The organism is Nitrogeniibacter aestuarii (assembly GCF_017309585.1).
GTDB classification, from domain to species: domain Bacteria; phylum Pseudomonadota; class Gammaproteobacteria; order Burkholderiales; family Rhodocyclaceae; genus Nitrogeniibacter; species Nitrogeniibacter aestuarii.
Map to the genome: position 1 here is coordinate 1 of NZ_CP071321.1, position 57671 is coordinate 57671.

Annotated in this window: 49 protein-coding genes and 1 riboswitch (1 of these 50 running past the window's edge); of the genes, 24 read left to right on the forward strand and 25 right to left on the reverse strand. The window is 64.6% G+C overall.

Going from position 1 to position 57671, the window contains the following annotated elements:
• Positions 1–231 precede the first annotated feature (231 nt).
• From dnaA to J0W34_RS00020, 4 genes are all read left to right on the forward strand, one after another.
• On the forward strand, positions 232–1698 hold the full coding sequence (dnaA, locus tag J0W34_RS00005) for a chromosomal replication initiator protein DnaA (RefSeq protein ID WP_230970191.1): 1467 nt from the start codon (positions 232–234) through the stop codon (positions 1696–1698).
• 54 nt (positions 1699–1752) lie between these two features.
• On the forward strand, positions 1753–2856 hold the full coding sequence (gene dnaN / locus J0W34_RS00010; RefSeq protein WP_227817360.1) for a DNA polymerase III subunit beta: 1104 nt from the start codon (positions 1753–1755) through the stop codon (positions 2854–2856).
• Between the two features lie 68 nt (positions 2857–2924).
• Positions 2925–5411: a DNA topoisomerase (ATP-hydrolyzing) subunit B gene (gyrB, locus tag J0W34_RS00015; RefSeq protein WP_227817361.1), complete on the forward strand. Its 2487-nt coding sequence runs from the start codon at positions 2925–2927 to the stop codon at positions 5409–5411.
• A 283-nt stretch (positions 5412–5694) separates the two neighbouring features.
• Positions 5695–6663, forward strand: a complete 969-nt coding sequence (locus J0W34_RS00020) for a hypothetical protein (RefSeq protein WP_230970192.1) — start codon at positions 5695–5697, stop codon at positions 6661–6663.
• Here the strand turns inward: J0W34_RS00020 and J0W34_RS22310 are convergent.
• The 6 genes from J0W34_RS22310 to J0W34_RS00045 all read right to left on the reverse strand — a co-directional run bounded on the left by J0W34_RS22310 (position 6638) and on the right by J0W34_RS00045 (position 10917).
• Positions 6638–7063 carry a very short patch repair endonuclease gene (locus J0W34_RS22310; protein WP_227817761.1) on the reverse strand — a complete coding sequence of 142 codons (426 nt, stop codon included), beginning with the start codon at positions 7061–7063 and terminating at the stop codon, positions 6638–6640. The two genes, J0W34_RS00020 and J0W34_RS22310, sit on opposite strands and share 26 nt — an antisense overlap.
• The gene (locus tag J0W34_RS00025) at positions 7063–7341 is read right to left on the reverse strand and encodes a hypothetical protein (RefSeq protein ID WP_227817760.1); all 279 of its coding nucleotides are present in this window, start codon (positions 7339–7341) and stop codon (positions 7063–7065) included. The genes J0W34_RS22310 and J0W34_RS00025 overlap by 1 nt, the downstream gene beginning before the upstream one ends.
• 9 nt (positions 7342–7350) lie before the next feature.
• Positions 7351–8628, reverse strand: coding sequence for a DNA (cytosine-5-)-methyltransferase (dcm, locus tag J0W34_RS00030; RefSeq protein WP_331001527.1), 1278 nt, complete (start codon positions 8626–8628; stop codon positions 7351–7353).
• Positions 8629–8723: 95 nt separating this feature from the next.
• Complete coding sequence (locus tag J0W34_RS00035) at positions 8724–8972, reverse strand: DM9 repeat-containing protein (protein ID WP_230970193.1); 249 nt, start codon at positions 8970–8972, stop codon at positions 8724–8726.
• 108 nt (positions 8973–9080) lie between these two features.
• A complete protein-coding gene (locus J0W34_RS00040) occupies positions 9081–9911 on the reverse strand; it encodes a nucleotidyl transferase AbiEii/AbiGii toxin family protein (protein WP_230970194.1) in 831 nt (276 codons plus the stop codon).
• Positions 9889–10917 (reverse strand): type IV toxin-antitoxin system AbiEi family antitoxin, encoded by a 1029-nt coding sequence (locus J0W34_RS00045; RefSeq protein ID WP_230970195.1) that lies wholly within the window; start codon positions 10915–10917, stop codon positions 9889–9891. The genes J0W34_RS00040 and J0W34_RS00045 overlap by 23 nt, the downstream gene beginning before the upstream one ends.
• A gap of 414 nt (positions 10918–11331) precedes the next feature.
• Between J0W34_RS00045 and J0W34_RS00050 the strand changes: the two genes are divergently transcribed.
• Positions 11332–11892, forward strand: coding sequence for a DM9 repeat-containing protein (locus J0W34_RS00050; RefSeq protein ID WP_230970196.1), 561 nt, complete (start codon positions 11332–11334; stop codon positions 11890–11892).
• 77 nt (positions 11893–11969) lie between these two features.
• On the opposite strand, the gene J0W34_RS00055 is transcribed toward J0W34_RS00050, so the two are convergent.
• The gene (locus J0W34_RS00055) at positions 11970–13208 is read right to left on the reverse strand and encodes an aminotransferase class V-fold PLP-dependent enzyme (RefSeq protein ID WP_230970197.1); all 1239 of its coding nucleotides are present in this window, start codon (positions 13206–13208) and stop codon (positions 11970–11972) included.
• A 280-nt stretch (positions 13209–13488) separates the two neighbouring features.
• On the opposite strand from J0W34_RS00055, the gene J0W34_RS00060 reads away from it, so the two are divergent.
• Together J0W34_RS00060 and J0W34_RS00065 are read left to right on the forward strand one after the other, a co-directional pair.
• A complete protein-coding gene (locus tag J0W34_RS00060) occupies positions 13489–17232 on the forward strand; it encodes a PAS domain S-box protein (protein ID WP_230970198.1) in 3744 nt (1247 codons plus the stop codon).
• Positions 17229–18296 carry an HD domain-containing phosphohydrolase gene (locus J0W34_RS00065; RefSeq protein WP_230970199.1) on the forward strand — a complete coding sequence of 356 codons (1068 nt, stop codon included), beginning with the start codon at positions 17229–17231 and terminating at the stop codon, positions 18294–18296. The genes J0W34_RS00060 and J0W34_RS00065 overlap by 4 nt, the downstream gene beginning before the upstream one ends.
• A 13-nt stretch (positions 18297–18309) precedes the next feature.
• On the opposite strand, the gene J0W34_RS00070 is transcribed toward J0W34_RS00065, so the two are convergent.
• The 4 genes from J0W34_RS00070 to J0W34_RS00085 form a co-directional block, all read right to left on the reverse strand.
• Positions 18310–19980, reverse strand: a complete 1671-nt coding sequence (locus tag J0W34_RS00070; protein WP_230970200.1) for a thiamine pyrophosphate-binding protein — start codon at positions 19978–19980, stop codon at positions 18310–18312.
• 413 nt (positions 19981–20393) lie between these two features.
• A complete protein-coding gene (locus J0W34_RS00075) occupies positions 20394–22013 on the reverse strand; it encodes a nicotinate phosphoribosyltransferase (RefSeq protein WP_230970201.1) in 1620 nt (539 codons plus the stop codon).
• 1 nt (position 22014) lies between these two features.
• A complete protein-coding gene (locus J0W34_RS00080) occupies positions 22015–22863 on the reverse strand; it encodes a ribose-phosphate pyrophosphokinase-like domain-containing protein (RefSeq protein WP_230970202.1) in 849 nt (282 codons plus the stop codon).
• Positions 22864–22988: 125 nt separating this feature from the next.
• Entirely contained in the window at positions 22989–23666 is a 678-nt protein-coding gene (locus tag J0W34_RS00085; RefSeq protein ID WP_230970203.1) for an NUDIX hydrolase, read from the reverse strand.
• Positions 23667–23948: 282 nt separating this feature from the next.
• Between J0W34_RS00085 and J0W34_RS00090 the strand changes: the two genes are divergently transcribed.
• The 6 genes from J0W34_RS00090 (at position 23949) to J0W34_RS00115 (ending at position 30736) form a co-directional block, all read left to right on the forward strand.
• Positions 23949–24428, forward strand: coding sequence for a formate dehydrogenase subunit gamma (locus J0W34_RS00090; protein ID WP_230970204.1), 480 nt, complete (start codon positions 23949–23951; stop codon positions 24426–24428).
• A complete protein-coding gene (locus J0W34_RS00095) occupies positions 24425–25975 on the forward strand; it encodes a formate dehydrogenase beta subunit (RefSeq protein WP_230970205.1) in 1551 nt (516 codons plus the stop codon). The genes J0W34_RS00090 and J0W34_RS00095 overlap by 4 nt, the downstream gene beginning before the upstream one ends.
• A 10-nt stretch (positions 25976–25985) precedes the next feature.
• Entirely contained in the window at positions 25986–28856 is a 2871-nt protein-coding gene (gene fdhF / locus J0W34_RS00100; RefSeq protein ID WP_230970206.1) for a formate dehydrogenase subunit alpha, read from the forward strand.
• Between the two features lie 4 nt (positions 28857–28860).
• Positions 28861–29715, forward strand: coding sequence for a formate dehydrogenase accessory sulfurtransferase FdhD (fdhD, locus tag J0W34_RS00105; RefSeq protein WP_230970207.1), 855 nt, complete (start codon positions 28861–28863; stop codon positions 29713–29715).
• 8 nt (positions 29716–29723) lie between these two features.
• Positions 29724–29960, forward strand: coding sequence for a formate dehydrogenase subunit delta (locus J0W34_RS00110; protein ID WP_227817744.1), 237 nt, complete (start codon positions 29724–29726; stop codon positions 29958–29960).
• A 140-nt stretch (positions 29961–30100) separates the two neighbouring features.
• The gene (locus tag J0W34_RS00115; protein WP_230970208.1) at positions 30101–30736 is read left to right on the forward strand and encodes a carbonic anhydrase; all 636 of its coding nucleotides are present in this window, start codon (positions 30101–30103) and stop codon (positions 30734–30736) included.
• A 219-nt stretch (positions 30737–30955) separates the two neighbouring features.
• Here J0W34_RS00115 and J0W34_RS00120 read toward each other — a convergent pair whose 3' ends face one another.
• The 3 genes from J0W34_RS00120 to J0W34_RS00130 form a co-directional block, all read right to left on the reverse strand.
• Positions 30956–31534, reverse strand: coding sequence for a TMEM165/GDT1 family protein (locus tag J0W34_RS00120; RefSeq protein WP_230970209.1), 579 nt, complete (start codon positions 31532–31534; stop codon positions 30956–30958).
• 8 nt (positions 31535–31542) lie between these two features.
• Positions 31543–31722: riboswitch (yybP-ykoY riboswitch) on the reverse strand.
• A 56-nt stretch (positions 31723–31778) separates the two neighbouring features.
• Entirely contained in the window at positions 31779–32978 is a 1200-nt protein-coding gene (locus tag J0W34_RS00125) for an NnrS family protein (protein ID WP_230970210.1), read from the reverse strand.
• 2 nt (positions 32979–32980) lie between these two features.
• Positions 32981–33340, reverse strand: a complete 360-nt coding sequence (locus tag J0W34_RS00130; RefSeq protein WP_230970211.1) for a hemerythrin domain-containing protein — start codon at positions 33338–33340, stop codon at positions 32981–32983.
• Positions 33341–33546: 206 nt separating this feature from the next.
• Here J0W34_RS00130 and J0W34_RS00135 point away from each other — a divergent pair, with 206 nt between their 5' ends.
• Positions 33547–33978: an RrF2 family transcriptional regulator gene (locus J0W34_RS00135; RefSeq protein ID WP_230970212.1), complete on the forward strand. Its 432-nt coding sequence runs from the start codon at positions 33547–33549 to the stop codon at positions 33976–33978.
• 18 nt (positions 33979–33996) lie between these two features.
• Here the strand turns inward: J0W34_RS00135 and J0W34_RS00140 are convergent, their stop codons facing one another.
• From J0W34_RS00140 to J0W34_RS00165, 6 genes are all read right to left on the reverse strand, one after another.
• Positions 33997–35988 carry a sigma-54-dependent Fis family transcriptional regulator gene (locus J0W34_RS00140; RefSeq protein ID WP_230970213.1) on the reverse strand — a complete coding sequence of 664 codons (1992 nt, stop codon included), beginning with the start codon at positions 35986–35988 and terminating at the stop codon, positions 33997–33999.
• 336 nt (positions 35989–36324) lie between these two features.
• Entirely contained in the window at positions 36325–38310 is a 1986-nt protein-coding gene (locus J0W34_RS00145; RefSeq protein ID WP_230970214.1) for an AMP-binding protein, read from the reverse strand.
• Positions 38311–38339: 29 nt separating this feature from the next.
• On the reverse strand, positions 38340–39377 hold the full coding sequence (locus J0W34_RS00150; RefSeq protein WP_230970215.1) for a zinc-dependent alcohol dehydrogenase family protein: 1038 nt from the start codon (positions 39375–39377) through the stop codon (positions 38340–38342).
• A 108-nt stretch (positions 39378–39485) separates the two neighbouring features.
• Entirely contained in the window at positions 39486–39992 is a 507-nt protein-coding gene (locus tag J0W34_RS00155) for an acetone carboxylase subunit gamma (RefSeq protein ID WP_230970216.1), read from the reverse strand.
• Positions 39993–40187: 195 nt separating this feature from the next.
• The gene (locus J0W34_RS00160; protein ID WP_227817734.1) at positions 40188–42512 is read right to left on the reverse strand and encodes a hydantoinase B/oxoprolinase family protein; all 2325 of its coding nucleotides are present in this window, start codon (positions 42510–42512) and stop codon (positions 40188–40190) included.
• A 23-nt stretch (positions 42513–42535) separates the two neighbouring features.
• Positions 42536–44689, reverse strand: coding sequence for a hydantoinase/oxoprolinase family protein (locus J0W34_RS00165; protein WP_230970217.1), 2154 nt, complete (start codon positions 44687–44689; stop codon positions 42536–42538).
• Between the two features lie 339 nt (positions 44690–45028).
• Here J0W34_RS00165 and J0W34_RS00170 point away from each other — a divergent pair, with 339 nt between their 5' ends.
• On the forward strand, positions 45029–45952 hold the full coding sequence (locus J0W34_RS00170; protein WP_227817732.1) for a LysR family transcriptional regulator: 924 nt from the start codon (positions 45029–45031) through the stop codon (positions 45950–45952).
• Positions 45953–46186: 234 nt separating this feature from the next.
• Here J0W34_RS00170 and J0W34_RS00175 read toward each other — a convergent pair whose 3' ends face one another.
• Positions 46187–46876: a haloacid dehalogenase type II gene (locus J0W34_RS00175; RefSeq protein ID WP_227817731.1), complete on the reverse strand. Its 690-nt coding sequence runs from the start codon at positions 46874–46876 to the stop codon at positions 46187–46189.
• A 213-nt stretch (positions 46877–47089) separates the two neighbouring features.
• Between J0W34_RS00175 and J0W34_RS00180 the strand changes: the two genes are divergently transcribed.
• Complete coding sequence (locus tag J0W34_RS00180) at positions 47090–48205, forward strand: NADH:flavin oxidoreductase/NADH oxidase (RefSeq protein ID WP_230970218.1); 1116 nt, start codon at positions 47090–47092, stop codon at positions 48203–48205.
• A gap of 27 nt (positions 48206–48232) precedes the next feature.
• Here J0W34_RS00180 and J0W34_RS00185 read toward each other — a convergent pair whose 3' ends face one another.
• Positions 48233–48781, reverse strand: a complete 549-nt coding sequence (locus J0W34_RS00185; protein WP_230970219.1) for a hypothetical protein — start codon at positions 48779–48781, stop codon at positions 48233–48235.
• A 114-nt stretch (positions 48782–48895) separates the two neighbouring features.
• Between J0W34_RS00185 and J0W34_RS00190 the strand changes: the two genes are divergently transcribed.
• The gene (locus J0W34_RS00190; RefSeq protein ID WP_230970220.1) at positions 48896–49828 is read left to right on the forward strand and encodes a LysR family transcriptional regulator; all 933 of its coding nucleotides are present in this window, start codon (positions 48896–48898) and stop codon (positions 49826–49828) included.
• A gap of 63 nt (positions 49829–49891) precedes the next feature.
• On the forward strand, positions 49892–50179 hold the full coding sequence (locus tag J0W34_RS00195) for a hypothetical protein (protein ID WP_227817727.1): 288 nt from the start codon (positions 49892–49894) through the stop codon (positions 50177–50179).
• A 24-nt stretch (positions 50180–50203) separates the two neighbouring features.
• On the opposite strand, the gene J0W34_RS00200 is transcribed toward J0W34_RS00195, so the two are convergent.
• Both J0W34_RS00200 and J0W34_RS00205 read right to left on the reverse strand, forming a co-directional pair.
• Positions 50204–50584, reverse strand: coding sequence for a hypothetical protein (locus tag J0W34_RS00200; RefSeq protein WP_230970221.1), 381 nt, complete (start codon positions 50582–50584; stop codon positions 50204–50206).
• Positions 50578–51177 (reverse strand): peptidoglycan recognition protein family protein, encoded by a 600-nt coding sequence (locus J0W34_RS00205; protein WP_230970222.1) that lies wholly within the window; start codon positions 51175–51177, stop codon positions 50578–50580. Before J0W34_RS00205 ends, J0W34_RS00200 begins: the two co-directional genes overlap by 7 nt.
• Positions 51178–51358: 181 nt before the next feature.
• Between J0W34_RS00205 and J0W34_RS00210 the strand changes: the two genes are divergently transcribed.
• Both J0W34_RS00210 and J0W34_RS00215 read left to right on the forward strand, forming a co-directional pair.
• A complete protein-coding gene (locus tag J0W34_RS00210) occupies positions 51359–52264 on the forward strand; it encodes a tRNA nucleotidyltransferase (protein ID WP_227817724.1) in 906 nt (301 codons plus the stop codon).
• A gap of 82 nt (positions 52265–52346) precedes the next feature.
• The gene (locus tag J0W34_RS00215; protein WP_230970223.1) at positions 52347–53039 is read left to right on the forward strand and encodes an RluA family pseudouridine synthase; all 693 of its coding nucleotides are present in this window, start codon (positions 52347–52349) and stop codon (positions 53037–53039) included.
• Between the two features lie 69 nt (positions 53040–53108).
• On the opposite strand, the gene J0W34_RS00220 is transcribed toward J0W34_RS00215, so the two are convergent.
• On the reverse strand, positions 53109–53822 hold the full coding sequence (locus J0W34_RS00220; protein ID WP_227817722.1) for an autoinducer binding domain-containing protein: 714 nt from the start codon (positions 53820–53822) through the stop codon (positions 53109–53111).
• A gap of 125 nt (positions 53823–53947) precedes the next feature.
• Between J0W34_RS00220 and J0W34_RS00225 the strand changes: the two genes are divergently transcribed.
• The 4 genes from J0W34_RS00225 to J0W34_RS00240 all read left to right on the forward strand — a co-directional run.
• Complete coding sequence (locus J0W34_RS00225; protein ID WP_227817721.1) at positions 53948–54370, forward strand: DUF4902 domain-containing protein; 423 nt, start codon at positions 53948–53950, stop codon at positions 54368–54370.
• Between the two features lie 179 nt (positions 54371–54549).
• The gene (locus J0W34_RS00230; RefSeq protein ID WP_230970224.1) at positions 54550–56001 is read left to right on the forward strand and encodes an amidase; all 1452 of its coding nucleotides are present in this window, start codon (positions 54550–54552) and stop codon (positions 55999–56001) included.
• A gap of 165 nt (positions 56002–56166) precedes the next feature.
• A complete protein-coding gene (locus J0W34_RS00235) occupies positions 56167–56778 on the forward strand; it encodes an acyl-homoserine-lactone synthase (RefSeq protein WP_227817719.1) in 612 nt (203 codons plus the stop codon).
• Positions 56778–57671, forward strand: the 5' portion of a protein-coding gene (locus J0W34_RS00240) for a pyridoxal phosphate-dependent decarboxylase family protein (protein WP_230970225.1). It continues 618 nt past the right edge of the window; the window shows 894 of its 1512 coding nt (coding positions 1–894); its start codon is at positions 56778–56780; its stop codon lies off the right edge, out of view. Before J0W34_RS00235 ends, J0W34_RS00240 begins: the two co-directional genes overlap by 1 nt.

The following is a 57671-nucleotide window of genomic DNA, read 5'->3' on the forward strand; positions in this document are numbered from 1 at the left end:
TGCGGGTTGCTCACAGGGCGATGGGCGAGGATGTGTTTCGGACAGTTGCGGCTGTGGATAACTTTTTCATGGCGGGGTAGAATGCACGTCTGCCGCCGAGGTTTGACAACCTGCAACCGGCCCGGAAGAGGTCAGAGGCGGAGACCCGAGAGCAGAGCAGTTTTCGTTGGCTGCCGTAGTCAGCCATCGGGCGTATCGAGTTTCCGAAAACATAAGAATTCATCCACTCCTGTGACGCAAGATTTCTGGAATTTCTGTCTGGTCCGCCTTCAGGGTGAATTGCCTCCGCAGCAGTTCACCACCTGGATCAAGGCCCTGCGTGCCGAGGATGTCGACAATGCCGACAGCCCTGCCGTGCGTATCGTGGCGCCCAACCGCTTCGTGTTGCAGTGGGTGCGCGAGCGCTATGTGCGCCGCATTGGCGAACTGGGGCAAGAGTTTTTCGGCGGCCCGGTCAATCTCGACCTCAGCCTGCCGGCAGTCGGAGACGTAGCCACCAAGGTGACGCGTCCGGCACGCGCCACAGCGACAGCCGCCGCATCGGCGCCAGTTGCCCCGGTGGTCGAAACCGCTCCGGTGGCGCCCGTGCCGGCCGCAGAAGAGGCGCCAGCACCCAAGCGCGAGAGCAAGACCCCCAAGGCCATTGCACCCACCCGCAACAACGGCTCGGCCTACGAGAAAAGCCGGCTCAACGCCGATTTCACCTTCGATACCTTGGTGACCGGCCGCGCCAACGACCTGGCCCGCGCGGCCGCCATGCAGGTGGCCGACAACCCCGGCGTGTCGTACAACCCGCTGTTCGTCTATGGCGGTGTGGGTCTGGGCAAGACCCACCTGATCCACGCCCTGGGCAACGAGGTGTACCGCCGCAACCCGAAGGCGATCATCCGCTACGTGCATGCCGAGGACTACTACGCCGACGTGGTGCGTGCCTACCAGCAAAAGAGCTTCGACGTCTTCAAGCGTTACTACCGCTCGCTCGACGTGCTCATGATCGACGACATCCAGTTCTTCAATAACAAGAACCGGACGCAGGAAGAGTTCTTCCACGCCTTCAACGCGCTCACCGAAGCCAAGAAGCAGATCATCATCACCTGCGATACCTACCCCAAGGACATCCAGGGGCTGGAAGACCGTCTCATCTCGCGCTTCGACTGGGGCCTGACGGTGCAGATCGAGCCGCCCGAACTGGAAATGCGGGTCGCCATTCTGCAAAAGAAGGCCGAGAGCCACGCCGTGCATGTGGATGACGACGTGGCCTTCCTCATCGCCAAGAACCTGCGCGCCAACGTGCGCGAACTTGAAGGCGCGCTCACCAAGGTGGTGGCTTTTGCCCGCTTCCACAACCGCGACATCTCGCTGGATGTGGCCAAAGAGGCGCTCAAGGACCTGCTGCACGCCCACAACCGGCAGCTGTCCATCGAGCACATCCAGAAGACGGTGGCCGACTACTTCAAGATCAAGGTGGCCGACATGCACTCAAAGAAGCGCACGCGGGCCATCGCCCGCCCGCGCCAGGTGGCCATGTTCCTTGCCAAGGACATCACGCCCATGAGCCTGCCGGCCATCGGCGAGGCCTTCGGCGGGCGCGACCACACCACGGTGCTGCATGCCTGCCGCACGATTGCCGAGCTGCGGCGCAACGACACCCAGCTCAATCACGATCTGCACGTGCTCACCCAGGTGCTGCGCGGCTGATCACCCCACCCACACGCACACAGCAAACGACCCGATCCACGGAGACCCACACGAATGCAACTGCTGACCACCACCCGCGACGCCCTGCTCGGACCGCTTCAGTCGGTGTCCGGCATCGTGGAGAAGCGCCACACGCTGCCCATCCTGTCCAACGTGCTGATCGAAAAGCGCGGCAGCGAGCTGACCATGCTCGCCACCGACATCGAGATCCAGATTCGCACCACGACAGAAGTGGCCGCCGGCGAGGACGTCAGCATCACCGTGGGCGCACGCAAGCTGCAGGACATCCTGCGCGCCCTGCCCGGTGACAACGAAGTGGCGCTCACGCTCGACGACTCGCGCATGACCGTCAAGGCGGGCCGCTCGCGCTTTGCGCTGCAGACCCTGCCCGCCGCCGACTACCCGCGCCTCTCCGTGGAAGACGGTGAAGGCGTGCGTTTTACCGTGCAGCAAGGTGCCTTCAAGAAGCAGCTGGCCCTGGTGCAATACGCCATGGCCCAGCAGGACATCCGCTACTACCTCAACGGCCTGCTCACCGTCATCGACGGCAACGTGCTGCGCATGGTCGCCACCGATGGTCACCGGCTGGCCTATGCCGAGAGCGCCGTCGACGGTAACCACCCGCGTACCGACGTCATTCTGCCGCGTAAGACCGTGCTCGAGCTGGCCCGCCAGCTGGCCGATTCCGAAGAGCCGCTGGAAGTCATCATTGCCGGCAACCAGATCGTGTTCCGCTTTGGCCCCATCGAGCTCATCTCCAAGCTCATCGACGGCAAGTTCCCCGACTACGAACGCGTGATCCCCAAGAACCACCCCAAGGAACTGCACCTGGCCCGCCAGCCGCTGCATGCCGCACTCACCCGCGTGGCCATTCTCACCAACGACAAGTTCCGTGGTGTGCGTGTGGTGCTCGAATCGGGCAGCCTCAAGATCGTCAGCTCCAACGCCGAGCAGGAAGAGGCGCAGGAAGAACTCGAGATCGACTACCAGGGCGAAGGGCTGGACATCGGCTTCAACGTCACCTACCTGCTCGACGTGCTCAACAACGTGTCGGTGGACGAAGTGGTCGTGCGCCTCAACGACGGCAACTCCTCCGCGCTCATCAGCCTGCCGGGCAACGACAACTTCAAGTATGTCGTCATGCCCATGCGCATCTGATCGCACCCGCGCCACACACAACAATGTACCGTGGCGCCCCGTGGCGCCCCGCATGAAAAGAGAGCCCTATGTCCGACTCGCAGAACCCGACGCCGAACGGCGGCTACGACGAATCCTCCATCCAGCAGCTCGAAGGCCTCGAGGCCGTTCGCAAGCGCCCTGGCATGTACATCGGTGACACCTCTGATGGCACCGGTCTGCACCACATGGTGTTCGAGGTCGTCGACAACGCCATTGATGAAGCACTGGCCGGGCATTGCGACGACATTCTCGTCACCATCCACACCGACAACTCCATCTCCGTGGCCGACAACGGCCGCGGCATCCCGGTGGGCATCAAGATGGACGACAAGCACGAGCCCAAGCGCACGGCAGCCGAAATCGTCATGTGCGTGCTGCACGCCGGTGGCAAGTTCAACCAGAACAGCTACAAGGTCTCCGGCGGTCTGCACGGCGTGGGCGTGTCGTGTGTGAACGCACTGTCCAAGTGGCTGCGCCTCACCATCCGCCGCGACGGGCAAAAGCACTTCATGGAGTTCCAGCGCGGCAAGGCGGCCGACCGCATCATCCAGACCGTGGACGGCGTTGAAGTCTCCCCCATGAAGGTGATTGGCGAATCGACCAAGAACGGCACCGAGCTGCACTTTCTGGCTGACGAAGAAATCTTCGGCACCGTCGAGTTCCATTACGAAATCCTCGCCAAGCGCCTGCGCGAGCTCTCCTTCCTGAACAACGGCGTGCGCATCCGCCTGATCGACCAGCGCACCAGCAAGGAAGAAGACTTCGCCTTCGCCGGTGGCGTGCGCGGCTTCGTGGACTACATCAACCGCGCCAAGACCGTGCTGCACCCCAACGTGTTCTACTCCGAAGGCACGGCCAAGACCTCCAACGGCACCGATCACGACATCGAAGTGAGCGTGGAAGTGGCCATGCAGTGGAACGACAGCTACCAGGAACAGGTGCTGTGCTTCACCAACAACATCCCCCAGGCCGACGGTGGTACTCACCTCACCGGTCTGCGCGCGGCCATGACCCGCGTCATCAATAAATACATCGAAGAAAACGAGATCGCCAAGAAGGCCAAGGTGCAAATCAGCGGCGACGATATGCGCGAAGGCCTGGCCTGCGTGCTGTCGGTGAAAATGCCCGACCCCAAGTTCGCCAGCCAGACCAAGATGAAGCTCGTCTCCTCCGAAGCCCGCCCCGCGGTCGAAGAAGTGGTGGCCAGCAAGCTGGGTGACTACCTGCTCGAAAACCCCATCGACGCCAAAACCATCTGCGGCAAGATCGTCGAAGCCGCCCGCGCCCGCGACGCCGCCCGCAAGGCCCGCGAAATGACGCGTCGCAAAGGCATCCTCGACGGCGTCGGTATGCCCGGCAAGCTCGCCGATTGCCAGGAAAAAGACCCCTCCAAGTGCGAAATCTACATCGTCGAGGGTGACTCCGCCGGGGGCTCTGCCAAGCAGGGCCGCGACCGTAAGTTCCAGGCCATCCTGCCGCTGCGCGGCAAGGTGCTCAACGTGGAGAAGGCGCGTTTCGACAAGCTCATCTCAAGTGAGCAGATCGCCACGCTCATCACTGCCCTGGGCACCGGCATCGGCAAGGAAGAATTCAACCCAGACAAGCTGCGCTACCACCGCATCATCATCATGACCGATGCCGACGTGGACGGCGCCCACATCCGCACGTTGCTGCTGACCCTGTTCTACCGCCAGATGCCCGAGCTGGTCGAGCGCGGTCACATCTACATCGCCCAGCCGCCGCTCTACAAGATCAAGCACGGCAAGAGCGAGCTGTACGTGAAGGACGACGCTGAGCTCAACGCCCACATGCTCAAGCTCGCGCTCGAAGGCGCCGAACTCATCACCGCCGAAGGCGCCGAGCCCATCAGCGGCAGCGCCCTGGGCGAGCTGGCCCGCAACTACCTGTTGGCCGAAGCCGTCATCCAGCGTCTGGCCGGCTACATCGAGCCGCCGGTGCTCTTCGCCCTGCTCGAGCGCAACGTGGTGCTCAGTCTCGAATCCGAAGACGCCGCCCGCGCAAGCGCCCAGGCCCTGCAACCGCACTTGGGCGACACCATGAAAGTGCACGCCGAATTCAATGAAGAGGCCGAGGCCTGGCGCCTCGTCATCGAGCGCATGCACCACGGCAACCGCAAGAGCTGCACGATTGAAGAAGACTTCCTCGTCTCGGGCGACTACGCCACCATCCGCAGCGCCGCCGAGGCCATCGCCGGCCTCGTGGGTGACAAGGCCGTCATCCGCCGCGGCGAAAAAGAGCAGCCCATCAAGGGCTTCGGCCAGGCCATCCGCTGGATGCTCGGCGAAGTCGAGCGCAACATGGGCAAGCAGCGATACAAAGGCCTGGGCGAAATGAACCCCGGCCAGCTCTGGGAAACCACCATGGACCCCACCGTGCGCCGCCTGCTCAAGGTGCAGATCGACGACGCCATCGCGGCGGACGAGATCTTCACCACGCTGATGGGGGATCAGGTGGAACCGCGCCGGCAGTTCATTGAGAGCAATGCGTTGTATGCGCGGAATATTGATGTTTGAGGTTTTTTTCCACCGGCAAAAGGAACGGGACTAGCTTTTTTTGGGGCTTAGGTCGTTTTTCCGTCACCGGATTCTGTTTCTTTGCAAAAAGCTCCTTATGGAGCTTTTTGCTTTACTGGAGCTGATTTTCACGCCATCTCGCTCATCCGCTAGGGGCAAATGAGAGATGGTTTTCGCGGAAACGGATGACGCCGGATAACAATGGCATTTATGTCCACACCATCAGAGAGTATTCTTCGCTTACACCCTAACCGTCTACCCCGTTATGTCGCTAACAAACCATTTGCCTGCCATTATTTCGTCAAAGGGACGTACTTCGAAACCTGTCGAACGGCGCTACCGCGCAATTTTAGTTGAGCTTGACCAATACAGCGCGAGTGCCCCGATCTTTGCTGAAAGCCTCTTTCGCGCGGTGGAATCACAAGATGCCCAGTGGATTGATAAAATTCCTGGGGATTTGGACGTGCTGGTTTCTCATGCTTCTGAAGTAGCCGGCCTCCGCCAAGATATTTTGGATCGTATCGAAGGCTATTTGCCTCCGTCTGAGGTCGTCGTAGATCTTGTTGAGTCTTTGATGCCTGGGGGGAAGATTGTTGGTGCGAATTTATGGGATGCCAATCAAGTTTGCAGGCAGTACGTTCTCAGGGGAACTAACCCGCGCTTCGAACACTTTATTCGTGAAACCCTGACACAGTACATATTGGCAAATGGCGATCTTCAGCTTCCTCTTGATGCAATGGTCAGCTTCCTCAAGGATGACTATGATCCGTTCGCAAAGAGGGTTGCAAACGGACTGATATCGCGCGCGGGAAAGCTAAACGAGATGATTCTTGAGCGTGCCCTCATTAGCGCCGGAATTGGCGCGTTAGGCTCCGCCTACGATGTAACTGGAACGAAGTCGAATGGGGACATGGTGTTCTACTGTAACAATACCAAACCGCGATGTCAGATCTATGCAGAGGTCAAAAGCTACGGTGCTCGCGAACGTTTGCTGCGCGGACTTCAAGATCTAAACGGCAAGGATGCTATTGGAGTTGGATTCTTTACCGATGCCTCTGAGTTCAACCCTACTCGCACCCAAGACTTTATCAACGCAAACACATTGGCGATTTACATGCCCGACGCGACCTACTCAGCTCTGCATCCAGACAGTCGAGCAAGGCCGTCAAAGAGAAGCCAAGCGTTCTACCGTCGATTGTCATCATTCCCTGCCGACATTGTTAGCTTTACAAAATCGGGACGTCTCCCCTGATGGCGGCCTCAGTAGTGCGCAGTGCCGTCTGAGGATCGTCACGAAGCTGGCACTCATGAACCACGACTACCCGCCATCCCAATGCTTGTAGCTGATTTCTAACGAGTTCATCTCTTTTTCTATTGCTATCTAGTTTCGCGCGCCAAAATTCTGTCCGCGTGCTGGGTAGTTTGAAGTATTTGCAGTTGTGCATGTGCCAAAAGCAGCCATGCACAAGTACCACAGTTCTCCATTTTGGCAGCACGAGATCGGGTTTCCCCGGAAGATTTTTGTCGTGAAGCCGAAAGCGAAAGCCTTCGCTGTGAAGGAATTGACGAACCAGCAATTCGGGCTTTGTATCCTTTCCGCGAATGCCAGACATCATCCGGCTTCGGGTGGCCTTGTCGACTACGTCAGCCATTACGCGTCGAGCTGAAGGCCCAATGCTCTCTGAAAGACCGGATATGCTGCTTCGTAGACCGCATCACCCAGTTCCTGAAAAAGGGCGTCGACAACTGAACGTGCTTGGGAAATCTCGATATCCGAGAATGTCCGCTTTCCAGTTGCAATGGTGACGATTTGTGCAGGGTCATCATCAGGGTGGAACAGTATTCCTCGCTGGTTCAATTCGGAAAACCACATCAGTGCGTGATCGAACGTCAGCCCTTGCAAAACGGGAATTCTGGTTTCAATGTGCATTTTTCATCCTCAGGCAACCGAGTAGCGGAGTGGCAGTTCAGGTTCGAGCGTTTCAGCTTCCAGTCTGGGTTGCATGAGTTTGGCGACATGATGCATGACGTCGACAACCACTGAATTTCCGAACTGCTTGTATGCACGCGTGTCAGATACGGGAATACGGAACGTATCCGGGAAACCCATGAGGCGAGCGCACTCGCGCGGCGTCAGGCGTCTTGGGTTTTTGCCTTCGCCCTGATACACCAGAATCTCGGAACCGTCTTTGTAATACCGGGCCGACAGCGTACGCGCCACACTGTTCGGGAACGTCAGCCCGAAACCGAAGCCGTTGCCCTTTGCGCGATGTTTCTCGGCGTAGTCTTGCAGGTAGGTCCATAGCTTGGGTGTCAGGGTGTATTTGCTCTGAACCGATCGGTTTTCATGGTCGAAGAATCGATCGCCATCCCATTCCAGGAACGGTTCGGAACCGTCGGCTCGATGAAGGATGTCCTTCATCGTTCGCTGGCCTTTCGGTGGCAGGGGCAACTCGTCCCAATCGAAGCTGACACCGAGATCCTTGCGGAAGCCGACGATCAGGATACGTTCGCGGTGCTGGGGCACAAAGTGGGCGCCATCGACAACGCGTGGGGAAATGTCGTAGCCAAGGTCGATCAAGGAGCGCTTGATCACATCCCATGTACGCCCCTTGTCGTGCGACATGAGGTTCTTGACGTTCTCGAGCAGGAATGCGCGCGGCTTCTTTTCTTCAATGATCCGGCAGATGTCGAAGAAAAGCGTGCCTTGTGTTTCACATGAAAAGCCGTGGGCGCGACCCAGTGCATTCTTCTTGGAGACGCCCGCAATACTGAACGGCTGGCAGGGAAAGCCCGCGAGCAGGACATCATGGTCAGGTACGTCGGCGGCTTCGATCTGGGTGATGTCGCCATTGAGCGGGTGGGCGTCCCGATAGTTTTCGGCGTATGTCTTCTGGGCGTAACTGTCCCACTCGCTGGTAAACACGCAGGTGCCGCCAATGCCTTCAAAGGCGGCACGAATGCCCCCGACGCCGGCAAACAGGTCGATGAACCTGAACGCTCCTTCCTCAACAGGCCCGCCAAACGGGAGCATCTGCTGAAGGCTCAATGCATATTGAGCGGGTACAGAACATGCCTCGACCCAGCGTCGAACCGTGCGTGGGTCTTTGCCGATGCGACGTGAAATCTCGGCCTGGCTGTAGTGTTTGAGCGCCTGAGCGAGGTAGTTGTAAGCCGAATCGGTGTCGTGAGCGGTCGTGAGCACTGTGGCGGACATCAGGGTCTCTCTGGGAAATAATGCGGACATTATGTCCGCATTGTGACCCGCGTGAATACTGTATATCCGAAAAAATCCTGGAAAATACGAGCGCTTTATTTCGCCGGCACAAACATCGAATCCCCCACCCGATCCGCCGCCGACTTCGCCGGCCGCACTACACTCACCAGCACCTCATACCGATCAAAATACTCCTCCGCACCCCCATGCACGACGGCGCATTTGCCGCTTTTGAGCAGCTTGCCGGGGTGGACGCCGTTGTTGATGCGGGCGCGGCTCACGTAGAGCGGGTCGCCGTCTGTTTCGTAGCCGTAGGGCACGGCGTTGCGGGGGCGGTGATCCATTGGCCTTCGCCGGTGGCGGCCACGCGGTAGCGGGGCACTTTCACTTCCTTGCCGCTGTAGCCAATCATGCAGCTCTTGCGGGCGTTTTCGGCGGTGTTGGTGTGCATCTCAAGGACCCGTGTTATTGATGAAGCCGCGCGCCAGATGCTGAATGAGTTCGAAAGACGTTTCGGCGTTTCCCGGCATGTCCCCTGCGAGTCGTGCCCTTCCGTTTGGGTCGGTTTCCGCTTCGAGCAGGTCTGCGATTAGTGCGTGATCTTGTCTGGATAGCACCCGGGTCATGTCTTGTCCCAACAGCCAGGCCCCGGCCAGTGTGTAGTCGAAGTCGGCCGCGTCGAGCAGGTGCGCTGCATCGGTGTACAGCCGATCACGCTGCCCGGCGTCCAGGTAGTGGGTCAGAATTGCGTGCAGGTCGTGGGCGTCTTTTCCCGGGTGTTCATGTCGCCGTTCCTGCCAGGCAAGGAGCTTGAGCACGGCGAGGGCCGCCAGCGTGACCACTTGAATGCGCTGTCCGTTTGGCAAAACGGCTTCAACGGTGTTGGCCATGGCTTCTGCGAAGCCGAATACGCTCATGACGGTTTCGCCGCCGGGTGGCCAGGCGATGGATCGATAATCCCGTTCGACGGGGCCGAAGGGGATGAGATCGATCGGGAGGCTGCCGTTGAAGACAAGCCGGTGCGCGACCCGGGGCACTTCAGCAAACCGGTCACTGTTGATCAAGCGTTCCCGAATGGCGGTGAAGGTGGGCCAGTCGGGCACCATCAAGGCAATGTCCCCATCCTGCGTCTTTCGACCGGGGTCGATGTCGTGAGCAGTGTGAAGCAGCAGATCGCGCGCCGTTGCGCCGGCAAGAAAGAAGGGGGTGTCTCCCGCGCCTTCTTTGAATGTGGCAACGAGTTCGGACAGAAACGCGAGTTCAGTCCTGTTCGAAAAGTCCATGGAGCTCTCGTTCCCGAATTCGGTTTGCCGCTTCGAAACACCGACCATCGCCGGTGGCCAGCAGGTCGGCGTAGATCAGCAGCGGGGGGACCAGGTCGGGCGTGGTCGTCGTGGTTTCGAAGTGCCAGAAGCGTTTTCGCAGCTCGACCGTGCCCGTGGGGTCCTTGCGGAGCTGTTGGTCCACCAGCAATCGGTTGGGGACTTCGTCGGCGTAGAGCGTGACGATGCCGGGGGTCAGGTAGGCGTCCAGTTTGGCTGCCGCGGCCTCGCCGCCAAGTTGTGCGTTGTAGCGGGTGGCGTCGAGGGTTTGCCACCAGTCGCGGTTGGGCGCTCGATATTGGCCGAGGAGCAGTTTGGGGCGCAGAGTGCGCGCGTAGGCTTCGGTCCAGGTGTCGGCGAGGCGCGCCATGTTGCGGAGCCGTCGATTGGCACGGCCCAGTTCGAATACGTAGCCGGCGTCGGTGAGGTCTTCCATGACGTTACCCACGGTGCCATGGGCGACGCCGGCGAGTTTGGCGATGTCACGGTAGGGACGGTTGACCCATTCGGGCTCACACAGCAGGGCGAACACCACTTGCAGCCCGGTGGCCTGGAATGCGCGCCCAGCGTTGGGGGCAGTCGGCTTTTCGGTGGGGCGCATGCCCTTGATCCACACGAGGATTGGCGGCCGGTTGAGGTAGGCATTGCCGGCGCCGTCGATGAAATTCACACCGTGTTCGCGCAGTTGATCAGCTAATTGGGGCGTCGCGTAGTCTGTGATGAGCAGGGCGTTCTCCCCTAGACGCGCCATTTGGTTGATGACCGTGCCCAGCATGGCGGGGCGAAGGCCGCGTTTGACCTCGGCAAGCAGCGGTAGGGTTTCGTCACCGATGCGCCATTGAAGACGCGCGTCGCCCACGGTGTCGGCAGTGGGCGCCTCCAATGCCTCCAGGCGGAGGTTGACCCCCATGCCGTGTGCGGCGGCGATGGCGTCTTGAATGAGATCGGCGGCTGCGGTTGTGTCCATAAAATTAGAATGTCCATGTTTCATGGACATGTGTCAATCATGGACAAATGTCTCTTGTCCAAATATTTCATTTGTCCATGAATCATGGACGAACTCAAAAAATGGACAAATGGAGTATCAAGGCAGCCAAGACTATCGGTATTGGTTCAATTTACTGCGCCGCAGACTTCGGCGGCGCAACACACTCGTCAGCACTTCGTACCGGTCGAAATACTTCTCAGAACCCCCGTGCCCGACGGCACATTTACCGCTCTTGAGCAGTTTGCCAGGCGGCAGACGCCTCAGTCGATTGGGGTCTAAACCCCATTCGCGGGTACCGACCCGCTCCCTAGACTGGGAACCATGCACTGACCCACCGACGCCACTGCCGGTGAGCAGATTCAGACACACAGGTTTCCCGACAGGAGCATCGACATGAACACCATCACTCAAACCACTCGCACCCTCCGCCTCGCCCTGGCCCTGAGTGCTGTGCTTTCCCTCAGTGCCTGCGTGGTGCCGGTGCAGACGGTGCGTCATGATCCGCAGCCCCGGGTTAATACCCTCAAGTTCGTGAAGGCGTCGGGGGGGCATGTGCCGCGCGGTGCCCTTCAGGCGGGGGCCGATCGCAAGGGTGAGGCGCTGTATGTGTGTTCGGTGCGCTACAACGGCGCGACCCATCTGGGCAAGGTGCGCAAGGGTATCGGGGGCTGCCACATCGGCTTTGGAGGCAAGGAGAAGGGCTTTTCGTCCTACAAGGTCGGGCTGGGCTACGGCAACTGGGCCAATGGCAAGAAAGGCGCCATTCCCTACGGTGCGGTGGCCTACGGTCGTGAAAGCGGGCAGCCGCTCTATGTGTGCCGTGCCATGCATCGCAAAGGGCTCAAGGTGATGTGGCAGCCGGGCAAGGTCGGGCCTTCCACCGGTGGTACGTGCAACTTCGGCTACGGTGGCAAGGAGTATCGTGCCAAGGCGTATCAGGTGCTGATGCCCTGAGTCCCGTTAAGCACCGCGCGGCCGGTACGACCTCGGTGAGGTGTGCCGGCCGTTTTCGTGTGGTGATGTGTCGGGCGTCAGCCCAGCACTGCGTCCAGTGCAGCGAGCAGCTGATCCACATCGGCCAGGCTGTTGTAGTGGACCATCGAGATCCGCAGCACGCCGCGCGCCGGATCGATGCCCATCGCCTCGAGCAGTCGCACGGCGTAGAAGTGGCCGCTGCCCACCATCACGCCGTGTTCGCCCAGCGCCGCGGCCAGACGGGCCGGGGTCATGGTGTCGGGTACCACGGCGACGGTGGCGGCACGCCCGGCGGCGGTGGGCGGGCCGAGCAGACGCAGGCCGCGGCGCGCGTGCAGGCCGTCGAGCAGGTGGGTCAGCAGGGTGTGCTCGGCGTCATGAAACAGGGCGCGGACGCGCGCCGGGCGTCCTGCCGGATCGGCGCCCGGATGGTGATGGATGTCGAGCGCCTCGAAGTAGTCGGCAATGCCGGCTGCAGCGGCCACCTGGGCATGGTCCGGTCCGGCCGGGACGAGATATTTACGCGGCTGGTCGGCATTGAAGTAATGGGCTTCATTGCCCAGCGTCTCGCGCAGGATGGGCCGCATGATCATCAGCCCCTGGTGCGGTCCGAAGGTCTTGTAGAGCGAGAACAGGTAGATGTCGGCGTCCAGCGCTGAAACATTGGGGAAACCGTGCCCGGCGAACGAGACCCCATCGACCAGGCAGAGCGCGCCAGCGGCATGCGCCATTTCGGCAATGCTTGCGACCGGATTGATGTTGGCGACGATGTTGGAGCAGTGAGGGATGCACACCAGCCGGGTGCGCGGCCCGAGCAGGGGGGATAGATCGTCCGGGTCGAGAAGCCCGGTGTGCGGATCGACCTGCCATTCGCGAATCACCATGCCGTCGGCCGCCAGCCGGCGCCACACGCCGCTGTTGGCTTCATGGTCCTGATTGGTGACCACGATTTCGTCCCCCGGCTGGAGCAGACGCCGGAATGCCTGTGCCAGCACGTAGGTGTTCTGCGAGGTCGAGGGGCCGAAATTGAGCCAGCTTTCAGGTACGCCCAGATAAGGCGCGAGCCGGGTGTAGGCCGCGTCCATCCATTCGCCCGCCTCGCGGGAGGCCGGGTAGGCGCCATAGGGCTGCACCTTGAGCCGCCGGTAATAGGTGTCGAGCCGCTGGATGACGGCCTGGCAGACGTAAGAGCCGCCCGCGTTTTCAAGAAACGCCGTGCCGATCATGGCCGGCTCGGCGAAGGCGGGAAAACAGTGGCGAACGAACGACAGATCGATCGCGGGGGCGGGCGACATGGGAGGCTCCGGTTGATGGGTGATCAGGCACAAGGGTAGCGCAACAGGGCGCGACGCATGGCAGCGCTTGTGGCTGTGAGTCCGGACGCCCATGAAGGGCACACGCATAGACGCTGTGGTGCCGACTTCGGGCGGCCCGCCCCGTCGTCGGAATGGTTGACGTTAATACTCAACTTTTCGCCCACACGTCCGTTGGAGAGAAAGACGGGGATCTCCAGCGAAGCGATTCGCGTCGCAGACGCTTCATGCCATTGCAGTGAACCCCAGCACAGATTTGTCCATGTTCGACCTCGACCGATTCTTCGTCGGCAACACCGACCCCAGTCTCTTTGCCAGCGGCACTTACAGCCCTTCGCTGGTCCTCCTGTCCTTGCTGATCGCCAGCGTGGCCTCGGGGCTCGCCTTGCAGATCGCCGGCACGGCGCGGCGTGGCACGACCCCCATGCAGCGTCATCTGGCAACGGCCATTGGTGCGCTGGCCCTCGGCGGGGGGGTGTGGTCGATGCACTTCATGGGCATGCTGGCCTTCGACCTGTGCACGCCGGTCGACTACGACACCGTGACCACGGTGCTATCGATGGTGCCCAGCCTGGGTGCCTCCTGGATCGCATTGCGCCTGCTCGCGCGCGATCGGCTCGAACGGCACCAGTTACTGCTGGGCGGCGTGCTCGTGGGCGCCGGCATCGGGGCCATGCATTACACCGGGATGGCCGCCATGCAGATGTCGCCGGCCTTGCGCTACGACCCCTTATGGTTTGCGGTGTCGATTCTGGTGGCGATCAGCCTGTCGGTTCTGGCGCTGTGGATCCGCTTCGGGCTGGAGCGGTTTCAGGGCCGACGCAGCGCGATGCTGTGTCTGGTGGCCAGTGCGCTGGTCATGGGGCTTGCGATTGCCGGCATGCATTACACGGGCATGACGGCGGCGCGCTTTGTCGTGCCGGCGGATTTCGTGCCGGACACCGATCTGCCGCCCAGTGATTTTCTGGTCGAGGCGGTGTCCTTGTTCGTGATCGGTCTGACCCTGCTGGCTGCGGCCTTCAATGCCCTGTTGCGCTACATGCACCTGTATCGCACCGCGCAGGACAGCCAGTTCCAACTGCAGGCCATCGTGGATACGGCGGTGGACGGTATCGTGATCATGGACGAAGAGGGCGTAATCGAGGCCTTCAACCAGTCTGCCGAGGCGATCTTCGGCTGGCAGGCTGAGGAAGTCATCGGGCGCAAGGTGGAGGTTTTGCTCGCCGAGCGTCTTGCGGGCGATCGCCAGGGTCATCTGGCCGCCTATCTGCGGGCGCGGCATCCGGAAATCGTCGGCAAGGGGCGCGAGGTGATGGCGCGCGACCGCAACGGGCGGACCTTCCCGATCCGCCTGGCCATTGGCGAGGTCACCCTGCCAGACCGCTCCCTGTTTGTCGGCTTCATCTCCGACATCAGTGTGCGCCAGGCCATCGAGCAGTCGCTGCGCGAGCGCGAGGAGCAGTACAGCTCGCTCATCCGCAACATGCCCGGAGTGTCGTTCCGGTGTCGCATTGATGACGACTGGAGCATGGTCTTCATCAGCGATGCGGTCGAAGCGATGACCGGCTGGCCGCCTGAGGCGTTCATTGCGAAAACGGTGAACTTCGGCGACATCATCCATCCGGACGACACGGCCCGGGCCAGCGACGCGGTGGACCTGGCCCTGGCTGCGCGACGCCCCTATCAGGTGGAGTACCGCATCATCCGGCAGGACGGTCAGGAACGCTGGGTGCAGGACAGCGGCGGATTCGTCTACGACGACGCTGGGCAGGCCCGGTGGATCGACGGGGTGATCGTGGACATCACGGAAACCCAGCTGCGCAACGCCGAGTACGCGGCGCAGGTGGCGGCCATCGACCGTGTGCAGGCGGTGGTGCATTTCGATCTGGCCGGCCATGTGATCGACGCCAACGACATCTTCCTCGACATCATGGGCTACACGCTCGACGAGGTGGTCGGTCAGAGCTTCCGCCTGTTCCGCTTTGAGGACGAGGCCGGCATCGACGAAGACCATGACGAGCTGTGGCAGAAGGTGACGGCCGGTGAGCCGGTCACCGGCGAATTCCGCCGTCGGGCCAGGGACGGCAGCACGGTATGGATCCAGGCCTCTTACAACCCGGTGCTCAATGCCGATGGCCGGCCGTTCAAGGTGGTCAAGTTCGCCACCGACCTGACCCAGCGCAAGGTCATGGAAGCGGCGCTGGTCGAGGCCAGGGACAAGGCCGAGCAGGCGGCAGCGGCGCGCGCCACCTTCGTGGCCAACATGAGCCACGAGATCCGCACCCCGATGAACTCGATCATCGGCTTCTCGGACCTGCTCATCAATTCGCCCATGGACGCCACGCAGCGCCGGCATATGGAGACGATTCGCAACTCAGCGCGCTCGCTGCTGGGCCTCATCAACGATGTGCTCGACACCGCCAAGCTCGACCGCGGCGCGATCGAGCTGGAACACATCGATTTCTCCCTGCGCGACATCGTGCACCAGATCTCGGCCTCGCTCGGCCTGAGCGCCGAAAACAAGGGGCTGGGCCTGAGCGTGGATTACCCGGCCGAGCTGCCTACCTTCTTCAAGGGCGACCCCATGCGCCTGCAGCAGGTGCTCAACAATCTGGTGGGCAACGCCATCAAGTTCACCGCCGAAGGCCGTGTGGCGATCATCGTTCGGTATGAGGACGGTCGCCTGCGCATCGCCGTGCGCGACACCGGCATCGGCATTCCGGCGAGCCGGCTCGAAGCCATCTTCGACCCGTTCTCCCAGGCCGACGCCAGCATGAGCCGCCGCTTCGGGGGCACCGGCCTGGGCACCACCATTGCCCGCCAGTTCGTGGAGCTGATGGGCGGGCAGCTGCGCGTGGACAGCCGCGAGGGCGAGGGCAGTACCTTCACGGTGGAGGTGCCGCTCGAACCGGGCAAGGCCGTGGTGCTCGACCCGGTCGAGATGGGGCGCCAGTTGCCCCCGCTGCGCATTCTCGTGGCCGACGACATCCCCCAGAACATCGAGTTGATGCAGATCGTTCTGAGCCGCAGTGGTCACAGTGTGGCGGCCGCCCGCGACGGCGAGGAGGCCGTACAGGCGGTTGCCCGGAGTCGATTCGACGTGGTGCTGATGGACGTCCAGATGCCGCTGGTGGACGGTCTCGAAGCCACCCGACGGATTCGGGCCTGGGAGCAACTGCAGGGCTTGCCGCCGGTGCCCATCGTCGCCCTCAGCGCGAGTGTGCAGCGGCAGGACCAGGAAGCCGCCCGCGAGGCCGGCATGAACGGATTCGCCAGCAAACCGCTGGAGCTGCAGCGCTTGCTGATGGAAATCGCCCGCGTCACCGGGCTGGAAACCCAGGTCGCGGCGCCGCAGGCCGTGCCCGACGGGGTGGATGTGGGCGCGCCGCTGATCGACTGGGCGCGCGGCATCCGCTTCTGGGGCGACGCCAGTGCCCTGAGCCAGGCCATCCGCCGCTTCTGCGACGACAACCGCCACGCCTGTGTGCAGCTCGAGCGTCAGCTCGCCTGCGACAACCTGGACGGTGCCCGCCAGAGCGCCCACCGTTTGCAGGGCGCGGCCGGCAATCTGGCGCTCAGCCGGCTCCACGCACTGGGGCACGCGCTCGAATCGGTGCTCAAGCAAGATGCGACCGATGCCAGTGAGGCGCGCGAGCAGGCCAGGGCGCTGGCCCATGCGCTGACCGAAGCCTTTGCCGCCACTGTGGCGGAACTGACGGCGCACGGCCACCTCAAGCCTGACCCGGCGCCCGCCCGTTCGGACGGCGAGACGGACTGGGATGCGGTCGCCCGGCATGTGGACGCGCTCGCCGATGCCCTGCAGCGTGGTGAGATCGCCGACGACGCGCTGGCCGGTATTGCCGATGCGCTCGGCGCTTCCAACGGCCAGACGCGCCTCAGTGCCGTTCAGGCGGCGCTGGATGACTTCGACTTTGATCGCGCCATCAGCCTGCTCGGGGCGCTGCGCGAACTCGTCGACCGGGAACAAGGATGTCAAACCTCATGAGCACGAAAGATCGAAAGACCCTGCTGCTCGTCGATGACGAGCCGACCAATCTCCAGGTGCTGCGCCAGATCCTGCAGGACGACTACCGCCTGCTCTATGCCCGCGACGGCATGCGCGCCCTCGAACTGGCACGGCAGGAGCATCCGGACCTGATCCTGCTCGACGTGATGATGCCGGTCATGACCGGCTACGAGACCTGCTCGGTACTCAAACTGGGGGCCGATACCCGGTCGATTCCGGTGATTTTCGTGAGTGCCCTGACCGACGAAGCGGACGAGGCCGCCGGGTTCGATGCCGGCGGGGTGGACTACATCGCCAAGCCGGTGAGCGCGCCCATCGTCAAGGCGCGGGTGCGCACCCACCTGTCGCTGGTGCGCATGGACGAGCTGCGCGAAACTCGACTGCAGATCGTGCAGCGCCTGGGCATGGCGGCCGAATACAAGGACAACGAGACCGGCCTGCACGTGATCCGCATGAGTCACTACTCGAAGATTCTCGGCCTGGCGATCGGCATGAGCGAAGACGAAGCGGACGAGCTGCTCAACGCGGCACCCATGCATGATCTGGGCAAGATCGGCATCCCCGATCGCATTCTCCACAAACCGGGCAAGCTCGACGACGAAGAGTGGGCCATCATGCGCGAGCACGCCCGCATTGGCGCCGAGATCATCGGCGATCATGATTCATCGCTGTTGCGCATGGCCAGCGTGGTGGCGCTGACCCACCATGAAAAATGGGACGGCAGCGGCTACCCCGAAGGACTCAAGGGCGAGAAGATTCCGCTGGTGGGCCGGATTGTCGCCATTGCCGACGTCTTCGACGCGCTCACCAGCGAGCGCCCCTACAAGAAGGCCTGGACCGTCGAGGCCGCGATCGAGTTGCTGCGTGCCGAGAGCGGCAAGCACTTCGATCCGGTGCTGGTCGAGCACTTCATCGATCAGATGCCGAAGATCCTCGAAGTGAAAGCCAGATGGGCCGAGGCGCCGACCGAGGGCCCGGTGAGCGCTGCCCAGCGTGCAGCCGCTACGCGGACACCGTCGGCCAGCGAAGCCACCACGCGCTAGGGCACGCCGGGGCTTACTCGGTATCCACCAGGACTTCGATCAGGCTCGGCCCGCCGGAGGCGATGGCCGCTTCGACGGCGGGCCGGATCGCGGCCACCGTGTCGATGCGTTGTGCCGGCACGCCCATGGACGCGGCCAGGGCCTGGAAGTCGATGGGCGGGTCATTCAGATCCATGGCGATGAACTGGCCGGTGCGCGCCGAGGTGTAGTGCTGCTGGCTGCGCATGAAGTTCTTGAGGATGTTGTATTCGCGGTTGTTCACCACCACGAAGGTCACCGGCAGCTTCTCGTTCACCGCCGTCCACAGCGCCTGGGGCGAATACATGGCGGCGCCGTCACCCACCAGGGACACCACCGGCTTGCGCCCGATGCCCAGCGAAAAGCCGATGGCCGCCGGCATGCCCCAGCCCAGCGCACCCCCGCGCAGGAAGGAGTATTGCCGGACCGACTGGTTGTGCAGGAAGTTGCGCAGATGGTGGGCGGTGCACAGGGCCTCGTCCACGATGGGCGTCTCGCCAATGGCCTCGGCCAGCTCGCGGGCGGCGACCATGGGGTGGATTTTCGGGCGGTCGATCAACGCGTCGGCCTTTTCCATGAGGGCCAGCCGGCGGGTGTCGAAGGCGTCGCGGGCGCGGGCGCGCTCGGCGTCGAACTCGGCTTCGCGTGTCGCAAGTTCGACGGCCAGATGCTCGTTCAGCGCCTTGAGCGAGAGCTGGATGTCACCGACCACCGACAGGCGCGTGGGGTAGGTACGGCCCAGGTCGCGGCCGTCCACCGACAGCTGATACAGCGCGCAGCCTTCCGGCAGGGCAGAGGCATCGGTGTACAGCACGGTAATGAAGGACTTGCCGCCCAGCGCAAAGATGGCATCGAACCCGGCCACCGCTTCGGCGATGCCCACCGCCTTGGTGGGCAGGTTGCCGCGCCACAGGTAATGCCCGGTGGGATAGGGAATGTGCGCCGGCCAGGATGAGCCGAACACCGGCGCGGCGAGCGCTTCGGCCAGCGCCACCACCTCGTGGTGGGCGTCGTGGGTGGAGATTTCGTCCCCGGCAATGATGGCGACCTTGCCGGCCGGATAGCGCGCCAGTGCTTTGGCCAGTTCGGGCAGGGAACCGGCGACGGGGCGGCGGTCCACATGCGACACCTCGGGGATGGCCACCTCGCTGGTCGCTTCCATCACGTTCATGGGCAGGGACAGGAACACCGGCCCCGGCGGGGTGGCGGTGGCGTCCTGAAAGGCGCGGCGCACCAGCACGGGAATCTGTTCGGGGGTGGTCACTTCCTGCGCCCATTTGGACACCGGCGTGGCAATGGCGACGAGATCGCCCTGCAGCAAGGGGTCGGTGAAGGCGTGGCGGGAATCCTGCTGGCCGGCAGTGACCACCAGCGGGGTGCCCGAGGTGCGGGCATTGATGAGGTTGCCCAGCCCGTGGCCGAGACCGCCAGCGGTGTGCAGATTGATCACGCCGGGCTTGCCCGAGGCCTGGGCGTAGCCGTCGGCCATGGCGACCACGGTCGCTTCCTGCAGGCCCATCACGTAATGGACCTTCTGGCGGCCGATGAGGGCGTCGATCAGGGGGAGTTCGGTGGTACCGGGGTTGCCGAAGATGTACTCGACGCCTTCGGTCTCGAGGGCTTCGAGCAGCACGTGAGCGCCGCGACGAACGTCGGGGTGGGTCATGAGGATCACTCCATGTCGGTTGGCCGCACCGGGTCGTCGGCCAGAATCAATCATGCCCGACACCATGGATCACACGGAGGCGGGCGAGGCGCTGCGGGGTGGTGCAGCGCGTGCAGTGTAACGCGGCGGCGAGCGATGCGTCCGTGACGCTTTGATTCGCTGCGGCAGCGGATTGTCCGGACGAAAAAAGCGCCCGCTACTGCGGGCATGCCGTTCAGTGAAGGCATAGTTCCTCCCCCTTCAAGGGGGAGGTCAGGAGGGGGATGGGGTCAGCGCCGCGCTGTGTTACCCCATCCCCACCCCATCCCTCCCCTTGAAGGGGAGGGCGCAACCCGTCAATGAGGCTCGGATTCGCTTCACTGAACGGTATATCCCCGGTGGCAGGCGCTGTTCATTTCGGGCAGCCAGATGGATCAGAAAAGATCCTCCACCGCTGGACACGTCCATGAGGCTTTCAAGCGCGCCCTAATCTCCCCGAGCGTCTGTTCCACGAGCAACTTGCCATCGCGGAACACCGGCTTGAGCGCACCCCCTTCCGCCTGCTCGGGCGTCTGGCGATCGAAGAGCACGAAGCGATCGCCTTCCTGCTCGACACGGAGCAAGCCCTGCGCCGAACGCTTGACGCCCGAGTCGGTGATCGGGTCCTTGACCAGTTCCCGCCCGATGCCATCGACTTCGGCATAGGTGGCCTTGAGGGCCCAGCCGAAGCTGTCGCGGGTGAGGTACTGATAGGTGTAGGAGCCGATGCCGAACACCACGTTCGACGACGCAAAGCCCTTGTCCGCAAGCAACTTGAGGATGTCGCGTGCGCGGGCGAGGGTGATCGAGTCGCCGTAGATGAGCCCGACGCGCGGGTTGAGCATCTTGTAGCCGCGCTCGCTCTCGCTGCCGCCGAAGATGTCCCAGAGGCACTGGACGGCCCCCCGGCGCTCGGCGTCGGTGATCCACGCGCCGCTTTCGATCACCTGGTAGCGCCCGTCCGTGGCGGGGCCGGTGACTTCGCTGTCGCGGTAGCCGCCGAGGATGCGCACCGGGTCGCCCGAGTCGGGGCGGAACACCACCTTGGCATTACCGAGAGCGTCCGGCGTGCGGGCAAGGATCTCGTCCTTGAGTGTGACGGCGAAGTCGGTGATCACCTGCCAGAAATCCCAGGTGTCCGACACCACCGAGACGATCCCGGCCGGATAGAGCTCGGTGACGATGCGGCGGAAGGTCTCGATCTCGCCATCGCGGGTGCCGAGGCACATCACGCTGTGTTCGGTCGCCGGCACCGAGCCGCCGATCAACTCGTTCTCGGCATCGGCCCCGTAGAGGTCTTCGAGGTAGTCGATGGCCGGAATCGTGTCGGTGCCGGTGAAGGAGAGCAAGTGCCCGGCGCCGCTCTTGCGCGCATCAAAGAGGCCCGCCATGCCGCGCATGGAGAAATCGTGTCCCTGCCAGTCGATGAATTCCATCGGTGCGCCGGTGAGCCGGGCAAAGTACGTGAGCAACTTGCGGTACTCGAAGGCGATGGTGGCCACCGTGCTGGGCTTCCACGACTCGCAACTGAACAAGGTCTCGATGTAGGTGGCGAGCCAGGCGAAGTCGGGGTGCGTATTGGTGATGGTCACCGGCGGCACGCGGATGTCCACCCGCGAGCCTTCGGGCACGGAGCGGATTTCGAGCGGCAAGTAGCCAAGGGCGTGCAAGGCCTCGATCTTGTCGGTGGCCACGGCACCGGGGCCGAGCGCGGTGTCCATGCGTCGCTGGTACTGACGCACGGCCTGGCGACGGTCGCGGCCGAAGAATTCCCGGTCGAACAGGTCGATGAGGATCTCCTTGATGAAACCCTGCAAGCCGAACCACACGACCTTGTCGTCGAACAACTCGGGCAACACCGGGGCGAGGCGCGCCGAACGCGGGGTGAAGTTGGCCACGATGCGGTTGGTGCCTGCCGGGTACTGGCCGGGGTGGCCGGTCTTGTAGAAGTCGGCCTGGATCATGGGGGCAATGCCGTTGGGGCGGGCTTTGATCGGGGTGTCGGTTGCGTTCATGTCAGGCTCCTTCTTGGTTGATCACGGTGAGCATCGGGTCGCTCGAACCGGTCCAGTCATAGGCGGTGAAAACGCCGGCGTAGTCGCCCCTGAGGGCATCGAGACCGCGGCTGAAAATGCCGTGGGTCACATAGAGGTAAAGGGGTTGATCGGTGACCTCGCGGGCGGCGCGGGCCAGTTCGATGAAGGTGCGGCCGCCATCGCAGAGGTCGTCCACCACCAGGATCGGTTGCGCGGGCAGTCGGGTCGGGAAGCGCATCTCGACGATGCGCCCGTCGTTCGGGTCGCGGCGTTTTTCCGCAAAGGCGGTGTCGCGGTCGCCAAGCCGGCGGGCCAGTGACTCGACCCGGCCGCGGGCGCCGGCATCCGGGGCCAGCAGGGTGACGCCACCGGAGAACACATCGGCGTCCAGGACCTGACGCACGAACACCGAAGCATCGACCACGTTCACCCGCTCGATCAGCGCGGTGACCACTGCACTGTGCGGGTCGGTGATGGTCACCGAGGCATAGCCCTGGGTGTTGATGAGATCGCAGAACACCTTGGCGCTCAGGGCCTCGCCCGGATTGCACACCCGATCCTGACGGGCGTATGGCACGTAGGGCATGTCCAGATGCACCGGCACGTTCGGCGCTGCGCGACGCACGGCATCGGTGAGCATGATCAATTGCATGACCTGCAAGGCATTGCGCAACCAGGCGCGGATGCGCACCGAACGAAGCTGCTCGGCCACGGCCAGCAACTCGGCCGGCAACACCACATGGGCTTCGCCACCGGCGAATTCGGTGCAGGTCGGCACGAATCGCTGGTGCCGCTGCGTGCCCCGCTTGAGTTCAGCAATGATGTCCATGTCGTTCTCCTTGTTAGTTGCGTTGTGCAACTATGTGGCGAACGATATCATCATTAGTTGCATTATGCAACTAAGTAGCGCGAATCATTTGACGTGGGTCTTAATGACGCCACCATGCAGCGGGCTCAGAGCGTCTTGTCGAAGAGGGCGAAATCCTTGAGCCGGTAGAGCCGGGCGGGGCGTTGCACGCCGGTCTGGTAGGCCTCGGTGGCCTCGACCACATCCCAGGCGTCGATGCGCCGACGGAAGCTGGACTTGTCCAGCCGGGTCTGCAGCACTGCCTCGTACGTGGCCTGCAACTGGCTCAGGGTGAACAGCTCCGGCAGCAGCGTGCACGGCAGCGTCGAGTAGCCCGATTTGTTGCGCACCCGGGCGACTGCCGCAGCCACGATCTGCGCATGGTCGAAGGCCATGTCGGGCAGGTGATCCACGTCGTAGAAATGAAACACCGAGTCCCCCACGCGATCCAGTTCTTCCACCGGCACGAGGGCCACGTAGGCCACGCTCAGCGACCAGCGGCGCGGATCGCGTTGTCGCCCGGAGAACACTTTCAACTGCTCGATGTAGCGGGGCGTGAAACCGGTCTTGTCGCGCAGGACGCGCCGCACGGTGGCGTCGGTGTCCTCATCTTCGGCGGCGTCATCCGGGCTGGCGTCATCGCGCACATGCACGAAGCCGCCGGGCAAGGCGAGCATGCCGTGATCCGGCGCCTTGTCGCGGCGATGAAGTGCCACCTGCAGGACGCGTTCGCGCAGGGTCAGCAAAACGGCGTCGACCGTTACCAGAGGAAGAGCGTGATTCACGAGGGGCCTTGGCGACTCGGCGAAGTGGAGCCCCGATACTACCAGTGACGCCCCCGGTCGCTGAAGGCCGGGGGCGGCCCGGAAATCGGTGCTGCTGCCTGTGCGTTATATTCGGCTAAATAGAACGAATTATATTTTGTGTTCGTAAAAACAGAATGCGCATTCAGAAAAATCCGTTTTTCATACGCAGCCCCAGCCTCTAGAGTCAGTGCGATCGGGTGTGATCGACGCATGAGGCATGTCGCGTCTAGGTCGGCACCGACCATCATGAGAGGAGGGAGTATGGCCGCGTTGGACAATCGCGAATTCATTCAAACAGCCATCGACGGCCATCGGCATCTGGATGGTGCGCTGCTGCCGGCACTGCATGCCATTCAGGATGGGCTGGGTTGGGTGCCGCCGGAGGCGACGCCCATGCTCGCCGAGGCGCTCAACCTGTCCCGGGCCGAAGTGCATGGCGTGATCAGCTTCTACCATCACTTTCGCACCACGCCACCAGGTCGCCACGTGGTTCAGGTGTGTCGCGCCGAGGCCTGTCAGGCGATGGGCGCGTCAGCACTCGAAGCCCACGCCAAGCGCAGTCTGGGCGCCGATTTCGGGCAGACCACGGCGGATGCGGCCATCACCCTCGAGCCGGTGTATTGCCTGGGCAACTGCGCCTGTTCGCCCGCAGTGCGCATTGGCGACCGGATCGTTGGCCGTGTGGACGCCACGCGGTTCGACGCCTTGATGGCCGAACTGCGCGAGGAGGCCACGGCATGAACATGACCGTCTACGTGCCCATGGATTCGGGTGCCGCTTCGCTGGGCGCCCACGAGCTTGCACAGGCCATTGCCAGCGAGGCGGCAAGGCGCGGCATTGCACTCGAACTCAAACGCAACGGTTCGCGCGGCATGTATTGGCTCGAGCCCATGATCGAAGTCGAAACGCCCGCCGGGCGCGTGGCTTATGGTCCGGTGCGCCGGGAGGATGTGCCCGGTCTGTTCGATGCCGGTTTCCTCAATGGCGGGTGCCACGCGCTGGCCCTCGGGCCGACCGAATCGATCGACTACCTGAAGCGCCAGAGTCGCCTGACCCTGCAGCGCGTGGGTGTGGTGGATGCGCTGTCGATCACCGATTATCTGGCGCAGGGCGGTTTCGCCGGCCTGCGTCGCGCCGTCCGGATGTCACCGGCCGAGATCGTCGCCGAGGTCACCGAATCGGGCCTGCGCGGACGCGGCGGCGCGGCCTTTCCGACCGGTATCAAATGGAACACGGTGCTCAACACCACGGCTGACCAGAAGTACATTGCCTGCAATGCCGATGAAGGTGACTCAGGCACCTTCTCCGACCGCATGCTCATGGAAGGCGACCCCTTCTGCCTGATCGAGGGCATGACCATTGCCGGGCTGGCGGTGGGTGCCACGCGTGGTTTCATCTATCTGCGTTCGGAATATCCGGATGCCCACCGCGTGCTCCTGGCTGCCATCGAGACGGCACGGGAAACCGGCTATCTCGGCGCGGACATCCTCGGTGCCGGCAAGGCCTTCGACATCGAGGTGCGTCTCGGTGCCGGCGCCTACATCTGCGGCGAAGAGACGGCCATGCTCGAGTCGCTCGAAGGCAAGCGCGGCATCGTGCGCGCCAAGCCGCCGCTGCCGGCCATCGAGGGTCTGTTCGGCAAGCCGACCGTGATCAACAACGTCATCAGCCTCGCTTCGGTACCCATCATTCTGGCCATGGGCGCCGCCTACTACCGGGACTACGGCGTCGGGCGATCGCGCGGCACGCTGCCGTTCCAGCTGGCGGGCAACCTCAAGCGCCCAGGGCTGGTGGAGCTGGCCTTCGGCACCACCTTGCGCGAGCTGTTGTATGACTTCGGTGGCGGCAGTGCCAGCGGCCGACCGATCCGCGCGGTGCAGGTCGGCGGACCGCTGGGCGCCTATGTGCCCGAGTCGCAGTTTGACGTCGCGCTCGACTATGAAGCCTACGCGGCGATGGGGGCCATGATCGGTCACGGTGGCCTGGTGGCCTTCGACGACACGGTCGACATGGCCCACATGGCGCGATACGCCATGGAATTCTGCGCCGAGGAATCCTGCGGCAAGTGCACCCCTTGCCGCATCGGCTCCACCCGCGGCGTGGAGGTCATCGACCGGCTCATGGCGGGTGAAGCCCGTGGCAAGCAGCTGGCCCTGCTCAATTCGCTGTGCGACACCATGGAGCGCGGTTCCATGTGCGCCATGGGGGGCATGACGCCCTATCCGGTGCGCTCCGCGCTCAAGCATTTCCCCGAAGACTTCGGCATCGACGCCACCCAGGCGGCGTGAGGCACAACTTATGGCTCTGAACCACGACACCGATTTCGGCACCCCCGCGCGTGCCTCGGACACCCTCGTTTCCGCCACCATCGACGGCCAGTCGGTGAGTGTGCCCGCAGGCACCTCGGTGATGCGCGCCGCGGCGATGCTCGACACCCACATCCCCAAGCTGTGCGCCACCGACAGTCTCGAACCCTTCGGTTCCTGCCGTCTGTGCCTGGTGGAGATCGAAGGCCGTCGAGGCTACCCGGCCTCGTGCACCACGCCGGTCGAGGCCGGCATGGTGATCCGCACCGAGACGCCGGCGCTGGCCGAACTGCGCCGGGGGGTGATGGAGCTGTACATCTCCGATCATCCGCTCGACTGCCTCACCTGTTCGGCCAATGGCGACTGCGAACTGCAGGACATGGCCGGTCGGGTGGGCCTGCGTGAAGTGCGCTACGGCATGGACGGTGCGAATCACTTTGATGCGGCCAGCGCGGCGCCGGTGGATGACTCCAACCCGTATTTCTCCTACGACGCCAGCAAGTGCATCGTGTGCAATCGCTGTGTGCGTGCCTGCGAAGAAACCCAGGGCACTTTCGCGCTGACCATCACGGGTCGCGGATTCGGGTCGAGGGTGTCCGCCGGGGCGAAGGAAAGCTTTCTGGGCTCGGAGTGCGTGTCCTGTGGCGCCTGCGTGCAGGCCTGCCCGACCGCCACGCTGATGGAAAAGTCGATCATCGAGCAGGGGCAGGCAGACAGGCAGATCGTCACCACCTGTGCCTACTGCGGCGTGGGCTGCAACTTCGTGGCCGAGGTCAAGGGCACCGACGTGGTCCGCATGACCCCGTGGAAGGGCGGCGAGGCCAATCAGGGCCACTCCTGCGTGAAGGGGCGTTTCGCCTTCGGTTACGCCACGCACCCGGACCGCATCACCACGCCGATGATCCGCGCCTCCATCGACCAGCCATGGCAGGCGGTGAGCTGGGAAGAGGCCATCGGTCATGCGGCCAGCGAATTCCGCCGCATCCAGCAAAAGCATGGCAAGGCGTCGGTGGGCGGTATTACGTCCTCGCGCTGTACCAACGAAGAAACCTACCTGGTGCAGAAGCTGATCCGCGCGGCCTTCGGCAACAACAACGTCGATACCTGCGCGCGGGTGTGCCATTCGCCCACCGGCTACGGCCTCAAGACCACGCTGGGCGAATCGGCGGGGACCCAGACCTTCGAGTCGGTGATGGATTCGGACGTGATCATGGTGATCGGGGCCAACCCCACCGATGGTCACCCGGTGTTCGGCTCGCAACTGAAACGCCGCCTGCGCCAGGGGGCCCGACTGATTGTCATCGATCCGCGTCGTATCGACCTGGTGAAGGGACCGCATTACGAAGCCGCCTACCATCTCAACCTGCGTCCCGGCACCAACGTGGCCATGGCCAATGCCCTGGCCCACGTGATCGTGACCGAAGCGCTGGTGGACGAGGCCTTCGTCGCCGAGCGCTGTGACGACGCGAGCTTCCGCCAGTGGCGCGAGTTCGTGGTGCTGCCGGAAAACTCGCCCGAAGCCATGGCCGAGGTCACCGGGGTGGCCGCCGATGCCATCCGCGGTGCGGCCCGTCTGTTCGCCACCGGCGGCAATGGTGCCATCTACTACGGCCTGGGCGTGACCGAACACAGTCAGGGTTCGACCATGGTCATGGCCATCGCCAACCTGGCCATGGCCACCGGCAACCTCGGCCGCTCCGGCGTCGGCGTCAATCCGCTGCGCGGGCAGAACAACGTGCAGGGCTCCTGCGACATGGGCTCCTTCCCGCATGAGCTGCCGGGCTACCGCCATGTGTCGGACGATGCGACCCGAGCGCTCTTCGAATCGGAGTGGGGCGTGTCGCTGCACAACGAGCCGGGCCTGCGCATCCCCAACATGTTCGAGGCGGCGTTGGACGGCTCCTTCAAGGCGCTCTACTGCGAGGGCGAGGACATCGCCCAGTCCGACCCCAACACCCAGCACGTGGAAGCCGCCCTGCGCGCCATGGAATGCGTGGTGGTGCAGGACATCTTCCTCAACGAAACCGCCAAGTTCGCCCATGTGTTCCTGCCCGGTTCCAGCTTCCTGGAGAAGGACGGCACCTTCACCAACGCCGAGCGCCGCATCAACCGGGTGCGCCAGGTGATGCCGCCGCTGGCCGGCAAGGCGGACTGGGAAGTGACGCAGGACCTGGCCAATGCGCTGGGCTACCCGATGCACTACGCCCATCCGTCCGAGATCATGGACGAAATCGCGCGCCTGACGCCGACCTTTCACGGGGTCAGCTACGACAGGCTCGATCAGCTCGGCTCGATCCAGTGGCCATGCAACGACGAGGCGCCCGAGGGCACGCCGATCATGCACATCGACGCCTTCGTGCGCGGCCAGGGCCAGTTCATGCTCACCCGCTACCAGCCCACCGACGAGCGCGCCAACAAGCGCTTCCCGTTGCTGCTGACCACCGGGCGCATCCTCAGCCAGTACAACGTGGGCGCCCAGACGCGGCGCACCGCCAACACCGCCTGGCATGACGAAGACCGGCTCGAGATCCACCCGGTGGACGCCGAAGACCGGGGCATTGTCGAAGGCGACTGGGTCGGTGTGGGCAGCCGTGCCGGCGAGACGGTGCTGCGCGCGCGCGTCTCGGCGCGGGTGCAGCCGGGGGTGGTCTACACCACCTTCCATCACCCCGAATCGGGTGCCAACGTGATCACCACCGACAACTCCGACTGGGCGACCAATTGCCCCGAGTACAAGGTGACCGCCGTGCAGGTGGTGCGGGTGAACCAGCCCTCGGAGTGGCAGCAGCGCTTCCGCGAAAACCACCGGAAGCAGCAGGCCCTGCTCAAGGCGCGAACCGCCTCTCCCGGTGAAAAGGTCTGACACCATGGCGGAACAATGGCTCGACGCGGCAACGCACATCGTTCCCGCGGATGCTCCGGATCGCGATAACCGCAGCCTCGTGCGTGCGTATCGCTGGACCCATGGTGAGCGCATCGACAGTGTCGAATGCCTGATCGAGGAAGTGCCGGTGGCGCTGGTGTACAACGGTGTCTCGCACGCCGTGATGCTTGCCAGCCCGAGTGATCTGGACGACTTTGCACTCGGCTTCAGCCTGGCCGAAGGCATCCTGGCGTCGCCGGACGAGCTGTTCGACATCGAGATCGAGCATGGCTGCCGGGGCATCGAAGTACAGATGCGCATTCACGGGCAACGCTTCGCGGGCCTCAAGGCCCGTCGCAGGGCGCTGGCCGGGCGCACCGGCTGCGGGCTGTGCGGCGTCGAGAGCCTGGAAGCCGCCGAGCGCCGCCTGAGCCCGGTGCGGCGCGGCGCGCCCGTCGGCGCCCGTGCAGTGGTCGAGGCAGTCGAGGCGCTCTATGAACATCAGGAGCTGCATCGTGCCACCCGCGCCGCGCACGCGGCGGCCTGGGCCACGCCGTCCGGTGAGATCGTCCGCACCCGGGAGGACGTGGGACGCCACAATGCACTGGACAAGCTCATCGGGGCCCTGGCCCGTGAAGGCATCGATGTCACAAGCGGCTTTGCTGTCGTCACCTCTCGAGCCAGTGTCGAGATGGTGCAGAAAGCCGCCAGCGCCGGCATCGGTCTGCTCGCGGCCGTCTCTGCGCCGACCGGCATGGCCGTGGGCCAGGCACAGCTCGCCAACCTGACACTCATCGGCAACGCCCGCCACGGCCGACTGACCTGCTACAGCCATCCCGATGGCCTCATCGACGACTGAACGCGCCCATGGACATTCAAAACCTCATCAAGATGGCCAACCAGATCGGCCAGTTTTTTGACACCTATCCCGATCACGCGGCGGCCGTTGCCAATGTCGCCGAGCACATCACGCGCTTCTGGGAACCGCGCATGCGTGCCGCGCTCATCGAACACGTGCACGCCCATGGCGAAAGCTGCGGCCTCGCGCCTGTGGTCCGTGAGGCGGTGACGCGTCTTGGCCCGCCACTGACGATCGAGATCTGAGCATCCCAGGCCAAAAAAAGCCCGACCACCGGTCGCCACCCGATGCGGGCGGAACTGCTAAGCTCCGGACGCGTCTATCAAGCGCCCCGTGCATTGCCTTGAGGGCGCAGGGGCGAATTGTTCAGTGACCGGATAACAACATGCAAAAGATCATCGAAGGATTTCTCAAGTTCCAGAACGAGGTGTTCCCAGAGCGTTCGGAACTCTTCAAACGTCTGGCCGATCAGCAGAACCCCCATGTGCTGTTCATCACCTGCTCCGACAGCCGGGTCGTGCCCGAGCTGCTCACCCAGCAGGACCCGGGCGACCTGTTCGTGATCCGTAACGCGGGCAACATCGTGCCGTCCTACGGGCCCGAGCCCGGCGGCGTGTCCGCCACGGTGGAGTACGCGGTGTCGGTGCTGGGGGTGAGCGACATCGTCATCTGCGGGCATTCCAACTGTGGCGCCATGGGGGCGATCGCCAGCTGCGCCTGCCTGGACGAGATCCCGGCCGTGGCTCACTGGCTGCGCTATGCCGACGCCGCCAAGGCCATCATCAATGGCCGCACGCATGGCTCGGATCGCGAGCGCGCCGATGACCTGGTGCGTGAAAACGTGATCGCCCAGCTCGCCAACGTGCGGACTCATCCCTCGGTGGCCCGCGCCCTGGCGGAGCGCCGGCTCAACCTGCATGGTTGGGTGTACGACATCGAGAACGGGGCCATTCAGGCGCTCGACGGGCAATCCCATACCTTCGTGCCGCTGGCGGACAACCCGCAGGTGCGCGCGACCTGAGGTGGAGCGCGATAGCGCCATTCAATTGAATTCATCAACGAATTCGAATGGCGCTATCCCATCCGGACCGTCACACTGAGCCCATGTCTTGATCAAGGGAGAACGACATGGCTCAAGGACTCAGGCACGCCGCCGCCGCGCACCCGGTGAGACTGGTGCTCGGCGTGCTCATCAATCTGGCAGGCTACTGGTCGCTCGTCAGCCACTGGTGAGCCACCCCTAGACGCCGAGGCTTTTCCCCGCCCCCAGCAGCGTCGCCACGCCCAGCACCGCAAAGATCGCCGCGGCGATCCCGTGCGCCACCCGCACCGGAATGCGGTCCGCAATGCGGTCGCCGAGCAGCACGGCCGGCGCGTTGGCGATCATCATGCCCAGGGTGGTGCCCGCGACCACGCTGGCAAAGGCCTGGTACTGGGCGGCCAGCGCCACGGTGGCGATCTGTGTCTTGTCGCCCATCTCTGCCAGGAAGAAGGCCACCAGTGTGGTGCCGAACACCCCGTAGTGGGTCCTGGTGGTGGTTTCCTCGTCGTCGATCTTGTCCGGAATCAGGGTCCACACCGCCATGGCGATGAAGGACACGCCGAGGATCCAGCGCATGGTCTCGGGGGCGAACAGGGAGGTGATCCACGCCCCCAGCGCGCCGGCACCGGCATGGTTGGCGACGGTGGCCACGAAGATGCCGAGAACGATCGGCCAGGGCTTGCGAAAGCGCGCCGCCAGGATGAAGGCGAGCAGTTGGGTCTTGTCGCCGATTTCAGCGAGGGCGACGATACCGGTGGAGACGAGCAGGGCTTCCATGAAACGATCCTGGCCGGAAGAAGACGATTGACCACGTCACCGCTCCGGCCTCGGGCGATGGGTGGTCAAAGGTCTTGCCAATTCCTCAGGAACCGCTTGCGCCATGCCCGGGTTGGTGAAGGCAGGCAAGTATGTTGACGCAAGGCCCTTCCGCGCGGGAAGGGAGGCTACTCCCCAATGACGGGGCGATCATATCACCGGCGGACGGCGTGTGGTGCACCTCGGGGTGCTGTGCGCCGTGCGCTCAGCCCGGCATGCCGTCGGCGCGGGTGCTGATCAGCCAGCGTCCATAGCGCCCGACGAAAATCACCATGGCCGCCGCGAACATCAGCCCGGACACCGTGATCAGCATCGGCGCCGCGCCGCCACTCGGCCAGGCGGCGGCCAGACGCACGGCAGCGGCCGCCACCATGAGTGCGAAGGCGACGGGCATGTCGCGGGTGAGTTTGAGCGGGCGTCCGGTGTGCCCGAGCGCCGTACGGCTCATCATGCCCAGGGTCAGCACGCCGATACCGCCCACGCCCACCAGATGCACCCCGGCCGACAGCCAGGCCTCGCGCCCGGCCAGCGCCATGGCGAGCACGCCAAGGCCCACGGCGGTGAAGGCATAGCCCACATACAGCACCCACAGCAGTGGCTGTCCCCACATGCGCCGATGGGCCGAACGCAGCAGCAAGCCCAGATTCAGGAGTGCCGTGCCGATGCCCAGCACGTCCACCAGCAGCGGTGGGCCACCGAAGGCCGCGAGGGCGGCGAGCGCCACGGTCGCGGTCACGCTGGCCCAGCCCGCCCAGGTCGGTGTGGAGACCTGTGGCACCCCCAGCGCCCGGTGGGCGAAGAACGGAATCACACGCAGGCCGATGATGACGATGAAGGCAGCCACCAGCAGCAGCCCGCTGGCCAGCATCCGCATCGGGGCGATATCCACCCGTTCGGCGACCGACAACAGATAGACCAGATTGGCCAGGCCGAATCCGGTGAGCAGCACGGGCAGCAGATAGTTGCGCTGGCTGCGCACCCGCAGCACCGGGCGGGCCAGCATGATCGCCGCCTGCAGGAAGAAGGTGACCGAGAGGGCCGCCGTGATGATCGGCGTGCCATGCTCGAGCGCGGCGGCCACCCGTGCCGCCACCCACAGCGCGGTCAGTCCGGCCAGCGGCAGCCCGCGGGTGGGGGGCTGCCCGGTCCATGTGGCCGCGGCGGTGAGCAGAAAGCCGACGATGATGGCCCCCGCGTAACCCCAGATCATTTCATGCCCATGCCAGTAGAGGCCGGGCAGGGCGTCGCTGCCGCTGTAGCCCAGCGCCCAGGCACTCACCGCCACCGCGACGAACAGCGCGGCCAACAGGTATAGAGGGCGGAAGGCCATGGCAAAGCTGGCGGTCCAGCCGGGCTGGTTGGGCGTCAGCCGGCGGGTGGGTTCGCCAAGTGCGATGAACGCCATGCTCAGATCTCCACCAAGGCACCGAGCGCTTCGATTCGCTCGAACAGTTCGCGCTCCTCGAAGCGCACATGCGCCGCCAGCAGCTCGCCGGCGCGGGCCAGCCCGAGGCCGCGAACGGCCTGTCGCAGCGCCTGTTCAAGGTCTGCATGTTCGCGCTTGAGGCGGGTGTAGAGCGCCCGATCGCCGGGTGTCGTGTCGAGAACGTCGGCAAAGCGCCGCTCCTCTTCGGCAAAGTGGGTGAGGAGGGTGTCCAGCTGCCTGTCCAGATCGGGGACGCGCTCGCCGCGCTCAAGCTGGCGTGCCAGGCGCAGTGCGCTGTGGTGTTCCCGGGAGAGATCGATCAATTCGTCGCTGCGTTTCATGGGGCGGTGTCCAGTGGGGCTGGGGGTGCCAATGCCGGTCGCTGCGCGTTCGACTTCATCTTCAGCCCAGGATGAAACGCGTCTGGCGCCGGCACTTATAGAGGTATTATCGATGCATCTTTAAAAGAGTCAACTTGAATGCATCTTTTATTGACCGGCCTCAATATAATGGCCACACGCCCTCACACCCCCCGAGTCGAGTGTCGATGCACATCACCCAACACACCGATTACGCGCTTCGCGTGCTGATGTTCCTGGCGGCCAACGAACATCGGCGGCCGACCATCAAGGAGATTTCGGACACCTTCGGCATTTCGCGCAATCACCTCATGAAAGTGGTCAATGCGCTGATCCGCGAGGGCTTTGTCCAGGGCATGCGGGGGCGTGGCGGGGGCTTGCGCCTGGCGCAGCCGCCGGCACAGATCCGCCTCGGGACCGTCGTGCGGGTGATGGAACCGAGCATGAATCTGGTCGAGTGTTTCGGCACCGGCGGCGAGTGCCTGCTGCAACCGGGATGCCGGCTGACCGGGGTGCTGAGCCGAGCGCTCGAGGCGTTCATGGCGCAGCTCGACGCGTCCACGCTGGCTGACATCGTCGGCCCCCGGCAGCATCAGGTCATGTTTGTGGCCACGACCTGACGCCGATGCGCTCAGGGGTCAGCGCGCACTGAGCCGTTGCCCGCGCTGCTGCATCACTTCGTCGTAGAGGCCGTAGTCACGCAGTTTCTGGTAGAGCGTGCTTTTGGCGATTGCCAGTTGTCGCGCCGCCCGGGTCAGGTTGCCGCCGGTGTCGGCGATGGTGCGGCGAATCAGCTCGGCCTCCATGTCGGTGATGCGTCCGGGGCTGTTCAGGGGCGTGACGGCCGGCTGCGTCGGCATCGGCATGTCTTCGAACTCGGGCGGTAGCGTGTCGACGGTGAGATGCTCGCCATCACTGACCAGCAGCATGCTCTCGACCACATTGCGCAGCTCGCGCACGTTGCCGGGCCACTCGTAGCTGGCCAGCCGAGCCAGTACCGCTTCATCCACGCTGGGCACCGGCAGGCCATGTCGTTCGGCAAAGTGAGCGAGGAAATGATCGACCAGGCGCGGCACGTCGCCGGGCCGGTCGCGCAGGGCGGGGATGCGGATGGAAGTGACCGCGACGCGGTAGTACAGATCCATGCGGAATCGCCCGTCGGCCACTTCCTGGCGCAGGTCGCGGTTGGTGGCCGCCACCAGCCGGAAATTGGTCTTGCGCGGGGCGTTCTCGCCCAGCCGGTAGATCTCCCCATGCTCGAGCACCCGCAGCAGATGGGGCTGCAGGTCCATGGGCATTTCGCCGATCTCGTCGAGGAACAGCGTACCGCCGTTGGCCGCCTCGATCTTGCCGATCAGGCCGCCGCGCCGCGCGCCGGTGAAGGCGCCGTCCACATAACCGAACAGCTCGCTGGCCAGCAGCTCTCGCGACAGCCCGCCGCAGTTGAGCGGCACGAAGGGCCCGTCGCCCACCGGGCTGGCGCGGTGAATGCCCTGGGCGAATTCCTCTTTGCCGACGCCGGTCTCGCCCAGCAGCAGTACCGGCACCTTCGAGCGCGCCAGCTGCCCGGCCTTGCGCACGGCGGTTTGCAGACCGCGGTCCCCGGTGACGATGTTGGCAAACCCGGCGGCGGGGGCCTCGCGGGGCTGGTCCGGCTGCTTGCGCACGCGGGCCAGCGAAGGCAAGGGCAGGATCAGCAGGGTGCCGATGCGCTCGCCCTGGGCTTCGACCGGCGCCAGCCAGTCCGGGCGCAGCCAGGGCGGCAGCTCGGCCGGGTCGCCATCGATGGCCAGGGCGGGAATCCGCCGTGGCTGGGCCAGGTCGAGGTCGGCGCCCAGCGAGGTGAGGACCGCCTGGGCATGGTTGTTGGCCTTGACCGGGAAGCCGCGCCGATCGAAGAGCACCACCGTGTCGGTGCCCGAAGACCAGTAGGGCAGCGCGGTTTCGAGCAGACGCAGACGCAGCTCCGTCTCGCGCATCTTGAGACGGCTCTCGATGCGGTTGGCGGTGGTCACCACCAGCGCCAGGCTCTGGCGGTTGTAGGTCTCCGACAGGCCGGAGACGTCCACGACCCCGAGAATCTCGCCGTCGATGGGATGGCGGATCACCATGGCCGAGCACGTCCAGCGCTTGATGCCGGCGCAGTAGTGCTCGGCCGAGTGGATCTGCACCGGCTCACCCACCGCCAGCGCGGTGCCGATGGCGTTGGTGCCGCAGATGCGCTCGGTCCACGAAACGCCGGGCAGCAGGTGGATGTTCTCGGCGGCGCCCACGGTGCGGGTGTCGCCTTCCATGCTCAGGATGGTCGACTGGGTGTCGGCCAGCGCCATGACGGTGCCGGTTTCGGCGAGAAAATCCCGCGCGCAGGCCATGATCGGCGCACTCGCCTCCAGCAGCTCGGCATGGGTGTGGCGCAGGGATTCGAGCCGCGATTCGGTGAGTGGGGGCGGGGCGCTGCGTTTGTCGGGGTCGACGTTGTGGTCGCGACACCGCCGCCAGGAGCCTTCCACCAGACTGCGCAGGGCGTCGTCGGGCCGACCACTTCCGTCCAGAAAGCGCTCCCAGGCATTCATTACGGCCGAGTCGTTCCCGGGCTCGGAAAACCGTTGCCCGTCGTGTGTCTCCGTCATGCTCAGATCTCCTCCTCGTGGAAACCGGCATCCGGATGCTCGTGTGGCGTGTGAAGATCGTTGCTGCGTCTTCTCCGTGATGCGGGTTTCGTGCCTGACGTGGTGAGCTTACGCCCACGCGGACCGGGGAAACACCCGGTCATTGGCACCCACAGATTAAAGCAAACGAGATGCCAAATGGGATATGGGCACGCGCCCCGAGGGCGAAGGCCCGTGTGCGGGGCCTCCGCGGGCAGTTGCCGGGCGCAGGAAAGGGGGTGGTGGTGGTAAGCGGGCGTCCGGTTTTCGAACGATCGACCGACGGACGGCGTTCGAAAACCGGACGTTTTGTTTCAATCACGCTGGCGTTTGAAGGCTTTCCCGGTAGCGATGCAGCGCGTCCACCGCGTCGGGATTCTCGAGCGAGCCGAGGTCACCCGGGTCGGTGCCCAGCCAGACGGCGCGCACCACACGGCGCAGGATCTTGCCGTTGCGGGTGCGGGGCAGGTCGGGGACCCGGTGCACCCTCGCCGGTGCCAGCGCCTTGCCGACACGCACGGCCACATGGGCGATCAGTTCGCGCTCACGGTCGGTCCATGGGGCATCGGTTTCGGCCGTGGTTTTCGGCGTGGTGACGAAGCACATGGCCGCCTCGCCCTTGACCGGGTCGGGCACGCCGATCGCCACCGCTTCGACCACGTCCGGATGAGTCACCAGCGCCGATTCATACTCGGCCGGACCGACCCGTTTGCCGGCGATCTTGAGCGTGTCGTCGCTGCGCCCCTGGATGAACCAGTGGCCGTCGGCATCCACGCGTGCCCAGTCGCCATGGACCCACAGGTCGGCAAAGCGGGACCAGTAGGTGTCCAGATAGCGGGCGCCGTCGTGCCAGAAGCCGTGGGCCATGCCCGGCCAGGGCGCGCGCAGCACCAGCTCGCCGACCTCGTCGTCGGTGCCCTGATCGAGCAGCGAGCCGCCGTCGGTGTCCACCACATCGGCCAGCATGCCCGGGATCGGGCCGGCGAAGCCGCAGGGCTTTTGCGGCAGGCCGACGAAGCAACCGAGGATGCCGCCGCCGATCTCGGTGCCGCCCGAATAGTTGATGATCGGACAGTTGCGTTGGCCCACGGTGTCGAACAGCCACTGCCAGGGCGCTTCGTTCCACGGTTCGCCGGTGGACCCGAACACCCGCAGGCTGTCGAGCTGACCCGCTTGCGGCAGGCCGGCCTCACCCGCGGCCATGAGCAGGCGCGCCAGGGTGGGCGACAGGCCCAGGTGGGTGAGCTGGTGGCGCTCGACCAGTTGCCAGATGCGGTCCGGCGTCGGGTGGTCGGGCGTGCCTTCGAAGAACACCAGCGTGGCGCCGCGCAGCAGACCGCCGAAGACCAGCCACGGACCCATCATCCAGCCCATGTCGGTGATCCACATGAGCCGGTCGCCCCGATTCAGGTCGAAGCACATGAGCATGTCCTGCGCCGCCTTGATGGGGAAGCCGGCATGGGTATGCACCACGCCCTTGGGCCGGCCGGTGGTGCCGGAGGTGTAGAGGATCAGCAAGGGGGTGGCAGTGCCGTTGATGGCCGGCTCCATGTCCGGCTCGCTGGCGGCGACGAGGGAGCGGTAATCCCATTCGCGCCACTGGCCGCTTTGCTGCGGCGCCCAGGGGGTACCCAGCCGCGGGACCACCAGCAGATGGGCGAGGGCCGGGGCGGTCGCGGCGGCGGCACGTGCTTCGCCCAGCATGTCGACCCGCTTGCCGCGGCGCAGGTAGCCATCGGCACAGATCATCACCATCGCCTCGCTGTCGTTCAGGCGATTGGCCACGGCGTCGGCACCGTAGCCGGAGAACAGGGGCAGCACGATGGCCCCGAGCCGGGCCGCGGCCAGAAAGACCACGGCGGTCTCGGGCACCATCGGCAGGTACATGGCAATACGCTCGCCATGGCAGACGCCAAGGCGTGCCAGTGCGGTGCTCAGGCGGCGGGCCGCGTCGTCCAGTTCCCGATAGCTGAAGCGGCGCTGGTCGCCATCGTCGCCTTCCCAGATCAGGGCCGGCTGATCGGGCGTTTCGCGGGCGGTGCGGCCGACCAGGTTGTCGTACAGGTCCAACTCGCCGCCAGCGAACCAGCGCGGCCATTGCATGCCGTGGGACAGGTCGCACACGGTGTGGTAGCGGCGATGCCAGGTGAGGCCCAGGGCGTCTTCGACCTCGGCCCAGAAGCGGCTGGGTTCTTCGCGCGCGGTGGCGTTGAGTGCGTCGATATCGGCGTGGCCGTAGAAGCGCAGAAAGCGGTGCAGCGCGGTGTGCTCGAAGCGCGTGCCGCGCGCCAGACAGGTGTTCATGGGGGCATGTCCTCCGGGGTGAATGCCGATCAGGCTTCGAGAATGACCTTCATCGCTTTCTCGCGGGCCGCGTCACCGAACACGCGGTACGCCTCTTCGATCTGATCCAGTGCAAAGCGGTGGGTGATGAGCGAGGCCGGTGCCAGGGTGCCGGCCTGGACGGTCTGCAGCAGCATCGGGGTGGTGCTGGTGTTGACCAGCCCGGTGGTGAGGGTGATGTTGCGGATCCACAGTTTTTCGAGGTGCAGACTCACCGGTGCGCCATGGACGCCCACATTGGCGATGTGACCGCCGGGGGCGATGACCTCCTGACACAGATCGAAGGTCGCCGGGATGCCCACCGCCTCGATCGCCACGTCGACACCGCGCCCGTCGGTGAGCGCCATGAGGGCGCTGGGCACGTCGTCGGTGGCCGGATTGAAGGTATGCGTGGCCCCGAGCCGGTGGGCGGTGTCGAGCCGGTTGGCGTCCATGTCCACCATCACCAGGCGGGCCGGCGAGTAGAACTGCGCGGTGAGCAGGGCGGCCATGCCGACCGGACCGGCACCGACGATGACCACCGTGTCACCCGGCTTGACCTGACCGTTGAGGACCCCGATTTCCAGCCCCGTGGGCAGGATGTCGCTGAGCATCACCAGCGCTTCTTCATCGGCGCCCTCGGGAATGGGGTGCAGGCTGTTGTCGGCGTGGGGAATGCGCACGCGCTCGGCCTGGGTGCCGTCGATGAGGTGACCGAGAATCCAGCCGCCGTCCTCGCAGTGCGCGTAGAGCTGGCGCTTGCAGTTGCCGCAGCGGCCGCAGGCACTGATGCACGAGATGAGCACCCGGTCGCCGGGCTTGAAGTTGCTCACGCCATCGCCTACGGCTTCGACAATGCCCACCCCTTCGTGGCCCAGGGTGCGCCCCGGCTCGACGGTGGGGACGTCGCCCTTGAGGATGTGCAGGTCGGTGCCGCAGATGGTGGTGCGCGTGATGCGGACGATGGCATCGGTGGGTTTGTGGATGACGGGCTCGGCCTTGTCCTGCCAGGCGAACCGGCCCGGCCCTTGATAGACGAGTGCTTTCATGAAGACTCCGGGGAAAAAGAGCCGGCGCGGTCCGGTCACGCCGCGCCGGCGGGGAGAGACGTACAAAAGGGGAGCGGCCCCGCGCCCGGGGGCGCGAGGCGTGGCCGGTCAGGCGGCCTTTTCGGGGACGGGCAGGCCGACCCACTCATCGTAGAAGGCTTCGATGTCGGGCTCGAAGTCGTGGATCACCGGGTACCACGGGGTCGGTGCTTCGACGTCGTGCATGGTCCCGCAGGTGGGGCAGTAGTACTCGCGATAGACCTGCCAGGCGGTGTCCGGGGCCATCAGCTTCGGATAGACCTCGGTCATGGCCTCTTCGGTGTCACGCACATACACCACCGCGTTGAGTTTCCAGTTCTCGCGATAGTCGCCGAACTCGTGGCCGCAGTCGCACTTGGTGACCCACTGCTTGGTGTCGGCGTTCTGGGCGATGTACAGGTGCGGGCCCAGCGGCAGGACGATCCGGTCCTTCCAACTCACCTTCTTTTGCAGGGCTTCCACGTAGAGGGAGAAGCGCTCGTTGTCCTTGGGCATGGCCAGCATGCGCATGGTGGTGTCCCAGTCGAGCTTGCCTTCGGTGAGTTTGGCGACCTGTTCTTTCGTGTAGGTAGACATCGTGTTGACTCCTTGAATTGGGTTGTTTGGCTGCTGACCCCACCCCCATCCCGGCCTTCCCCCTGAGGGGGAAGGGGCGTGACCCCGGGCGGCATGCTGCGTGCGCAGGGCCTCCCTCCCCTTCAAGGGGAAGGTCGCGCCAGCGACGTTTGCGATTGGACGGGCCGGGGTGGGGATGGGTTGGTCAGCGGCCCATCACTCTTCGACCAGCGTTACCGTGCGCACGTCGGGCATCTTGGCCAGGTCCATGCGGTAGGTGCTCCCGTAGGACGGCACGTCCAGTTCGTCCTCGGTCAGGTTCCAGTCCGCCGGCAGGTTCCAGAAGGTCTTGAACTGGTTCAGGAACTTCTTCGACAGGCCGAAGCTGGTGGCGAACATGTGCTTGACCTGGGCACTGGCGTGCTTGGTGACGATGCGTTCGCGCTCTTCGTGCATCCAGTCGCGGGTGGGCACGGCGCGGGCGAGCCGTTCCTTGCGTACTTCAGCACGCCGAGCCTTCGTCGCCTCGGCATCGACGCTCCACACGCCCTTGTCGTCCTGACTGACCACGGCGCCATAGACCTTGCGGGCGTACTCAGGGAGCAGCCATGCGTTGTTCAGGTCGCGCGCGATGGCGTCCGGTTCGCGGTCGAGGGGGTCGCCGTAGCCGGGGCCGCCACGCAGGTAGTTCAGGTACAGGTCGTAGTTCTCGTAGCAGTCCTCGGTGGTCATGCACTGGTGGTCGCGCTTGACCCGGGCACCGGCATCGATGTGGCGTTCGTAGTCCGGTGCGTCCGGATTCACGTCGGCGCCCAGCGGCAGGCTGTCACCCACCACGATGCGCTGCTCGAGACCCGTCTTGTGGGCCTCGAAGCGGTAGCCGGTGGCGGACGGGTAGCCACCCATCAGGCCCCAGTCGCTGTTCATGAAGCCGTTGCCCATGAAGAACATGGTCCAGTCCTGCGCCTTCCAGACCATGCGCAGGGTCTCGAAGCCGCAGCCACCGCGGTACTGGCCGTAGCCGCCGGAGTTGCACTTGGCGTTGCGACCGAGGTAGAGCAGCGGTTCGGCCATCTCCCAGATCTCGATGTCGCCCATGTCGCCTTCCGGGTTCCAGATGGCGGCGGCATGGTTAAGCCCGTCGCGGATGGCGGTGGCGCCGGTCCCGCAGGAAGAGGCTTCGAAGGAGTTGACCGCGTGGATCTCGCCGTCCTGGTTGATGCCGCCGCCCTGCAGCCAGTTGGAGGTGTTGGCGTTGCCGGCATTGACCTCTTCCAGATAGCCGCGGCTGAAGTAGGCCTGGGACAGGCCGCGCCACATGGTGGTCCAGGCCGAGACCAGGAAGTGCCAGGCATAGGCGTGGCCGGTGCGGCGGTCGTCCGGGTTGTTCCAGCCGCCCTTGGGCATGTGGAATTCGGTGCCGTAGTAGGCGCCGTCGTTGATGCGCTGGGTGGGCACCAGGGTCTGGGTCATCATCACCCAGATGCCGCTGGTGAAGGCCACCTGGTGGGCGTTGTAGCTGTGCCAGCCCCAGCGGCTGGCGCCCTCGAAGTCGAGGCGCCAGGTGCCGTCCTTGCGGATCTCCATCTCCACCGGGGCATGCATGATGGTGTCGAGCTTGGCAAAGGCGTTGGATGTCTGCACGTCTTCATGGGCGTAGGGCACGTCCACGAAGGCCACCTTGCGGTAGGTGCCCGGCAGGGTCATGGCCTTGAGGCGGGTGGAGAGGCCGCGACGGCCTTCCTCAATGACCTCGAAGGCGAACTTTTCGTAGGCCTCCAGGCCGTCTTCGGCGATCACCTCTTCGACCAGCTCGCGGATCATGTGGCAGCCGGCGATGCGGGTCTTCTCGTCGAGAATCCAGTACTTGGGCGTGCGCACCGAACGCTGAGACTCATGCAGCCAGTCGCGCAGCGGGGTGTCGTTCACCCCGGTCTTGCGGCAGGTGATCATGTAGCCGTCGCCGAAGCGCTGGGTCTGACCGGTGGACATGGAGCCCGGGGTGACCGCGCCGGTGTCGATCACGTGGGTCACTCCGCCCACCCAGCCGATCAGCTTGCCTTCATGGAAGATCGGCACGATGGTGGCGATGTCGCACGGGTGCACGTTGCCGATCGAGCAATCGTTGTTGGTGAACATGTCGCCGGGGTTGATGCCGGGGTTGGCCTCCCAGTTGTTCTCGATCATGTACTTGATCGCGGCGCCCATGGTGCCCACGTGGATGATGATGCCGGTGGAGGTCAGGATGCAGTCCCCGGCGGCGTTGTAGAGGGTGAAGCACAGCTCGCCTTCCTGCTCCACGATCGGGCTGGCGGCGATCTTCTTGGCGGTTTCGCGGGCATGCACCAGGCCGCCGCGCAGCTTGGAGAACAGCTTCTCGTAGCGGATCGGGTCGGCCTCGCGCAGCTCCAGGTGCTCCAGGCCGTTGTAGTAGCCGGTGTCCTTGGTGCGCTCGAGAATGGCGTCGCGGTACTGCTTCAGGGTCTGACCGGTGCCGAGCAGATTGGCGAAGCCGGTTTCCTTGCTGGTCATCATGTTCATGGTTGTCTCCTTGAGAAGCGGGCTCAGGCCTTCACTTCCTTGAGGTGGAACAGGCGGTGCTTGTCGAGGCGGGTGGCGAAGCCCTCGGGCACGACAAAGGTGGTGGCATCGGATTCGATGATGGCGGGGCCGCTGATCTCGTTGCCCGGCTTGAGCGATTCCATCTTCCACAGCACCGCATCGACCCACTTGCCCTTGCGGTAGAACGGGCGGGTGCCCAGGTGGGCGGCTTCGGGCGGCGTGGGGCCGGCCTCTTCGTCTTCGGGCAGGGTGGGCTTCTGCACCACCACCAGGCCGCGCATGATGGCGCCGGTGACCGAGAAGCCCAGCTCCGGCGAACGGGCGGAGCTGGCATAGACGCGGGAGTAGGTTTCCTCATACGCCTCGACCATCTTGTCCCAGTCCTCGGCCGTAGCGGCGCCGGTGATCGGGGAGTCGATTTCCAGATCGTTGAGCTGGCCCATGTACTGCATGCGATAGCCCGGGCGCAGGATCACGTCTTCGGCCTTGAAGCCGTTGATGACGAATTCCTCCACCACCTTGGCGGCCAGTTCTTCCCAGGCGGCCTGGATGGTCTGGGCGCCGACGATCTTTTCCTCGTCGCTGCCATGCTGTGCCACGGCCACATCCACACTCTTGTCGTAGCGATACTCGAAGTCGGCGCAGGCGCAGCCGAAGGCCGAGAAGCCGGCGGCCCAGGCGGGCACGATCACGTCCTTGAAGCCGGCGCCCTCGGTGTAGCCATAGGTGTGCACCGGGCCGGCACCGCCGTAGGAGAAGCACACGAAATCCGAGGCGTTGTAGCCCTTGGCGCTGATGTTGGCGCGCAGGTAGTCACGCAGTTGCAGGTCGAGCAGTTCGATCACGCCGGAGGCGGCATCTTCCACCGACAGGCCCAGCGGGTCGGCCAGCTGTGCCTTGATGTGCTGACGGGCGCGTTCCACGTCCAGGGTGATGGCGCCGCCGAGGAAGTTGTCCGGGTTCAGATAGCCGAGCACCACATGGCAGTCGGAGACCGACACCGTGTCGAGCCCGCTTTCGGGCCAGCAGGTGCCCACGCGATAGCCGGCCGAATCCGGGCCGAGCTTGATGCCGCCGCTGTACGGGTCGATGCGCACGAAGCTGCCCGCACCGGCCCCGACCGAATCCATTGCCACCAGCGGCAGCGACAGCACCAGGCGCGCCATGTCCGGGTCGGACTGGATCGAGAACTTGCCCTTGGTGATCAGCGCCATGTCGAAGGAGGTGCCGCCGATATCGGAGCAGGCGATGTTGTCGTAGCCCAGGGTCTCGCCCAGCAGCTTGGAGCCGATCACCCCGCCGATGGGGCCGGAGACGATGGTGCGCGCCAGTTCCTTGGCTTTCCAGCTGATGGTGCCGCCGTGGGTAGCCATCACGCGCAGGTCGAATTTGGCGCCATGCTTCTTGAAGCGGTCGCTCACCTTCTTGAGCGTCTGGCGCGAGGGCTCGGCTGCATAGGCTTCGAGCACCGTGGTGTTCATGCGGTGGCTTTCCTTGCGCGAGGGGTAGTAGTCCACCGAGGCAAACACCGGAATGTCCACGCCCATGGCCGACAGTTCTTCGCGGCAGACGTCGCGGGCGCGCTTCTCGTTGATCTCGTTCTTGTGCGACTGGAGCAGGCAGATGACGATGGCCTGGGCGCCGGATTCGACCAGTTCGCGGGTGGCCTGGCGCACCTCGTTCTCGCGCAGCGGGATCACGATCTGACCCTGCACATCGGTGCGCTCGGTCACGCCCCGGGTGCGTGACAGCGGCACCAGCGGCTCGTCGTAGCGGTGGGTGTTCAGGTGGATGCGGTCTTCAAGCGCGTAGCCCAGATAGCTCTGGATCGCCCGCCCCATGGAGTGGACCTGCTCGAAGCCCTTGTTGCACATCAGGCCGACGTCCAGGCCGCGACGCTGGACCACCCGGTTGAGCATGGCGGTGCCCGAATACACGCAGGTGACCAGCTCGGGGTACACCTGGTCCACATCGCGACTCCAGTGGGCCAGGGCGTCCTGGGACGAATTGAAGATGGCGAGCGACTCGTCCGCCGGGTTGCTTTGCGCCTTGCCGACCACGAAGCGGCCGTCTTCACGCACGAAGAAGGTGTCGGTCATCGTGCCGCCGGCATCGATCCCCATCACCTCTACGCGAGATGCAGTCTGGACTTCCATGTTTGTCTCCATTGCGAATTATTTGAGTGGCGCAGTGCACGTGGCGCCGCACCGTCTCTTCATTTGCAATGGCTGTGCCTGCATCGGGCTGTTGCGTTGCCGCACGGCGTCATCGGCCCGTGGCCGGGGCGTTGAAGTGTCGGGGCGTGATGCATTGCAATACATCGACACCTGACGATGCTGCGGATCGAAAGACGCTGAACGGACGGAAATCGAACGTCTTGGCGACGGGGGGAGGCGGCGTTGGCCAGCGCGCTTGTGAGCGTTCGGGGGCGATGCGAGAATGGACCGGCGTCCTCCATCGAACGAAGTGCGAATGAGCCTTGAAACGTCCCGCACATGGGGTTACCCGGCCCCGTGATCGCCCGCAAGTACCGCTACCTCATCGCCCTGGCGCGAGAGAAACACTTCGGCCGCGCGGCGGCGAGCTGCCATGTATCACCCTCGACGCTGTCCACGGCCATCCGTGATCTGGAAGCGGAGCTGGGGGTCGCCGTGGTCGAACGCGGCCAGCACTACGCCGGACTGACCGCGGAAGGGGCGCAGGTTCTGCGCTATGCGCAACTGGCCGCGGCACAGGCCGACGCGCTGGGCCAGGCCCTGGCGGAACTGAGAGAGGGCGGACTCACCGGGCGGGCACGTATCGGCGTCATTCCCACCGCCACCTCGGCGGTGGCCGAGTACTCCGCCGAACTGGCGCGGCAGCATCCGCGTCTGACGCTCGACATCCTGTCCCTGGCGACGGGTGAGATCCTCGAGCGTCTGCACAGCTTCGAGCTCGATGCCGGCATCGTCTATCTGCGCTCGGCGCAGGTGGCGGACCTGGACGTCATCCCCATGTGGGCAGAAAACCATGTGCTGATCACGACCGCCACCGAGGGCGCGACGGCGGGCGAGGCAATCACCTGGCGCGAGGCGGCCGACCTCAGGTTATGCCTGCTCACGCCCGACATGCAGAACCGCCGCACCATCGACGAAACCTTCGCCGGCATTGGCGCACAGCCCCGGCCGACCATGGAGACCAACTCCATCGTCAGTCTGCTGGCGCATGTGTCTTCGGGGGGATGGTCGAGCATCGTCCCGCGCAGCGTGCTCGATTTCATCGGCCTGCCTGACGGGGTGCGGGTGTTGCGGCTGGTGGACCCGGAAGTGGCCTGGGCGACCGGGCTGGTGACCGTGCGGCGTGATCCGGTGTCACCCGTGGTGTATGCCATTCGTAAAATCGCGACCGATTTCAGTCGAGTGTTCGGAAAAACCGAATAACCCTTCTGAAAATCCCGTTTCCCAGCGGGCCGACAAATCCCTAGAGTGGCCCCATGCCGACGCAAACAGCGCCGCCGGAACGCGGCGCTGCCAGCACGGCACACCACCCCCAACCCCAATGGGCGGTCATGGTCGGGCCAGAGACAATCAATTGTCCGGTGCGTCCGGCCTCAGGCTTGCGGGCGGTGCGCCCCCTCCCTCAGCGCACCGCCCGTTGTTTTTTTCGCGATTCCGTCAGTGCATGCCCAGCCAGGCCGGCAGTTCGGCCAGGGTGGTGATTTCGCCGCGTGGGGTGTCCGGGATCTGCTCGGGCATCTGGTCAAACCGGTTGCACCAGAGCACCTGAAAGCCATACGCCTGCGCCGAGTAGGCATCCCAGCCGTTGGACGACACAAAACAGATCTTGTCCGGTGTGACGCCAAACTGCGTGCACGCCAGCTCGTAGACTTTCGGATGCGGCTTGAAGACACCCACGGACTCCACGGACAGAATGCGGTCGAGCAGGGTGTTGAGCCCGGCGTTGGTCACCGCCGCCTTGAGCATGGCGGGTGTGCCATTGGAGAGCACGGCGGTTTTCAGGCCGGCCCGGTGCAGTCGTTCGAGGGTGGGTTTGGTCTCGGGGTAGGCCTGAATCTTCAGGTACGCATCCATAAGCTGGTCACGCAGACCGGGGTGCTGGATGCGCAGGGTACGAAGCGCGAACTCCAGCGCTTCTTCGGTGACTTTCCAGAAATCCGCGTGATGGCCGGACACGGCGCGCAGCCAGGTGTACTGGAGTTGTTTCGAGCGCCACAGGTCGGACAGGGCCTGCCAGTGCTCACCCAGTGCGGCCTGCGATGCCCGGGCCACGCTGGAAACGTCGAAGAGTGTGCCGTAGGCATCGAACACGCACACTTCGATACCCTTGAGGCGATTTGTGTTCATGGTGTTGCTGACTCCTCCGATGGGGTTGCGGGGCACTCACCCCTATCATCGTAGATGATCGAGACGCAGATGCGGTCAGACGTCACGAAGTCGATTGAACTGTCTTCCGGACCGCGGTCAGAGTGTCTTGTGTGGGCATGACCGGCCCAAAGTTCCCATCGTCTTGCCGACCGGCCACCTGAGCCGACAGTCGGTTCCGAGGAGATTACCAACGTGAGTCAGCTGTTCTCCCCCGTCCGCCTCGGCGCACTGGATCTGCCTAACCGTATCGTGATTGCGCCCATGTGTCAGTACTCGGCAAAAAATGGCTGCGCCACCGACTGGCATCTGATGCATCTGGGCCAGATGGCCATGTCCGGCGCCGGCCTGCTCATCCTCGAAGCGACGGGGGTCACGGCCGAAGGGCGCATCTCTCCGCATGATCTGGGGCTCTACAACAACGCCAATGAAAGCGCGTTGGCGCGGGTGCTGGCGGGCGTGCGCGCATACTCCGGCATGCCCTTGGGTATTCAGCTCTCTCATGCCGGTCGCAAGGCTTCCAGCCGCGCCCCATGGGATGGTGGCGGGCTGATCACCGACGAGGCTGAAGGCGGCTGGCAGACCGTCTCTGCCTCGGCCATTGCCCATGGCGCCGACGAACCGCCGCCGGTGGCGCTTGATGCCGACGGACTGGCCGCGGTGCGCGACGCCTTTGCCGAGGCCGCCCGACGGGCCGATCGCCTCGGGCTTGACCTGATCGAGGTGCACGCCGCGCACGGCTACCTGCTGCACCAGTTTCTCTCACCCCTGTCGAACCAGCGGAACGACGAATATGGCGGCGCTCTGGACAAGCGCATGCGCTTCCCGCTGGAGGTGTTCGATGCCGTAAGGGCTGCCTTTCCGAGAGAAAAGCCGGTAGGGATGCGTATTTCCGCCAGCGACTGGGTTGATGGGGGTTGGGATATCGACCAGAGCGTCGAGCTGGCCCGCGCGCTCGACGCCCGCGGCTGCGATTTCATTCATGTGTCGAGTGGCGGGCTGTCCACCGCCCAGAAGATACCGCTCGAAGCGGGTTATCAAATCCCCTTCGCGGCGCAGATCAAGGCGCAGGTGAGCATGCCGGTGATCGGCGTCGGCCTGATCACCGAACCGGAACACGCGGAAGCCATCATCGCCGAAGGGCATGCCGATCTGGTCGCTTTGGCGCGTGGCATGCTCTACGACCCGCGCTGGCCCTGGCATGCTGCGGCCCGGCTTGGCGCCCGGGTCAATGCCCCCCGGCAATACTGGCGCTGCGAGCCGCAGGCAGCGCGCGGGCTGTTTACGGACCAGGCCGACGGCCGGCGCTGACGCGCAAGGCCGCCGGCGGTGGCTAGGTCAGTTGAACCGGCTTTGGCCGGGGAATCGGCGCGTGTCGTCCCAGGCATGCAGGGTGGCCATCAACAGCGCCAGCTCGCCCTCGTCCAGCCGCCCGTCGCTGCGCATGACCTGGTACATGATGTCGAGGGTGCGTTCGCGCAGGGTCGTGTCGGTGATTTCATCGAGCAGGCCCTGCACCTGGTCGCGTGATATGACATAGCCACCGCCCAGTGCCGGCATGCGTTCGACGTCGGCGCAGAACTCGTACAGCACCTGAAAGAACTCGCTTTCGCTCAGTCCCAGCTGTGCCAGTCCGCCGTCGTCGCACAACACCTCCACCTCGCAGGGTTTCATGCGCCCGTTGGCCAGCAGGCTCAGGGCCAGCAGTCGTGCCAATGCCTGTTGATTGCCGCCGCGCACAACCGGCTGGCGCGCTGCCCGCTGTCCGGCCGCAGGTGATGGCTGCACGGCCAGGATGCGGCGCTTGGGCGAGGTGTGCCGGCGTCCGCGCTCACGCGGTGCAGGCTCATCGGTTTCAAACGCATCGACATCGTGGGCACTGATCATGGTTCAACTCCTCACTTTGAGAATGAGCTTCGAACTCTACGGACAGCGCGCCTACGGATAAATCGAATCGAAATTGAGTCTATATTCCAGTTTCTGGAAGAATGGGGCCGCGAGATGAAGCCGGGTGACCTGAATTTTCGACATCTGCTGTATTTCTGGGCCGTCGCGCGCGAGGGCAGCATCACCCGCGCGGCGCAGACACTCGGGCTCTCGGTACAGGCCATCAGTACCCAGCTCTCGCAACTGGAAAGCCAGCTCGGGCACAGCCTGCTCGTGCCGCGCGGCCGCGGGCTGGAGCCCTCCGACACCGGTCGGCTGGTGCTCGGCTACGCCGACCAGATCTTCCAGCTGGGCAGCGAAATGCGTGACGTGCTGGCGCACACGTCGCGCCCCCAACGGCGTCTGTCGGTCGGACTGACCGACCCGATTCCAAAACTGGTGGTGGCGCACATGCTCGAACCCGTGCTGCAGTCGGGCGACGAATACCGCCTGCACTGCGTCGAGGGCCATCTGGACGATCTGGTGGCCGATCTGGCGCTGAACCGCCTCGATCTTGTCCTCGCCCACCGGCCCGTGACGTCCACGTCCAGCCTCAAGGTGTATGTCCGTCCATTGGGGGAATGGCCGATGGCCCTGTATGCGGCTGAGCCGCTCAGGGCTCGGTTGATACCTGATTTTCCGACCCGCCTGGCCGAGGCGCCCATGCTGCTGCCGATGGCCGAGAATCCCCTGCGCATGGCGATCGAAGACTGGTTCCGCCGCCACCGGATCGTCATCACGGTGCGCGCCGAGTGTGCCGACAGTGCGTTGCTCAAGACCTTCGCCCGGGCGGGCATGGGGGTGTTGGCCGCCCCGGTGGGGCTCGAGTCAGAGCTTCTGTCGCAGTATGGCCTTCACCCTGTTGGCCAACTCGACGGGGTCACGGAAACCTTCTTTGCGGTCACCACCGAACGACGCATCGAACACCCGGGTGTGCAGGCGATTCTGGACGCGGCAGAGCCGGGTGAAGTGCGCGACGGTCAACGCCGCAAGGGCAGGGTGCGTTGATCGTGTGCTCATTCGCGGAGCGAATGTGACACGATGCCGACTTTCCGACGATCTGATACCGCCATGTTCCGCCAACTGCTCAAGCTTGCCGCCGTCCTCATCGTCATCGCCGCTGCGGGTGTGCTGCTCAACCCCTCGCCCGAAAAGCACCGCGACACCATCGCCCAGGAGATGGGCCGCCGCAGCCAGATCGCCGATCTGCTCCAGCTGGGACGCATCACGGCGTTCTTTTCCGAGTATCACTCCTTCGGGGTGGGCTCCTACACAACGGTCAATGACAAGGTCGTCTCCATCGGTGCCTACGGTTTCGTGTTTGTCCGGGAGAACGCGGTGGTGACCGAGCCGCGTTGATGCGCCCTTTGGCGCGCTGAGGGCTCAGGGCCCGAACAGATCCCCGCAATCCTCACACGCAAAGAACCAGCGCCGTTCGCCGCAGGTGATCGACCCGGTCATGGCGGCGCTGATGTCGAAGTCGCACGGCTGGCCGTCATGCTTGAGCGTGCCCTCAATCCGGCACGGCGCCAGCGGGTAGTGGTCAGCCAGGGCTTTTTCGCTGAGTTGACGGGCCCGACGGAAAAAGACGTGTGCCTCATCATGGGTCAGGTCCACGTCGGCCGTGGTGCAGCCCTTGGGGTCCGATGACGTGAAGTCGGCAATGTAGACCGCGCTCAGGTGGGTGGTGTCGAGCCGTGCGGGGCCACTGGCACAGCCGGCCAGGGCGAGGCTCAGCCCGATCAGGAGGGTTCTGACTACCATGTGGCGCTGGCTGCCTCGCCCGGGTGCTTGTAGGAAACGTCAGGATGGCGGAAGACGTCGTCGCCGTCGAGCTCGAAGTGGCCGTAAAGCTGACCGAGCAGCCATTGCAGGCTGTCCACCTGCTGGGCGCTCAGCGCCTCGAAGCGGGTGTCGTCAAGGTGTCTGCCGACCAGTTCGATCCCGATGGAATCGCTGTTGACGGGAAAGCGCTCCGGGTAGTCCTTCTGTCGCTCGATGCGGTCAATGGCCCGGATGCGCGCGGCCCAGGAGAGCGTCATGGCGGTGGCCAGGTCGGCATCCTTGCACTGGCTGCCTTTGAGCTGCAGGCAGCGTGATTTGATCAGCCGGCCCACGTGATAGCAGCGCATCTTCACGCTGGCGGTCTGGTAGATGCGGCCGTCCTTGCCGATCAGGAAATGGGCCCCGTTGCCGCCGCCGTTGTAGGCATTGAAGGTGGCCTGGGCGGAAGGGGCGTCGGTCTGATGGACCACGATGCCGTGCACCGCGTCGAGCGTACCGTGTTCGATGTGGGAGAAGCGTTGCCACTGCACCCGCGGGTCGACGAGCATGCCGTCTTGATCGATTGAGGACATGGGCGGTTCCGGTCAGAATGAGCGCAAAGCCTATGACATATAGATGGTTGCGTCCACCCGCGGATTGAAACGCTTGGCCGAATGGCGGTTTGCTCCGACAATCCGGCGCAGCACGCCGCGTGGGATGCGGCACACAAGTTGCATATATCCTGTCCGCTGAAACTCTTCCTGGGTGCTATCCATGCCCGCCAACATGCTCAAATCCCTGCTTGGCGCCTCCAAGGGGCGGCCGGCCTTCAGTGTGCTCCAGATGGCAGCCATTGCCGCGCAGGACGTGGCACCCCTGGATGAAGAAACCCTTCATTTCATGCGCCTTCAGGTCGAGTCCGAGGTGTTCTCGGCGGTACGCCCGCCGGACATGTGGGCCGAGCTGGCCAAGGGCCTGATGGGGCACAAACCCTCGCGCATGGTGCAGTCGCTACACGATTGTGGCGCGCTGGCCCTGGTGCTGCCTGAAGTGGCCGCCTTGTTCGGAGTGCCACAAAGTGCGGACGATCCGCCACAAGTCGACATCGGGCTGCATACCCTGCGCGTGCTCGACGAGGCGGCGCAGCGGGGGGCGCCACTGGCGGTGCGCTTCGCCGCCCTGGTGATGAATGTGGGCAAGTCGGACTCGCCCCCCGAGCACCTGCCGGCCCACTACCGGCACATGGACCGTGCACGGCCGCGCATCGAACGCATCTGCAAGCGTTTTCGCGTGGCCGATGCCTGTCGTGATCTCGCCTTGCTGGCGCTGGCCGAGTGCGAGCGAGTGCACCGGGCCGCGCGCATGCGCGCCGGCTCCATGGCGGCCATGCTCGAGCGGGTGGACGCACTGCGCAATCCGGACCGCTTCGAGCTGCTGCTGCTGGTGTGTTCCTGCGACTTCAACGCCTACCCGCGCCGCCAGTGGCGCCGCTACACCAAAGCCGACATGCTGCGCGCTGCGCTCGACGCCTGCCGCCGTGTGGACCCGTGCAATCTGCCTCCGCCCGACGCCACTGAAGACGACGGCATGAGTCCGCTGCTGCAGGCGCGCGCCCTGGCGGTCGCGACCGCGCTGCGCTCGGCCAGATGGGCGGACCCGACCGACGATACTGTCGACTGAACCGCCGCGCTTCTTGGCGCACTGCCACAGTCCGGTGTAAAAGGGCGGTGCCCGACCGTCGCCCCTTCGATCATCCGCCCTCATGCACCCGACCGCGCCGCCGCGACACCGCCTGCTGAACGACTACACCGATGCCGACTTCACGCCGGGCATCCTGTATGTGGACGACTTCATCCTGGTGGCGGACAAACCGGCCGGGCTGCTCTCCATTCCCGCCGTGGGCGATGACCGGCAGGATTCGCTCGTCACCCGCATTCAGGCCGAGTACCCCCGCGCCCAGATCGCCCACCGGTTGGACGAAGCCACCTCGGGCATCGTGCTGTTCTCCATGTACCAGGCCATGTTGCGCCGGATTCACTGGGCCTTCCGCCAGCGGGTGGTGGGCAAGCGCTATCAGGCGGTGGTGCATGGACACATGCTGGAAGGCGAGGGCGAGATCGACCTGCCCCTCGCCCCGGTGCCGGACCGCAACCCCTGGCATCAGGTGGACCACGACAACGGCCTGCGCGCGGTCACCCGCTACACGGTGGTGGATCGCTTCGAACGCCTTGGTGAGCCGCTCACCCGCGTGGCCCTCAAGCCCATCACCGGGCGCACCCACCAGCTGCGGGTGCATCTGCTTGCGCTCGGCCACCCGATCATCGGCGATCCGCTCTACGCGCCGGAAGGCAGCGCCCAGCGCCACAAGCGGCTGCATCTGCATGCCTCGCAGCTGAGCATCTGCCATCCCTTCCACCGCACGGCGCGGTGCTTTGATTCGGTGGTGCCGTTCTAGGGCGCGCGTCACGGGCGTTGCGGCTTCGCCAACGGGAGGCAGCCGCTCGCAGGTGGCTGCCGTGCAGGCTTAATCCAGCAATCCCAGGATGGCGGCCTTGACCGCGGTGGCGGTCTTGTTGGCGCAGTTGAGTTTGGCCATGGCGTTGGCGGCGTGGAAATTCACGGTGCGGTCGGAAATGCCCATGAGAATCGAAATCTCGCCGGCGGTCTTGCCCTCGGCGGTCCATCGCAGGACCTCGATCTCGCGCGTCGTCAGCTCGCCCGAATCTTGCGCGTGGTGATCGCGGGCAAGCTGATGGCACATGTATTCATGGCCGGCATGGGCGAGAAAGCTCAAACGTGCGCCGTTCGCCGTGAGTTCGGCGGAACCGAGATATTCGGCACCGCGCACGAACGAGACGAGGCTCTGCAGGCCGCGACAGTCGGTGGCCGATTGGGACCAGCCATGGGCAATGCCGAATTGCCGGGCCTCTTCCCAGAACGTGTTGCTGGCCCTGGAATAGTGCTCGGACCAGACAATGGGTATTTGCGATACCATCCCGCGCATGACAATGGGGTCGATCTTCACATAGCCCCGCTCGGCATACAGGGTTTGCCATTGTTCCGGGTAGTTGTTGAGCAGAACGATGCGCGGATTGCTCAGTGGATAGCGAAAGCGCACGCCGTAGGCGAGGTGGTCGAAACCAAGTGCCTTGCCTTCGCGCTCGATCACCGAAAACACCTCGGTGGCGCTGTGCGCTGCGCTCAGGCGGGTGAGGAGGTCTTCGCGCCAGACGTTCATCTGGCGCACCTTCGCCGCGGATCGGCATTTCTTGACCTGTCAACGTTGACATGCCGTGAAACACGGCGGCGCGCTAATGTCCGGAAATAACGAAGCGCTTCAAACCAATAACAACGCGTGAGCAAATGAGAACAGAACATCCACTGGAATCCGTCGTCCGGGTGTCGGACGATGGGTTCGTCCGTTTGTCGGAGCAGGACTTGAGCACCGTCCGGCTGCGACATTTCGTTTCGGGTCTGGACGCACCGGAGACGGCGGCCATTCCGGGATGCGGCGACGTGACGGAGGTGACCGGGTTCACCGAGTGGATCGCGGGGCGTCGTCCTTACATCAGTCTGGGCTGGGATTGGGTGCTCGATGTCTCGCACGGTCATACCTCCCTCAAGCGCACGGGCGAACCACGAACGAACGTCATGCTGGTCGATGGGCACACGCGGGATCTGGGCATGGATGCCTCCCTTCGGCGACTGGCAGCCCTTGTCGACGACATGGCCTGGAGCACGACCGTATGGCCCTCCATCGTCCAGCGTTACGGTGGTCCCGGGTAATTCATCCGTCAGTAAAACACACCATCCTTAACGGTACATGAATGGCTCGGAATTCGCCTGTACACGAGGATCATGGTTCATAAAATAATTCAAACGATGCCCATAGACAATAGCAATTTTGACGTATGTCGCCAAGCAAACGTCATGAACAGTTTGTTGCGGGCGCAAGGGATGTGAGCTTGACCAATTCGGTTGCCCGGCTGCATGAGGCGATGTCGAATGGCTCGACAAGCGCAGTGGCCGCGGTGGAAGAGTGCCTGTCGCGGATCGATGTCTCCAACGGTCGCATCAACGCGGTCGTGACCCTGGATGCGGCGTCAGCCCGCCGGCAGGCCGAAGCCTTTGATCGCGAACCCGTCCCTGACCCGGTGAGCCTCCCGTTGCGGGGCGTGCCGATCACCGTCAAGGATGCGTTTGCCACGGCCGGCATGCGCACGACGGCCAGCCATCCGCCGCTGGCCGACTACGTGCCCGACACCGACGCGACCGTGGTCGCGCGCTTGCGCCAGGCGGGCGCCATCATCCTGGGCAAGACGAACCTGTCCCGGCTGGCGGGCGATCCTCAATGCATCAGCCCGGTGTTCGGGGTGACGCACAACCCGTGGTGCCACGATGCGACCCCCGGTGGCAGTTCCGGCGGTGCGGCTGCGGCCGTGGCCATGGGCTTTTCGTACATGGACCCGGGCAGCGATCTGGGGGGCTCCATCCGTATCCCGGCGGCCTTCTGTGGCGTCTATGGACTCAAGGCCACCGAGAACCGGATTCCGAGAACCGGTCACATTCCCCATCTGCCCGGGCAGCCGCGCAGTGTCCGGCACATGCTCAGTTTCGGCGTGCTGACCCGGTCGATCGAGGATCTGGCGCTGGGCCTGTCGGTCCTGGCGGGGCCGGACCGTGTCGATACCGAGGTGCCGCCGGTCCTTGGTGTGGCCGGGCGCGCTCGCTCCGATCGTCTGCGTGTCGCCTGGTGGGATGACTTCGCCGGCCTGCCCCTGTGCGATCGCACGCGCGCCGGCCTGGACCGGGCCATCGGGCGGCTCACGGAAGCGGGCGTGGATGTGGTGCGACGTCTGCCCGATGGCTTCGATCCCGAGCGTGCCCTCTACGCCTATGGGGTTCTCGCCGGTGCTGAGATCGGGCTGGCGTTCCAGCCCTGGGAGCGCCATCTGATCGCGTTGGCCGGCCGGTTGATTCCCAGGCGTCAGACCCTCACGCGCGCGTTCACGCACGGTTTGCGCTTCGACTGGCGCCGCTACAACGCGGCGCTCAACATCCGCGACCAACTGATCGGCGCCATGGAGGACTTCCTTGATGACCATGACGTACTGATATGCCCCACGGCCCCGCGGACCGCCTATCCGGCCTTCGCGCTCAAGCCGCTGGGCAAGCCGCCGACGCTGGCGGTCGGCGACCGGGCCCTGCCGTTTCTGGAAGCCACCGTCAGCATGGTCGGGCTGTTTTCTCTGACCGGTCATCCCGTCGTTTCGCTGCCGGCCGGGCTGGTCGACGGCCTGCCGGTCGGTCTGCAGTGTGTCGGCCGACGCTGGGGGGACGAAGCGCTGATCGAGGCATGTGCGCAGATCGATCGCATCGTCGATGGCTACGCGTCGCCACCGGCATCATCCGGCTGACGACAACCGGTCCGGGGGGTTGCCAGCCCGAGCTTGTGCCTGGCTTCAGCACATCTGCATGACATTCGTCACGCTTTGTCGTCTGTCAACGTTGACAGTATCGGGTCGATGTTGATGACGATGTAATGGCGCCACTTCAAATTCTGAGTCTCTCGGGGTGGTGCCATGGAGTTTTTGTCTGGATGCCGTAAACAGCTTGGTTCCCAGGAATACACGGAGCTGGCGGCCTACCGTTACCGCGTGTTCGTCGAGCATCTGGGCTGGGAGCTGGGATGCCCGGAGGGTTTCGAGGCGGACCAGTTCGATCGCGATGACACCCTCTACGTGATCAGCCACGATCCGGAAGGCCGTATCAACGGATGCGCGCGTCTGTTGCCCACCGTGCGCCCGTATCTGCTCAAGGATGTCTTTCCCGAATTGCTCAATGGTGCGACACCGCCCGTCTCGGAGGACGTGTGGGAGTTGTCGCGATTCACGGCCTTCACGCTTGAAGGGCGGATGGAGTCGGGGGTGGGGCAGTTTTCCTCTCCGGTGGCCGTCGAGTTGCTGCGTGAATCCATTGCGTGTGCCGCCCGCCAGGGGGCTCGCCGGCTGATCACGGTGTCACCGCTGGGCGTCGAGCGCCTGCTGCGACGTGCCGGATTCCGGGCGCACCGGGCAGGGCCGCCGATCATCGTGGGCGGCTATCCGCTGTTCGCGTGCTGGATTGACGTTGACGCCCAGACGGTTGCCGGTGGCGAATCCCCGGTCGGGAGTCCTTCGCCGGGACGCAAGTAATGGCCAAGCCGATGACGGCGGTGACGCCCGGGGGCGGCGCGGGGCCGTCGGCGGCCGGTGCGCCGGTGCGCTGGGACGGCACGCGCTACGAGCGCCTGCTTCAGGCCTCGTCGCGGTTCGCTGCGCTCGATGCCGACCTGCGTCCGGAGGTCATGCCGGGCCAGTCCATCGAGTCGCTCGAGCGTTGTGCCGACCGTATTGAAGGTCATCTGGCCGATGAGGCTTACGAGCTGGCCGTGCAGATGCTCATCGACACGTCGGTGCACTACAGCCACAGCGGTTATCTCAATCAGCAACTGAATTTTCCCTTGCCCGGTGCGGTGATCGGCGCCCTGTGGGGGGCTGCCCTCAATCAGGGGCAGGCGGTGTTCAGCATGTCGCCGATGACCAGTGTCATCGAGCGCCGTGCCCTCACGTGGGCGCAGCAGCGCCTGGGTCTGGCAGATGAGGCCTTTGGCATCAGTTGCGGCGGGGGGAGCCTCGCCAACCTGTCGGCCATGCTCGCAGCGCGCAATCGACTCGATGCCTGGGGAGCGTGGGACCGGGGCCAGCCGGCGGACGTGACCGTGCTGGTCAGCCGTCACGCCCACTATTCCATCGCCCGTGCCGCGGCCATCGTCGGCATCGGGACGGCCCGCGTGCGCGCCATGCCCACCGATGAAGACGGGCGGATCGATCTGGCGGCGGTATTCGAGGTGCTGGCCGAGGGTGGTGCGTGCATCGTCTGCCTGAGCGCCGGGACGACGTCGACCGGTGCCTTCGATGATATGGCCGGTTTCTTCGAGCGCGCACCGGCGCTGGATCCTGCACGCGTCTGGGTGCACGTGGATGCCGCGCACGGGGGCTCGTTCTACAGCTGCCCGCATCTGGCTCGGCAGTTTGCCGCGCTGAAG

Excerpts from the sequence above, each read along its gene's own strand:
- gyrB (WP_227817361.1), top strand. The coding sequence starts at position 2,925 with ATGTCCGACTCGCAGAACCCGACGCCGAACGGCGGCTACGACGAATCC.
- J0W34_RS22310 (WP_227817761.1), bottom strand. The coding sequence starts at position 7,063 with ATGGCTGACGTAGTCGACAAGGCCACCCGAAGCCGGATGATGTCTGGC.
- J0W34_RS00040 (WP_230970194.1), bottom strand. The coding sequence starts at position 9,911 with ATGGACTTTTCGAACAGGACTGAACTCGCGTTTCTGTCCGAACTCGTT.
- J0W34_RS00225 (WP_227817721.1), top strand. The coding sequence starts at position 53,948 with ATGAGAACAGAACATCCACTGGAATCCGTCGTCCGGGTGTCGGACGAT.
- J0W34_RS00160 (WP_227817734.1), bottom strand. The coding sequence starts at position 42,512 with ATGAACATGATGACCAGCAAGGAAACCGGCTTCGCCAATCTGCTCGGC.
- J0W34_RS00210 (WP_227817724.1), top strand. The coding sequence starts at position 51,359 with ATGCCCGCCAACATGCTCAAATCCCTGCTTGGCGCCTCCAAGGGGCGG.
- dnaN (WP_227817360.1), top strand. The coding sequence starts at position 1,753 with ATGCAACTGCTGACCACCACCCGCGACGCCCTGCTCGGACCGCTTCAG.
- J0W34_RS00125 (WP_230970210.1), bottom strand. The coding sequence starts at position 32,978 with ATGGCGTTCATCGCACTTGGCGAACCCACCCGCCGGCTGACGCCCAAC.
- J0W34_RS00035 (WP_230970193.1), bottom strand. The coding sequence starts at position 8,972 with ATGGATCACCGCCCCCGCAACGCCGTGCCCTACGGCTACGAAACAGAC.
- J0W34_RS00140 (WP_230970213.1), bottom strand. The coding sequence starts at position 35,988 with ATGACGGAGACACACGACGGGCAACGGTTTTCCGAGCCCGGGAACGAC.
- J0W34_RS00200 (WP_230970221.1), bottom strand. The coding sequence starts at position 50,584 with ATGGTAGTCAGAACCCTCCTGATCGGGCTGAGCCTCGCCCTGGCCGGC.
- J0W34_RS00145 (WP_230970214.1), bottom strand. The coding sequence starts at position 38,310 with ATGAACACCTGTCTGGCGCGCGGCACGCGCTTCGAGCACACCGCGCTG.
- J0W34_RS00065 (WP_230970199.1), top strand. The coding sequence starts at position 17,229 with ATGAGCACGAAAGATCGAAAGACCCTGCTGCTCGTCGATGACGAGCCG.
- J0W34_RS00175 (WP_227817731.1), bottom strand. The coding sequence starts at position 46,876 with ATGAACACAAATCGCCTCAAGGGTATCGAAGTGTGCGTGTTCGATGCC.
- J0W34_RS00090 (WP_230970204.1), top strand. The coding sequence starts at position 23,949 with ATGGCCGCGTTGGACAATCGCGAATTCATTCAAACAGCCATCGACGGC.
- J0W34_RS00190 (WP_230970220.1), top strand. The coding sequence starts at position 48,896 with ATGAAGCCGGGTGACCTGAATTTTCGACATCTGCTGTATTTCTGGGCC.
- J0W34_RS00110 (WP_227817744.1), top strand. The coding sequence starts at position 29,724 with ATGGACATTCAAAACCTCATCAAGATGGCCAACCAGATCGGCCAGTTT.
- J0W34_RS00080 (WP_230970202.1), bottom strand. The coding sequence starts at position 22,863 with ATGGACATCATTGCTGAACTCAAGCGGGGCACGCAGCGGCACCAGCGA.
- J0W34_RS00155 (WP_230970216.1), bottom strand. The coding sequence starts at position 39,992 with ATGTCTACCTACACGAAAGAACAGGTCGCCAAACTCACCGAAGGCAAG.
- J0W34_RS00135 (WP_230970212.1), top strand. The coding sequence starts at position 33,547 with ATGCACATCACCCAACACACCGATTACGCGCTTCGCGTGCTGATGTTC.
- J0W34_RS00025 (WP_227817760.1), bottom strand. The coding sequence starts at position 7,341 with ATGCACATTGAAACCAGAATTCCCGTTTTGCAAGGGCTGACGTTCGAT.
- J0W34_RS00095 (WP_230970205.1), top strand. The coding sequence starts at position 24,425 with ATGAACATGACCGTCTACGTGCCCATGGATTCGGGTGCCGCTTCGCTG.
- J0W34_RS00220 (WP_227817722.1), bottom strand. The coding sequence starts at position 53,822 with ATGAACGTCTGGCGCGAAGACCTCCTCACCCGCCTGAGCGCAGCGCAC.
- fdhF (WP_230970206.1), top strand. The coding sequence starts at position 25,986 with ATGGCTCTGAACCACGACACCGATTTCGGCACCCCCGCGCGTGCCTCG.
- J0W34_RS00055 (WP_230970197.1), bottom strand. The coding sequence starts at position 13,208 with ATGTCGCCCGCCCCCGCGATCGATCTGTCGTTCGTTCGCCACTGTTTT.
- dcm (WP_331001527.1), bottom strand. The coding sequence starts at position 8,628 with ATGTCCGCCACAGTGCTCACGACCGCTCACGACACCGATTCGGCTTAC.
- J0W34_RS00130 (WP_230970211.1), bottom strand. The coding sequence starts at position 33,340 with ATGAAACGCAGCGACGAATTGATCGATCTCTCCCGGGAACACCACAGC.
- fdhD (WP_230970207.1), top strand. The coding sequence starts at position 28,861 with ATGGCGGAACAATGGCTCGACGCGGCAACGCACATCGTTCCCGCGGAT.
- J0W34_RS00195 (WP_227817727.1), top strand. The coding sequence starts at position 49,892 with ATGTTCCGCCAACTGCTCAAGCTTGCCGCCGTCCTCATCGTCATCGCC.
- J0W34_RS00070 (WP_230970200.1), bottom strand. The coding sequence starts at position 19,980 with ATGACCCACCCCGACGTTCGTCGCGGCGCTCACGTGCTGCTCGAAGCC.
- J0W34_RS00215 (WP_230970223.1), top strand. The coding sequence starts at position 52,347 with ATGCACCCGACCGCGCCGCCGCGACACCGCCTGCTGAACGACTACACC.
- J0W34_RS00045 (WP_230970195.1), bottom strand. The coding sequence starts at position 10,917 with ATGGACACAACCGCAGCCGCCGATCTCATTCAAGACGCCATCGCCGCC.
- J0W34_RS00120 (WP_230970209.1), bottom strand. The coding sequence starts at position 31,534 with ATGGAAGCCCTGCTCGTCTCCACCGGTATCGTCGCCCTCGCTGAAATC.
- J0W34_RS00235 (WP_227817719.1), top strand. The coding sequence starts at position 56,167 with ATGGAGTTTTTGTCTGGATGCCGTAAACAGCTTGGTTCCCAGGAATAC.
- J0W34_RS00185 (WP_230970219.1), bottom strand. The coding sequence starts at position 48,781 with ATGATCAGTGCCCACGATGTCGATGCGTTTGAAACCGATGAGCCTGCA.
- J0W34_RS00115 (WP_230970208.1), top strand. The coding sequence starts at position 30,101 with ATGCAAAAGATCATCGAAGGATTTCTCAAGTTCCAGAACGAGGTGTTC.
- J0W34_RS00075 (WP_230970201.1), bottom strand. The coding sequence starts at position 22,013 with ATGAACGCAACCGACACCCCGATCAAAGCCCGCCCCAACGGCATTGCC.
- J0W34_RS00050 (WP_230970196.1), top strand. The coding sequence starts at position 11,332 with ATGAACACCATCACTCAAACCACTCGCACCCTCCGCCTCGCCCTGGCC.
- J0W34_RS00060 (WP_230970198.1), top strand. The coding sequence starts at position 13,489 with ATGTTCGACCTCGACCGATTCTTCGTCGGCAACACCGACCCCAGTCTC.
- J0W34_RS00170 (WP_227817732.1), top strand. The coding sequence starts at position 45,029 with ATGGGGTTACCCGGCCCCGTGATCGCCCGCAAGTACCGCTACCTCATC.
- J0W34_RS00205 (WP_230970222.1), bottom strand. The coding sequence starts at position 51,177 with ATGTCCTCAATCGATCAAGACGGCATGCTCGTCGACCCGCGGGTGCAG.
- J0W34_RS00150 (WP_230970215.1), bottom strand. The coding sequence starts at position 39,377 with ATGAAAGCACTCGTCTATCAAGGGCCGGGCCGGTTCGCCTGGCAGGAC.
- J0W34_RS00165 (WP_230970217.1), bottom strand. The coding sequence starts at position 44,689 with ATGGAAGTCCAGACTGCATCTCGCGTAGAGGTGATGGGGATCGATGCC.